The 57,671-nt window shown below is 64.1% G+C and carries 47 protein-coding genes (1 of these 47 running past the window's edge); 12 read left to right on the forward strand and 35 right to left on the reverse strand.

Annotation, left to right across the window (positions count from 1 at the left end):
* The first annotated feature begins 238 nt into the window (after positions 1-238).
* Positions 239-1,057 carry an orotidine-5'-phosphate decarboxylase gene (gene pyrF, locus KF759_RS10695; protein ID WP_291225282.1) on the forward strand — a complete coding sequence of 273 codons (819 nt, stop codon included), beginning with the start codon at positions 239-241 and terminating at the stop codon, positions 1,055-1,057.
* Between the two features lie 62 nt (positions 1,058-1,119).
* On the opposite strand, the gene KF759_RS10700 is transcribed toward pyrF, so the two are convergent.
* Complete coding sequence (locus tag KF759_RS10700; RefSeq protein ID WP_291225284.1) at positions 1,120-3,375, reverse strand: delta-60 repeat domain-containing protein; 2,256 nt, start codon at positions 3,373-3,375, stop codon at positions 1,120-1,122.
* A 51-nt stretch (positions 3,376-3,426) separates the two neighbouring features.
* Here KF759_RS10700 and KF759_RS10705 point away from each other — a divergent pair, with 51 nt between their 5' ends.
* From KF759_RS10705 to KF759_RS10720, 4 genes are all read left to right on the forward strand, one after another.
* Positions 3,427-3,714: a hypothetical protein gene (locus tag KF759_RS10705; protein WP_291225285.1), complete on the forward strand. Its 288-nt coding sequence runs from the start codon at positions 3,427-3,429 to the stop codon at positions 3,712-3,714.
* A gap of 235 nt (positions 3,715-3,949) precedes the next feature.
* Positions 3,950-5,005 (forward strand): winged helix-turn-helix domain-containing protein, encoded by a 1,056-nt coding sequence (locus tag KF759_RS10710; protein ID WP_291225287.1) that lies wholly within the window; start codon positions 3,950-3,952, stop codon positions 5,003-5,005.
* Between the two features lie 113 nt (positions 5,006-5,118).
* Complete coding sequence (locus tag KF759_RS10715; RefSeq protein ID WP_291225289.1) at positions 5,119-5,961, forward strand: hypothetical protein; 843 nt, start codon at positions 5,119-5,121, stop codon at positions 5,959-5,961.
* A gap of 287 nt (positions 5,962-6,248) precedes the next feature.
* Positions 6,249-8,192, forward strand: coding sequence for an oligopeptide transporter, OPT family (locus tag KF759_RS10720; RefSeq protein ID WP_291225291.1), 1,944 nt, complete (start codon positions 6,249-6,251; stop codon positions 8,190-8,192).
* Positions 8,193-8,201: 9 nt separating this feature from the next.
* Here KF759_RS10720 and KF759_RS10725 read toward each other — a convergent pair whose 3' ends face one another.
* The 25 genes from KF759_RS10725 to xerD form a co-directional block, all read right to left on the reverse strand.
* Positions 8,202-9,107 carry a glycosyltransferase family 2 protein gene (locus KF759_RS10725; RefSeq protein WP_291225293.1) on the reverse strand — a complete coding sequence of 302 codons (906 nt, stop codon included), beginning with the start codon at positions 9,105-9,107 and terminating at the stop codon, positions 8,202-8,204.
* Positions 9,108-9,119: 12 nt separating this feature from the next.
* Positions 9,120-10,979: a hypothetical protein gene (locus KF759_RS10730; RefSeq protein WP_291225295.1), complete on the reverse strand. Its 1,860-nt coding sequence runs from the start codon at positions 10,977-10,979 to the stop codon at positions 9,120-9,122.
* A 20-nt stretch (positions 10,980-10,999) separates the two neighbouring features.
* Entirely contained in the window at positions 11,000-11,878 is an 879-nt protein-coding gene (locus tag KF759_RS10735) for a class I SAM-dependent methyltransferase (RefSeq protein WP_291225297.1), read from the reverse strand.
* Positions 11,875-13,074 carry an ABC transporter ATP-binding protein gene (locus tag KF759_RS10740; RefSeq protein WP_291225299.1) on the reverse strand — a complete coding sequence of 400 codons (1,200 nt, stop codon included), beginning with the start codon at positions 13,072-13,074 and terminating at the stop codon, positions 11,875-11,877. Before KF759_RS10740 ends, KF759_RS10735 begins: the two co-directional genes overlap by 4 nt.
* On the reverse strand, positions 13,071-13,844 hold the full coding sequence (locus KF759_RS10745) for an ABC transporter permease (RefSeq protein WP_291225301.1): 774 nt from the start codon (positions 13,842-13,844) through the stop codon (positions 13,071-13,073). The genes KF759_RS10740 and KF759_RS10745 overlap by 4 nt, the downstream gene beginning before the upstream one ends.
* Before the next feature lie 222 nt (positions 13,845-14,066).
* A complete protein-coding gene (locus KF759_RS10750; protein ID WP_291225303.1) occupies positions 14,067-15,041 on the reverse strand; it encodes a peptidylprolyl isomerase in 975 nt (324 codons plus the stop codon).
* 184 nt (positions 15,042-15,225) lie between these two features.
* The gene (locus tag KF759_RS10755) at positions 15,226-16,419 is read right to left on the reverse strand and encodes a hypothetical protein (protein ID WP_291225305.1); all 1,194 of its coding nucleotides are present in this window, start codon (positions 16,417-16,419) and stop codon (positions 15,226-15,228) included.
* A 99-nt stretch (positions 16,420-16,518) separates the two neighbouring features.
* A complete protein-coding gene (locus KF759_RS10760; RefSeq protein WP_291225307.1) occupies positions 16,519-18,108 on the reverse strand; it encodes a hypothetical protein in 1,590 nt (529 codons plus the stop codon).
* 66 nt (positions 18,109-18,174) lie between these two features.
* A complete protein-coding gene (locus KF759_RS10765) occupies positions 18,175-18,585 on the reverse strand; it encodes a hypothetical protein (protein WP_291225309.1) in 411 nt (136 codons plus the stop codon).
* On the reverse strand, positions 18,575-20,947 hold the full coding sequence (gene gspD / locus KF759_RS10770; protein WP_291225311.1) for a type II secretion system secretin GspD: 2,373 nt from the start codon (positions 20,945-20,947) through the stop codon (positions 18,575-18,577). Before gspD ends, KF759_RS10765 begins: the two co-directional genes overlap by 11 nt.
* Positions 20,948-20,959: 12 nt before the next feature.
* Positions 20,960-21,676, reverse strand: coding sequence for a hypothetical protein (locus KF759_RS10775; protein WP_291225313.1), 717 nt, complete (start codon positions 21,674-21,676; stop codon positions 20,960-20,962).
* Positions 21,673-22,281: a type II secretion system protein GspM gene (gspM, locus tag KF759_RS10780; RefSeq protein ID WP_291225315.1), complete on the reverse strand. Its 609-nt coding sequence runs from the start codon at positions 22,279-22,281 to the stop codon at positions 21,673-21,675. Before gspM ends, KF759_RS10775 begins: the two co-directional genes overlap by 4 nt.
* Position 22,282: 1 nt before the next feature.
* Positions 22,283-23,647, reverse strand: a complete 1,365-nt coding sequence (locus tag KF759_RS10785; protein ID WP_291225316.1) for a PilN domain-containing protein — start codon at positions 23,645-23,647, stop codon at positions 22,283-22,285.
* Positions 23,648-23,651: 4 nt separating this feature from the next.
* Entirely contained in the window at positions 23,652-24,572 is a 921-nt protein-coding gene (locus KF759_RS10790) for a general secretion pathway protein GspK (RefSeq protein WP_291225318.1), read from the reverse strand.
* Positions 24,569-25,306, reverse strand: a complete 738-nt coding sequence (locus tag KF759_RS10795) for a prepilin-type N-terminal cleavage/methylation domain-containing protein (RefSeq protein WP_291225319.1) — start codon at positions 25,304-25,306, stop codon at positions 24,569-24,571. The genes KF759_RS10790 and KF759_RS10795 overlap by 4 nt, the downstream gene beginning before the upstream one ends.
* Entirely contained in the window at positions 25,306-25,875 is a 570-nt protein-coding gene (locus KF759_RS10800) for a type II secretion system protein (RefSeq protein WP_291225320.1), read from the reverse strand. The genes KF759_RS10795 and KF759_RS10800 overlap by 1 nt, the downstream gene beginning before the upstream one ends.
* Positions 25,876-25,939: 64 nt before the next feature.
* Entirely contained in the window at positions 25,940-26,410 is a 471-nt protein-coding gene (locus KF759_RS10805; RefSeq protein WP_291225384.1) for a GspH/FimT family pseudopilin, read from the reverse strand.
* Between the two features lie 80 nt (positions 26,411-26,490).
* A complete protein-coding gene (gspG, locus tag KF759_RS10810) occupies positions 26,491-26,922 on the reverse strand; it encodes a type II secretion system major pseudopilin GspG (protein WP_291225322.1) in 432 nt (143 codons plus the stop codon).
* Between the two features lie 101 nt (positions 26,923-27,023).
* Complete coding sequence (locus tag KF759_RS10815) at positions 27,024-28,241, reverse strand: type II secretion system F family protein (RefSeq protein WP_291225324.1); 1,218 nt, start codon at positions 28,239-28,241, stop codon at positions 27,024-27,026.
* 4 nt (positions 28,242-28,245) lie between these two features.
* Positions 28,246-29,991, reverse strand: a complete 1,746-nt coding sequence (gene gspE, locus KF759_RS10820) for a type II secretion system ATPase GspE (protein WP_291225326.1) — start codon at positions 29,989-29,991, stop codon at positions 28,246-28,248.
* Positions 29,992-30,066: 75 nt separating this feature from the next.
* Complete coding sequence (locus KF759_RS10825) at positions 30,067-30,765, reverse strand: exosortase H-associated membrane protein (RefSeq protein ID WP_291225329.1); 699 nt, start codon at positions 30,763-30,765, stop codon at positions 30,067-30,069.
* A gap of 1 nt (position 30,766) precedes the next feature.
* On the reverse strand, positions 30,767-34,642 hold the full coding sequence (gene purL, locus KF759_RS10830; RefSeq protein WP_291225331.1) for a phosphoribosylformylglycinamidine synthase: 3,876 nt from the start codon (positions 34,640-34,642) through the stop codon (positions 30,767-30,769).
* A gap of 100 nt (positions 34,643-34,742) precedes the next feature.
* On the reverse strand, positions 34,743-35,501 hold the full coding sequence (locus tag KF759_RS10835) for a DsbC family protein (RefSeq protein WP_291225333.1): 759 nt from the start codon (positions 35,499-35,501) through the stop codon (positions 34,743-34,745).
* Between the two features lie 11 nt (positions 35,502-35,512).
* Positions 35,513-36,253, reverse strand: a complete 741-nt coding sequence (locus tag KF759_RS10840; protein ID WP_291225335.1) for a DsbC family protein — start codon at positions 36,251-36,253, stop codon at positions 35,513-35,515.
* Positions 36,254-36,410: 157 nt separating this feature from the next.
* On the reverse strand, positions 36,411-37,370 hold the full coding sequence (gene xerD, locus KF759_RS10845) for a site-specific tyrosine recombinase XerD (RefSeq protein ID WP_291225337.1): 960 nt from the start codon (positions 37,368-37,370) through the stop codon (positions 36,411-36,413).
* A 290-nt stretch (positions 37,371-37,660) separates the two neighbouring features.
* On the opposite strand from xerD, the gene KF759_RS10850 reads away from it, so the two are divergent.
* Positions 37,661-38,104 carry an RDD family protein gene (locus tag KF759_RS10850; protein ID WP_291225339.1) on the forward strand — a complete coding sequence of 148 codons (444 nt, stop codon included), beginning with the start codon at positions 37,661-37,663 and terminating at the stop codon, positions 38,102-38,104.
* A 51-nt stretch (positions 38,105-38,155) separates the two neighbouring features.
* On the opposite strand, the gene KF759_RS10855 is transcribed toward KF759_RS10850, so the two are convergent.
* The 6 genes from KF759_RS10855 to KF759_RS10880 all read right to left on the reverse strand — a co-directional run bounded on the left by KF759_RS10855 (position 38,156) and on the right by KF759_RS10880 (position 49,723).
* Positions 38,156-38,620, reverse strand: coding sequence for a chemotaxis protein CheW (locus KF759_RS10855; RefSeq protein ID WP_291225341.1), 465 nt, complete (start codon positions 38,618-38,620; stop codon positions 38,156-38,158).
* Between the two features lie 50 nt (positions 38,621-38,670).
* Complete coding sequence (locus KF759_RS10860; protein ID WP_291225343.1) at positions 38,671-40,512, reverse strand: chemotaxis protein CheB; 1,842 nt, start codon at positions 40,510-40,512, stop codon at positions 38,671-38,673.
* Positions 40,499-46,495, reverse strand: a complete 5,997-nt coding sequence (locus tag KF759_RS10865; protein ID WP_291225345.1) for an Hpt domain-containing protein — start codon at positions 46,493-46,495, stop codon at positions 40,499-40,501. The genes KF759_RS10860 and KF759_RS10865 overlap by 14 nt, the downstream gene beginning before the upstream one ends.
* Before the next feature lie 100 nt (positions 46,496-46,595).
* Complete coding sequence (locus KF759_RS10870) at positions 46,596-48,620, reverse strand: methyl-accepting chemotaxis protein (RefSeq protein ID WP_291225347.1); 2,025 nt, start codon at positions 48,618-48,620, stop codon at positions 46,596-46,598.
* 64 nt (positions 48,621-48,684) lie between these two features.
* Positions 48,685-49,233, reverse strand: a complete 549-nt coding sequence (locus tag KF759_RS10875) for a chemotaxis protein CheW (protein WP_291225349.1) — start codon at positions 49,231-49,233, stop codon at positions 48,685-48,687.
* A 133-nt stretch (positions 49,234-49,366) separates the two neighbouring features.
* Positions 49,367-49,723, reverse strand: coding sequence for a response regulator (locus KF759_RS10880; RefSeq protein WP_291225386.1), 357 nt, complete (start codon positions 49,721-49,723; stop codon positions 49,367-49,369).
* 428 nt (positions 49,724-50,151) lie between these two features.
* Here KF759_RS10880 and gshB point away from each other — a divergent pair, with 428 nt between their 5' ends.
* The 6 genes from gshB to KF759_RS10910 all read left to right on the forward strand — a co-directional run bounded on the left by gshB (position 50,152) and on the right by KF759_RS10910 (position 55,774).
* Positions 50,152-51,105: a glutathione synthase gene (gshB, locus tag KF759_RS10885; RefSeq protein WP_291225351.1), complete on the forward strand. Its 954-nt coding sequence runs from the start codon at positions 50,152-50,154 to the stop codon at positions 51,103-51,105.
* A complete protein-coding gene (locus KF759_RS10890; RefSeq protein WP_291225353.1) occupies positions 51,102-51,962 on the forward strand; it encodes an energy transducer TonB in 861 nt (286 codons plus the stop codon). Before gshB ends, KF759_RS10890 begins: the two co-directional genes overlap by 4 nt.
* Positions 51,963-52,026: 64 nt before the next feature.
* Positions 52,027-52,587: a YqgE/AlgH family protein gene (locus KF759_RS10895; protein WP_291225355.1), complete on the forward strand. Its 561-nt coding sequence runs from the start codon at positions 52,027-52,029 to the stop codon at positions 52,585-52,587.
* Positions 52,571-52,996, forward strand: a complete 426-nt coding sequence (gene ruvX, locus KF759_RS10900) for a Holliday junction resolvase RuvX (protein WP_291225357.1) — start codon at positions 52,571-52,573, stop codon at positions 52,994-52,996. Before KF759_RS10895 ends, ruvX begins: the two co-directional genes overlap by 17 nt.
* 16 nt (positions 52,997-53,012) lie before the next feature.
* Complete coding sequence (locus tag KF759_RS10905; protein ID WP_291225359.1) at positions 53,013-53,960, forward strand: aspartate carbamoyltransferase catalytic subunit; 948 nt, start codon at positions 53,013-53,015, stop codon at positions 53,958-53,960.
* Between the two features lie 92 nt (positions 53,961-54,052).
* On the forward strand, positions 54,053-55,774 hold the full coding sequence (locus tag KF759_RS10910) for a hypothetical protein (RefSeq protein ID WP_291225361.1): 1,722 nt from the start codon (positions 54,053-54,055) through the stop codon (positions 55,772-55,774).
* A gap of 62 nt (positions 55,775-55,836) precedes the next feature.
* On the opposite strand, the gene KF759_RS10915 is transcribed toward KF759_RS10910, so the two are convergent.
* The 3 genes in view from KF759_RS10915 to KF759_RS10925 are tightly spaced (at most 19 nt apart) and all read right to left on the reverse strand, a layout consistent with a single transcriptional unit that may run on beyond the window.
* Positions 55,837-56,487, reverse strand: coding sequence for a hypothetical protein (locus KF759_RS10915; protein ID WP_291225363.1), 651 nt, complete (start codon positions 56,485-56,487; stop codon positions 55,837-55,839).
* Positions 56,481-57,365, reverse strand: coding sequence for a class I SAM-dependent methyltransferase (locus KF759_RS10920; protein ID WP_291225365.1), 885 nt, complete (start codon positions 57,363-57,365; stop codon positions 56,481-56,483). Before KF759_RS10920 ends, KF759_RS10915 begins: the two co-directional genes overlap by 7 nt.
* 19 nt (positions 57,366-57,384) lie before the next feature.
* Positions 57,385-57,671, reverse strand: partial view of a PilT/PilU family type 4a pilus ATPase gene (locus KF759_RS10925; RefSeq protein ID WP_291225367.1) — the final stretch only. 841 nt of this gene lie beyond the right edge of the window; only the last 287 of its 1,128 coding nucleotides appear in the window; its start codon lies off the right edge, out of view; its stop codon occupies positions 57,385-57,387.

Genomic DNA, 57,671 nt, shown 5'->3' on the forward strand with positions numbered 1-57,671 from the left:
CGGGAAAGGTCTTTGCTTGACCCTGCTCCCCTCCGTGTACTCCGTGTGCTTCGTGTTTCAGTCTTTTCCGTTTTCGCTACAACCTTCGACGGAGAACGCCAATGACGTTCATGCAGTCGCGGCAATCCGCGTGGCTTCGGGAAAGGTCTTTGCTTGCCCCTGCTCCCCTCCGTGTGCTCCGTGTGCTCCGTGTTTCAGTCTTTTCCGTTTTCGCTACAACCTTCGACGGAGAACGCCAATGACGTTCATGCAGTCGCTGCAAGCCGCGTGGCAACGCAATGCGTCGCTGGTCTGCGTCGGGCTCGATCCCGAGCCGGCAAGGTTTCCCGTGCACCTGCGCGGCCGAACCGATGCGGTGTTCGAGTTCTGCCGCGACATCGTCGATGCGACTGCGGATCTGGTCTGCGCATTCAAGCCGCAGATCGCGCACTTCGCGGCGTTGCGCGCTGAGGATGCGCTCGAACGCCTGATCGCGCATATCCATGCAAAGCATTCCGCTGTGCCGGTGATTCTCGATGCCAAGCGCGGCGACATCGGTTCGACCGCGCAGCACTACGCGAGCGAAGCCTTCGATCGCTATCGCGCCGATGCAGTCACGCTCAATCCTTACCTCGGCCGTGATTCGGTCGCGCCCTTTCTCGAACGCGCCGACAAGGGCGCGATCCTGCTGTGCCGAACTTCCAATCCGGGTGGAGCGGATTTTCAGGCGCTCGATTGCGCTGGCGCACCGCTCTACCTGCACGTGGCCGAAACCATCGCCCGCGACTGGAATGGCAATCGCAACTGCGCGCTTGTGACGGGCGCGACCTGGCCGCAGGAACTGGGTCGCGTGCGCGCCGTGGTTGGCGCCATGCCCCTGCTCGTGCCCGGCATCGGCGCCCAGGGCGGTGATCTCGAGGCCGTGCTCGAACATGGTCTCGACACCAGCGGAAGCGGCCTTCTCATCAGTTCATCGCGCGCGATCCTCTACGCCGGAGATGGCGAGGATTTCGCCATCGCCGCGCGCGCCGCAGCCCTGCAACTGCGCGACGCGATCAACCGCCAACGCCAAGGCTGAAGGTGTCCCGGCCTTGCGGATGACCGGGCCCGAAGCGTTCGAACAAGGCGCAACGAGCTTTCTCAATCCGATTCGAATCCGCTGCCAAAGATCACGTCGTTGCGCCAGATCTGCCGGGTGCTTTGGACCTGCGCAGGGGATCTGCCGTCTCCATGCGTGCGGCCGACGGCACGCAAATACGAGAAACCGAGCGGCACCTGGACGCCGGTGCGCTGCCACCCCCCGGCGACACGTGACATCAAGCCCAGCGCGCTGTAGCTGATGCCATCGATCGAGGCATACAGTGTGGGCGACCCATCCACTTCCGGACCATTGCCGGAGCGCAACCAAGTAGCCGTATCGCCTTGAAGATCGAGCGACTGTCGCGCGGACTCAGGCCGCGACAAGCGAGCCAGATAGGTCCGCACCGCCCCGCCGAGTTGCGTGAAGGCGCCAGACAACAGGATCTTGCCATCGGCCTCCACCGTCACTTTTCCCTCGCTCCCCACGGGGGCAACGAAATCGGTGTCGAGACTGCCATCTGCATTCAGGCGTGCCAATCCCGAACGGCTGTAGCCGCCGATGCTGCCGAACAGTCCGCTGAGCAAGTACTTGCCGTCGGCCTGCAGGGCCATGTGCTGGACGTTGTCGTTCGGCGTCGGAGGCACGAAGCTGACATCGGGACTGCCGTCGCTCATGAGCCGCGCGATGAACGCACGCTCGAAGCCGCCCACATGGAGGAATGAACCACCGATTGCGATCTTGCCGTCCGGCTGCAAAACGATCGCATGGACAGACCCTTCGCCGAGAGCACCCCCTGCGAAGCTCATGTCGAGGCTGCCATCGGAATCGAGTCTGGCCAAGGCCTGACTCACGTGCCCCGCCACATTCGAGAAAGAGCCGCCAATCAGGATGCGGCCATCCTGCTGCACGGCCAGGGCATTGATGTAGCTGTCCACCTCGACATCGGCAAAGCTCGGATCAAGACTGCCGTTTGCGTTCAATCGTGCGAGATACGTTCGCGGCTGCCCGTTGATGACGGTGAAGTCCCCACTGATCAGGATCTTGCCATCGGCCTGCAGGGCCATGATGCCAACCGAGCCATCGATGTCCGGACCGACAAAGCTGGTATCGAGGCTACCGTTGTCGTACAAGCGGGCCACGCGTTTTCGAGCCTGCCCGTTGACCGTATTGAACCACCCGCCGATCAGGATCTTGCCATCGGCCTGGAACGCAAAACCGTTGACTGACAGGTCGGCCGTGGCCAGGAACGATTCCTCGAGGCGACCGGATGCATCCAGCCGCGCAATGTGTTGGCGCGGCTGCCACTGAAACTGGGTGAAGTTGCCGCCCAGCAGAATCTTGCCGTCCGCTTGCACGGCACTGGTATGAATGAAACTGTCGGAATGCATGTCGACCAGCGTGGCATCCACGCTGCCATCGACGTGGATCCGCTCCAGCGGCTGGCAAACTCCGGGCAACAACGAGATGCAGTGCCCGCCAAAGACGACATTGCCATCGGCTTGCAGGGCCAGGCTGAGGACTGTGCCATGCGTCATGCGGTTGGCAAATGCCGGATCAAGGCTGCCATCGGAGTGCAGGCGCGCGATTCCTTCGCGCGTTTGCCCGCCGACGTTTGTGAACTCGCCGCCGATCATCACCGTTCCATCGGGCTGCAGGAGCAAGTCATTGATCGCGCCATCGATGCCCGGGCCGTAGAAGTCCGGATCGACGCTGCCATCCGCATTCAAACGCGCAATGTTGGTGCGTGCAAGACCATCGATGTTGGCGAAATCGCCAGCAACCAGCAGCTTGCCATCGGCCAGGGGCACGAGCGCGCGGACCGGGCCATCGACGTTCGGGTCGCGGAAACTGGTGTCGAGGCTGCCATCGGCCTTGATCCGAGCGAGATGCTTGCGGCTGGCACCGCCGACTGAAGTGAACGCGCCGCCGATCAGAAGTTTTCCATCGGGCAGTCGGGCCACGACGTCCGGCATCCCGTCCAGGTTAGCGTCCACGAAGCCCGGATCGACCGCGCCATCGGGATGCAGACGGGCAAGATACGGCCGCGCAATGCCGCCGATCGACGAGAAGGATCCGGCAACGAGCAGCTTGCCATCGGGCAGGATCGACAGACTCGACATTGACCCATCCATGCCGCTGCCACTGAAGGCCACGCCCGGATCGCCGAAACTCGCATCGACACTACCATCGGGCATCAATCGGGCAAGCCGCATGCGCCCCTGCCCATTCACCGAAGTGAACAGTCCACCGAACAGGATCTTGCCATCGTCCTGCACCGCAATGGCCGTACCGATGCCATCGGTGATCGTGCCCATCAGGCCGGGATCCAATGTGCCGTCCGGCAGCAATCGGCACAGACTGGCGCAATGCTGGTTGTTGACGGTGATGAAGTCTCCTGCGAAAAGAATCTTGCCGTCTGCCTGCACGGCAACCGTCGTTACGAAACCTGGAGTCGGTCCCACATTGGACGTGATGACCATCGGCGCAAAGCCGTCGTTGATGTTTTGCGCAAGCGCCGGAAGCATGAGCGAAGCGGCCCCGAGAGCGAGCAGCAACCGGACACCGCAATGCAGTCCTCGCCGGAAAGTTCCGTCGACAACCCGATCCAGCGGTTCTGCCCCGCGACGTCCAATGGCAATCCCGTGCACGCCTGACAGGCGAGCGGCCAAACCCGTGAAAACCCGAACCCTCATGGCATTCCTCCCATGGCTCCGCGCAAGCGATTCGTCACCACGTGGCGACAACCCGAAGTGTTTCGAGCGGGCCACGGCATGTCTTCGGGAAACTCCGAAGAGCGTCTGATTGCGCCATTGGAAAGTGCTTGGGAAAACCTCTGGATTTCGCAACCCATTGATTTGCTATGCTCGTTGGGGGTGGCAAGCTTTCGGGATGGACGTGGACTCAGCGGCCAGCGTGATCCGTTTTGCCAATGTCGAAATCGACTTCGACGGACATCGCCTGCGGGTCGACGGCAAGACCTGGCCGCTTGAGCCCAAGGCGTTCGCCGTATTGGCCCTGCTCGCCCGCCGGCCCGGCCATCTATTCACCCGCGAGGAAATCCTCGACGCGGTGTGGGGTCACTTCCATGTCTCGCCGGGCGTACTCAATCGCATCGCCAGCTTGCTGCGGCAGGCCCTGGGCGAGAACGCCCAGCAGCCTCGCTGGTTGCATACCGTGCATGGTGTCGGCTATCGCCTGGACTTGCCGGAAGACCTGACGATCGATGCGCCTGCCGCGCAGAAAGCTGCGCCGCAGGCGGTTTCGAGTGAGCGCGCGCCCATCAGGGAGCCGCTCTCGGGGAACCCGGCCGCGCATGGGATCACTGCGCCGCAGGCAGTCATCCGCCGAACGCGCGCGGGGCGCCGTGGCCTGCTGTTGATCTTGCTCACGACCCTGGCCATTGGCGCGTCATGGCAGGTGTGGCGCATGACGGTGCATGCAGCGGATCCGGCTTTGCCAGACAAGACGCACCGGCCGACCTTGACCACCGTTGCGGTGCTGCCCTTGGCCAATACATCCGGGGATCCAAGCCAGCAGTTCTTCGCAGACGGAATTTCCGACAACCTGATCGACACCCTGTCCAAGTTCGACGGCTTGAAGGTGATCGGCCGGATATCCTCGTTCCGGTTCCGCGACAGTCACGAAGACATCGAGGCAATCGGCGCTCAGCTGGGTGTCGCTTTCATCATCAGCGGCAATGTGCAGCATGCCGGCAATTCGGTGCGAATTGGCGTGGATCTGATCTCGACCACGGATGGTCACACCGTCTGGGCTGAGCACTACGACCGCCCATACCAGAATCTGTTCGCCCTGCAGGACGAAATCACGCATGCGGTCGCCGTGGCCTTGCGAGCGAAGCTGCGTTCTCCCGACGATGCATCAAACCAGGGCGACCGCCCCCCAACGGCAACATCGATGCCTACAACGCCTATCTGCATGCGCTGAAGTATTGGCACGAGGAAGACTTCCCCGCCGCCGCCGAGCAACTGGAGCGCGCTGTCCAGCTCGCCCCGAACTACGCGATCGCATGGGCGCAGCTGTCGGGGTCGTTGAGCACCATGTCCAGATTCCTGGACAACGATCCATTGATCGCCCGGCAACACAAGCAACGCGCGCACGAAGCAGCGGACAAGGCGCTCGAATTGGCGCCAGGCCTTGGCCAAGCCCACGCTGCTCGCGCCTATCTGGAGTTTTACGAGTTCATGCATGAAAGCGCCTTGGTCGATTGCCGTCATGCAGTTCAACTGGCCCCCGAAGACGACATGGTTCTCAATGGTTGCGCCTTTACCCTCACCGGTATTGGCCGGACCACCGAGGCCCTCGGCTTGCGCGAACGCCTGCTGACGATCGAACCACTGTACAGCGTCAATATCGTCAGGTATGCGCAACTCCTGATGGTGGCCGGGCGACTGGACGAAGCGAAAAAATTTCTCCGCACCGCGGAGACCCTTTCGCCATCGACAGTCAGCAAGCTTCTCTTGCGGATCATCGCCATCATTCGCGGGGAAACAAACGCCGCTTTGGAAATCAGCATGCAGCTGCCGTTCCCGCAGAAGGAGATGGGGGCGGCGATGGCACTGCAAGGCTCCGCTGACCGGAACGCGGCGGATGCGGCGCTGGCGAATGTCCTCGCCAATGAAACCTTGACGAGCACCTCGGCGTACGAAATCGCACAGACCTATGCCTTGCGCGGCGATCTTGAGCAAACCCTGCGATGGCTGGAACGCAGCCACCCCGGGGATCTCCTGTTCGTACTGAACGACCCGCTGATCCTGCGCTTCCGCGACGACCAGGCTCTGATCGCCTTCTGCAAGAAGATCGGGCTGCCTGCCCCGAATGAAAGCGATGCCTTGAGCATCGACCAGATTCGCGCACTGGCTGCAAACGCCAGGCGCAATTGAAGGTATCCCCGAAGTGGCCATCAAGGCGTGCCGTCACCAGGACGCCGGTCCGCATTGAAATCGCGGTGGTCTGCTTGAACCGACCCGCGTTCGCGCGCCATGATGCCTCGTTCCGCTTGTTGAGATCGTGCAAGCACTTTGCGTGGTCCGCCCAAGCGGCCTTGTGTCACCGGCAGAGGCTTACCTGCGTCACCCGCTGCCGCATACGGCGGGGTGACGCCCCGCGCTTCCTGTGATCTGATAGCCCGTCCCGGCCTCCGGGCACAGCCCATCCGACGAGGTGTTCGATGAGTTCCCAGTCCAGCGCGGTGCAACCAGTGGCCCAGTTGACCCTGCGCGCGATCATTCTTTCGGTGATCCTCGCGGTGATCCTCGCCGCAGCCAATGCCTATCTCGGCTTGTTCGCGGGCCTCACGATCGCCACGGCGATTCCCGCAGCCGTGGTGTCGATGGGCGTGCTGCGGCTGCTCGGTGGCGGCACCATCCTCGAGAACAACATCGTGCAGACCGGCGCGTCGGCTGGCTCATCGATCGCGGCCGGGGTGATCTTCACGATCCCCGCGCTGATCATCCTCGGTTACTGGCAGGACTTCCGCTATTCCTGGGTGCTCGCGATCGCTGGCCTCGGTGGCCTGCTCGGCGTGCTGTTCTCGGTGCCGTTGCGGCGCTCGATGATCGTCGAGGAACCCCTGCCCTTCCCCGAAGGCAAGGCGGCAGCCGAAGTACTCAAGGCCGGCGACAACCCGGGGCCTGGCCTGAAGATCCTCGGCCTGTCCGGCCTCATTGGCGCCGTCGTGAAGCTCGCTGCGGCAAGCGGCCTGCGCATGATCCCCGACACCGCCGCGAGCGCAGGCTTCCTCGGCAAGTACCTGGGTTACCTCGGCACCAACCTGTCGCCGGCCTTGCTCGGCGTGGGTTACATCGTCGGTCTCAATGTCGGCATCGTGGTCGTGTCCGGCTCGATCCTGTCCTGGCACATCGCGATTCCTGCCTATTTCGCCTGGTTCATGGATACCGACCCCACGCTGGCCGCAAGCATCGCCAACGCAAGCGCAGCCGATGCGGCCGGCGCGATCTGGTCGGCGAAGATCCGCTATCTGGGCGTGGGCGCGATGCTGATCGGCGGTGTGTGGACGCTGTTCTCGCTGCGCAAGTCCCTGCTCAACGGCGTGAAGAGTGGCTTTGCCGCCGCGCGCAAGGGCGCCGATGCGGCGATCGCCGAAACCGAACGCGACATTCCGATGAAGTGGATGCTGGTTGCGCTGGTTGCGTTCGTTATTCCGCTTGCCCTGCTCTACCACGCGATCGTGCAGACCTGGGGCGTGAGTATCACGATGACACTCATCATGATCGTCGCCGGCTTCCTGTTCGTGTCGGTGTCAGCCTATCTCGCCGGCCTGGTCGGTTCTTCCAACAACCCGGTGTCCGGCATCACGATCGCGACGATCCTGTTCGCCTCGGTCGTGCTCGTGCTCATGCTCGGGCGCGAATCGTCGATCGGCGCGGTGGCCGCGATCATGATCGGTGCGGTGGTGTGCTGTGCGGCTGCTGTGGGCGGCGACAACCTGCAGGACCTCAAGGCCGGTTATCTCGTCGGCGCGACACCGTGGAAGCAACAGCTCATGCTCGCGATCGGCGCGTTCTCCTGCGCGCTCATCATGGCGCCCGTGCTCAACCTGCTGGCCGCCGCCTACGGCATCGGCGCGCCCACGGCCGAACACCCCAATCCCTTGTCGGCGCCGCAGGCAACCCTCATGGCCTCGGTCGCCAAGGGCATGTTCGGCGGCCAGTTGCCGTGGACGATGATCGGCATCGGCGCCGCGATCGGCGCGGCAATCATCGCGCTCGACGAATGGCTGAAGTCGCGCAAGTCGCATTTCCGCGTGCCGGTGCTCGCGGCGGCAATCGGCATTTATCTGCCGCTGGAACTCATGGTGCCGATCTTCCTCGGCGGCCTGCTCGCGCATTTCGTCGAGAAGAAGCACGGCGTCAAGGTGGAGGATGAAGCCGAGCGCGACCGCGTGCATCGTCCGGGCACGCTGTTCTCGGCGGGCCTGATCACCGGCGAGGCGCTCATGGGCATCGCGATCGCGATCCCGATCGTGGTGAGCGCGCGCGCCGATGTGCTCGCGCTGCCCGAAGCCTTCCATTTCAACCAGTGGATAGGCCTGGCCGTGCTCACTGTCGTGGGTTGGCTGCTCTACCGCACGGGCGCGCGCAAGCAAGCCTGATCGAATTGCTCAGCGCCGTGCGCGGAAAACACCGCGCATGGCGAGCGCGGGCAACTTGAACAGGAAATGGGCCCAGATGCCGAGCCAGACGATCACGCGCAACACAGCGCTGTCGGCTGCAGGATCGAACTTGCGGAAATAGCGCCACATGCCGCGATGCTTGGCGCGTGCGACGAACACTGGCCGCGCACGGCTGGATCCGCCCTGTGCATGAGTGACGGTCAGATGCGCCGCATACGCGACATACCAGCCCGCATCGCGCACGCGGCGACACAGGTCGAGGTCCTCGACATGCAGGAAGTAGCCCTCGTCGAAACCACCGATGCGCTCGAACACTGCCCGCGGCAACAGCATGCAGGCGCCCGAGACCGCTTCGAGATACTCGAGTGGCGCATCACCATCACTGACGGGCATTTCCACGCCACCAAGATCGGCGGAATGGGATTCCATGTCGGCCAGTCCGGTGAAGGTCATCACCGCGCGACGCAAGGTCGGCTCGCGCCGACGATTGCCGCGTGCTGGCACGCCCTGCGCATCAAGCACGCACAGGCCGAGCAGACCGATCCGTGCATCGTCGGCAAGGATCGCACGCAGCGATTCAAGTGTGCCGAGCCGCCACAGACAATCGGGATTGAGGAACAGCAGCTCATCGCCGCTGGCCATCGCCGCACCACGATTGCAGGCCGGGCCGAAGCCGAGGTTGGCGGCATTGTGCAACACATGCAGGCGTGGATCCCCGGCATGGGCGGCAGCCACGCGCTCGACTTCGCCATCGCGCGAGGCGTTGTCGACGAGAATCACTTCGAGCGGGACCGCTTCGGCAAGTACCGAAGCCACGCAATCACGCAGCAACGGGCCACTGTCGGCGGCCACGATGATGACGCTGGTCAGTCCGACGGGGACGACATCGCTCATTGCGGCCGGCAATCAGACCGCACCAAGCAGGCGCCCACCCTGCCCGCTTGCGTAAGTCCACAAGGCCGGCCATGCCTCGCAAGACTGCGCGAGCTGATCGGTTTCCTCGCGCAGCAGACGGGCGCAGGCAGCATCGTCGACGCCTTCGGGCCAGTCACCCAGCCGCGGTGAGGCATTGGCGATCAGGGCCTTGCCGTTGGCCTCGATCATCGTGCGCACGTCTGCCTGCCAGTAGATCGGCGCATCGCTGGCACTGTCGTACTGGGTCTGCAAGCGTTCGATGAGATCCGCGCGCACGAAGGCGAGATACTCCTTGAGCTGACGCACCGCGCCACCTGGAGCCGCGGCAGCCACATCGTGCAGATGCGCGGCCAGCAGGCCAAGGCGCTGCGCCGGATCGTCGGAGCGGAACTCGGGCAACTGGCGGCGGATGTAGTCGACGATCCAGTAGTTGAACTTGGGCGTATGCGCAGCCAAGGTCAGCGCTGAACGCTTGCGCTGGGCTTCCTGCGCATGGCCGACCGCGAATGGCAACTCGAGCGCGAGGGCACCGGGGTGACACAGCGCGGTGATGCACGAGAACAGCGCATCCTCGCCACGGCCAGACGGATTGGTACACGGCAACATCACACTGTTGTCGAGCGCGAACGGCGAGAAGGTTGCCGCGTCGCGGACGTTGGCTTGGCGATAGCCGTACCAGATGCTGCCCGCTTCGATGTTGCGCAGGTAGCTGTCGCGGTCGCGCGTGAACTCTGCGCGCGCCGCGGGCGGCAGCTGGTAGAGCCAGTTGGCCGAATCGGTGCGTGAAGCGCCGCAAGCCCCATGCTGAGTTGCGAGCACGGGGGCCTGGCTGCGCAGATGGTCGAGCCGATTGAGCGCCAGGCCGCGCAGGGAACTTGGCTCGATCGCGTAGCGTGAATCCTGCACCAGGTCGCCCAGCGATCGACCCAGTGCTGCCAGGTGAATCTCGAACGGGTCCTCGTCGACTTCTTCCCCGGCGGCCAGGGCATTGTCCAGGTTGCGGTAGAACAGGGTTTCGCCGATCCGCGCAGGATCGGGATCCAGCCCCGGTCGCGCATCGGCAAGGCGGCGCAGCGGCAAGCGGTGGTCGTCATCGAGCAGGATCGCGCGAGCCCCTGCACTGAGCAACAGTGCAAGGTTCCAGGCGCGCCCGCCGCCGAAACGCGTGCGCTCACTGCCGCCAAGCACGATTCGACTCAGAAAGGCCGCGGCGCTCGGCACCGCGCGCGCCAACTTGTCGGTCAGTTGCCGACTCTCAACCGCGCCAACGTAGGTGAGTTTGCAGCCGGTCGCGCGGGCGAATTCACGCAACAGGTCGCGATGCCGGTTGGCTGCTTCAGGTGAAGCCGAATCATCGAGCAACACGTAGTTGCGGTTGCCGCGGTGACGCCGCTCGTAATCGGCAAGTGAAGCGAGCAGATGGGCGAGCTGGTCGGGACGATCGCAGGCGCGGATGAACACGCCACGCAGCGGCGCGATTTCGCGCTGGGCAGCGTGGCCAAGGTTTTGCACGAAGTCCGGTGCCGAAACCAGCAGGCCGCGCCCGACCAGACCTTCGAACACGCGCCGCACGGCTACACGCTGGCCTGCGAGTCCGGATACGGTCGCCATCACGCGCTCGGCGTGCTCGTCGAGCGTGCGAAATTCCCTGCTCTGGTCGAGCGCCTGCAGGACCTGATAGGTCATCACGTGGGTCTGGCCCGTTCGTTTGACCTGAAAGATGCACTCGCTGTTGGAAAGCGATGCGACCACGCCATCTTCCGATGCATACAGCGGCGCATTCGGATCGATTCGCGGCGTGGCGCCCGTGTCCGACGTGTAGTTGATCTGGTAACCCAATGGCGTGCTCATGCGTAAACCCGCGGGCCGCCTCAGCGACTGTGCCTGGCGTCCTGTTCCTGGAGTGTGGCGATCGTGGCCCGCAAGCGCGCGATTTCGGCCTCGAGCCCGGCGATATGGGCGCCGGCAGCCATGTTCTTGCGGATCTCGTGATTGTAATGCGCGTAGACCGATTCTTCGCGGTCTCCGAACCACGACATCGCAGGCAGATCGGCAGGCAGAGCCACCTTGCCGCAGACCGCGAGGTAGTAAATCGGCTCATAGGCCAGGCCTTCCTGCAGAACATCGCCCTCGCGCGCCGCGGTACAAGCCTCTGCCGCCGAGCCGGATGGCGCCAGCGACCAGATCGCCGACTGGAACAGGAGCTTCTGGCCGAACAGTTGGATCTGCGGGAAGTGCGGCTTCAGCAAGGCAAGCAACTCGTCTCGGTAGAGCTCGCGTACATGGAACTCATTGCAAAACCCGGTCAGATCGCTGTAGGTGCGCTTGTCCGGCGAAGACAGGATGAGAACGCCATCGACCGTGAGTACGCGGGAAAACTCCGCCAGCAGGGCCTCCTGCGCCGCAAGGTGTTCGAGCGTCTCGAACGAAACCACCACGTCAAAGGATTGATCCGGGAATGGCAAGCGGGTGATGTCGGCGCATTGGTAGCGCAAGTTGCCGAGTGCCGCGTAGCGGCTGGATGCATGCGCGATCGTGGCCGCATCGATGTCGACGCCAGCCACCTCGCTGGCCACCGCTGCGAGCAGGGCCGAGCCATACCCTTCGCCGCAGGCTGCATCAAGGACGCGCTTGCCCGCAACCAGAGGCCGTGCAAAGGCGTAGCGATGCCAGTGCTCGTACCAGATCTCGCGCACGCATTCGGGCGTGAAGCGCTCACCGGTGAAGGACAGCGTCGGAGATTCGCTCATGCCTTTTCCTCGACTTGCGGCAGCCAGCGGTGCGCGAGTCGAACCAAACCGAACTCGCTGGTGTTTCCACGCACCACCAACGCACGCTCGACCGTCCCGAAAACCCGCAGGCCTTCGGGATCGAGCGGATGTACACGCACGGTGTAGCTTCCTGGCAGCAACTGCGGCTCATCGAAGCGCAAGGCGCAATGGCTTTCGCCGGCGTCGTTGAGCATTGGTTGGTAGCCATCCATCTCGCTGCTCACGCCATAGACAGGTGTTCCGTCGGCACGCACGATGCCGATCGCGATGATCGGCCTGCGGCCTTCGCGCGAGCGCAGGCGCAGTTTTACGCTGAAACCCGCGCCTTGCTCGAGGATCAGCGGCAACTCGCCCTGCGCATCATCGAGCTGGACCTCTTCGACCATGAACTCGAGGTCGCCGCCTGCACGCTCGGTGCCTGAGTCTTGCGCTGCAAGCTTCGACTCCTGATAGGCGAGGTACGCCTGGGTTACGTCGAACACGCCGCCGATCATCGCCACGCGCCCGTCTCGCAGCCAGCAAGCATGTTGGCAGAGTTTCTGGATGTGATACATGCTGTGCGAGACCAGGATCAGGGTGCCGCCGCCGTCGAGATAGTCCTGCATCCAGCGTATGCATTTTTTCTGGAACGCTTCGTCACCCACTGCCAGCACTTCATCGGTGATCAGCAGATCGGGTTTGAGCACCGCGATGATCGCGAATCCAAGGCGCACCACCATGCCAGAGGAATAGTGCTTGACCGGCTGGTCGATGTACTGACCGATGTCGGCGAACTCGATGATCTTCGGCATGCTGGTTTTCAGGCGTGCGCCAGTCATGCCGTGCAGCGCCGCGGTCATCATGATGTTTTCGCGACCGGTCTGGTCCGGATCGAAACCTGCCCCGAGTTCGAGCAAGGCGCCTATTTCGCCGGTCACCGCGACCTTGCCGGAACTCGGCGTGAGCACGCCGGAAATCAGTTTGAGCAAGGTCGACTTGCCTGCGCCATTGGCGCCGATCAGGCCCAGCGATTCACCACGGCGCACTTCGAGGCTGACATCGCTCAACACGGCAGTGCTGTCGATCCGGCGCCGTGACACCAGCAGGCGCCAGAGGGCACGCATCCGATCCCGGTGGTGAAAGGATTTCGGATAGACCTTGCCCAAACCCTCGGTGCGGACGAGTACATCGCTCACAGAAAGTCCTCGAAATGCTTGTCCAGGCGCGTGAACAGCCAGTACCCGCAAAGAAGCGTGCCTGCCGCGACCAGCAATGCGCAGGCCAGACTGGGTGCGGCGATCACACCATGATCGAGCACGATCGCATGAAAGGCCTCGGCGTAGAAGGTGAAGGGATTGAGCGACAACCACGGCTGATACGCCACCGGCATGATCGTGCGGTCATAGAAGACCGGCGCGCAGTAGAGCAGCAGCGGCAACAACTGGGCGAGCAGTTGTACAAGGTCACGCACGAACACTTGCAAGGCAGCCAGCAGCAGCGAAATGCCCAGCGCAAGCGCAAACAAGGGAACGTAGAGCAGGAGTGCAAGCGGCAAGCCAGCGAGCAGACGCACGTGGTCATCGAAGAAATTCAGTGCAACAACGATCACGACAAAGCCGAGCAGATGGATCACGAAGCTGGCACAGACCCGCGCCATCACGAGAATCGCCCGTGGAAAGGCTACCTTGCCGATCAGGGCCGCATTGTCCTGGATTGCCTTGGTGGCATTGAGAATCGCATCGGAAAACGCAGTCCACGGCCAGAGCGCAACCGCGAGGAAGGCGACATAGCCCGGCGCGTCGGCGCCCGGGATCCTGGCGTTGAACACCTTGACGAAGACAAACGCAAAAATGGCCAACTGCAATGCCGGCTGGAACACGGCCCACAGGATTCCGGCAAAGCTTCCGGCAAATCTTGCCCGCAACTCGCGCGCGGCGAACTCATAGGTGAGCGCGATGGTGCTCATCAGGCTGCTTCGCTATGGGCAAGACACACGCCGCCGTCGCCAGTCATGCGCCTGTTGCGCGCCGCGCACCGGAATTGAAGCTGCGTCCCGGGGTTGGTGCCGCCGATCCCGGGGCATTGGCTCGCACGACGCGCCGCAGTGATCGCGGGCAGCTTTGCCCGGGCGGTGACTGGCGCGATTGACGTATTGGCGTGGTGACGCGTCCGAGCCATCAACTCCCTTTCAGTGCTGCTTCGCAGCCTGCGCGCCGATCGCAGGGGCGTCCGGGGCGGGTTTTGCCGATACAGGCAGCGCCGGCAGGGTGCCGTAGCGCGTGCGCAATGAGTTGATCTTGTCAGGATCGGCATCGAGCGGATTATTGCGCAAGGTGTCGACATAGTCCGCAACCGTCTTTTTCACGTACGCGCTCTTGAGCGCATCGAGGATCTGTTCGCGTGCCTCATCGAAACTCAACTGGCGTTCTGGCGTGCGTACCAGAAGCTTGAGGACATAGTATCCGCTCGCAGTTTCCACCGGCGGCGAAATGCTGCCCGGCATGAGCAGGGCATCGACTGCGCTGGCGAGATCGCTCTGGATTGCGCGCTTGCCCGCATGCTTGATGATGCCCAGGGTCTGCGCCTTGTTGGGTTCGTCCGAATACTTGGCGACCAAGGCATCGAAATCGGCATTTCCAGACTTCGCCTGTTGCTCGACTTCATCGGCGACCGCCTTGGCCTGGGCGTTCGTTCGCGAGCCGATGGAAATGAAGACTTGCTGGACATCGAAACTTGCAGGCGCAAGGTACTTTTCCTTGTGCGCGATGTACTCTTCATGGGCAAGCGCTGAAAGATCCGGGATCTTCAGGCTGCTCTGAAAGTGCTCGAGCTGTGCCTTGGCGAGCAGCTGGGTCTTCGCCAGGTCGGTTGCGGCTTCGATTTCCGGCGTCTGCGGAATACCCGCCTTGAGCGCGTCGGCTGCCAATTGCTTCTGCAGCAAGAGATTGAGGACCAGCGCCTGAATGCGTTTCGGGCTGCTGATGAACCCGACGCGATCGATTTCCGGGACTTTTTCAACCGCTTGGTCGATGTCATGGAAAGTCAGCGTCTGGCCGCCCTGGGTCGCGACGGCAGTCAAGTCATCAGCGCCTTCGGCTTGCGCCGCGTGGGCGAAGAAGACCGTGGCGGCAAGGACGAAGGCGTGAATCGTTCGTTTGCTCATGAAAGCCATGCTCGGTGAGTGTGGATTGCGTGTTGTCGTTGCCATCGGCTCCAACGCACGGTGTGCCGCCGTCTGGCTTGAAATGGCGAAAACGCAACCGCCATCCGGACTCGGATGGCGGCGTCGTGGTCGTGCGCTTGATCAGTGGGCAATGCCCGCAAGGCAAGAGCCGGTGTTGGTGATATCAGCCGTCGATGCGCAGCTGGCACGTCGCGTTGGTACAACCGACGGGTCGGACATTCAGATAGTAGGTTTGACCACGATTCAGTCGGCAATAGCCGCTGGTCGTCGTGTCGATTCTCCAGCGAATGCCAACGCCGTCGTTCGGGACATTCAAACCCTTGCAGGAAGGTCCGATTGCGGCACTGTCAAAATCGCCACACTCCGTCGAGATCGAAAAATCCGCGTTGGTATAGTTCGAAATGTTTCCGAAGGCCTTGGTGAACTTGCCGATTCGACCGACCGTAACTCCCGTGGGGACCGTGAAGCGGGCACTGATGTATTGGCCCTGGCTGATCGAGAAGGTGGGTCCGCCACCCGTTGGACCAGGGAAGTCCAGATACGGCGGTGCGGTGGGTGTCAGCGTTCCGGACGAATCGGCATAACGTCCCAGCCAGATCGGGAAGGTCGTCAGATTGTCCGCTCCGCCATCGGTGGTGCAGGTTCCGATGATGTTTCGGTAGCACAAGTTCGCCTTGGTCAGGCGATTGGCTGGACAATTGTCGCCGCCACCTTGATTGACCGGGTTGATCGTGATTGGAATTGCGGCGCTGGTGATTGCGCCATCGGCATTGCTGCACGTCAAGCTCAGCGAAAAGGTCACGGCACTCGCGCCGCCACCCTGATCCGCTGCAACCGGCGTGATCTGGCGGCTGTTGGCGCCAATGACAGCGGGGGCGGATTGCACCCAATCCGACATCAGGGCGCCTGCCGGTGCACCAGTGAATGCGCCACTGCAATTGATCGGCGCAACGCCACCGGCCAAGGTCCAGGAGACCGTGAACGGCTGATCGACATTGGCAACCAGTGGATTTGGGCTGGGTGTGAGAACGAACGGCGTGGTCGGCGGGTTGGCGCCACCGGTCCCACCACCCGTACCACAACCATCACCGGTCAGGGTTGCGAGGCTCGCAATCAAACTGGTGCCATTGGGCTCGAGATGCAGCCCATCGGGATCCTCGGTGGTGATGGTGCAGTTCTTGCCATCCACCGTAGTGAGATTGACCGTTGCGGTTACAGGTCCGGCGGCGTTCGACTGACCGGCGAACAAGGCACCCAAAAGGGTGGATACGGCAACAACAGAAGCAATACGCAATTGCATGCAACAGGTTCCATCGATAGCGGGCGGCCGCGATCTTATACCTTCCGGCGGGCCCAAGTGTAATTTTGGCGTTGTCGAGGCGCTTCGTCCCGCGATTGACCAAAAAAAAGGGGAGGGCAAAGCCCTCCCCTTTCAGACTTGCATTGCCTCAAGCGATTACGAGCAGGGGCCCGCAGCGCAAGAACGGCTCGCACGGTGACGGAACAGGCCGCTGTAGTTGGCCATGACACCGCCGCTGACGTTCGAGTTGATCACGTTGTAGACCTCGAAGCCCGTGGCCGGGAGGCCGCGGAGCTGCGTGCCATTGGCCGCTGCGCGCATCACGTGCGTGCCCGAGTTGCCACTGGCAAGGTCAAGACGGATCCAGCCTGCCGAAGCAAACGGAGGAACGTTGAAGGTGAGCTTCGAGCCCAACACGCCCGAGCTGACGCCAGCATTCGGATCGGCCGGATCAAGATAGCTGATCACGTTCACTTCGTACGGCAGCGACGACGGCTCGACGTCAACCGGCGGACTCGGCGACCAGTCGCAGTCGCTGCCCGGGGTCGGGTTCGAAGGATCGCAATCCTGCGGGATGATCGTCTGCTCTTCCTGGTCATACTGCTGCAGGATGACTTCGACGTTCGAGACCTTGTTGAAGACCTGGACAAACGGCGCAATCGCCGGGCCAGCGCCCACATAGAAGGGATCGACGTAGAAGCGCTTGGTCGGGAACGTGACAACCCAGTCCGTCGCGGCGCCGATGCCCGGAGCCGTGAGGTACTCGTTGTACAGCGTGTCCGACTGGTACAGCGCGCTGACCGCATCCGCACCGGTCGTGTACGCGCTGTAGTCAAGCGTCAGCAGCGCACCGGCGTTGAAGATGTAGGACGTGAAGTTGTCGTAGCTCTGCAGCGACGGCAGGGTGTCGCCCGAACGGGTGACGTACGGCGAGATGAAGAAGCCGTCGATCGCGTCGGCGTCGTAGCCGAAGAACGTACCCTGGCCGACATTGACGATCGCGCCCGAACCAAACAGCGTGCCGGTCGGAGCAACGACGTCGGTATTGGCGATGACCGAGTTGCCGATCAGCGAGGTATCGCACTCCGGATGACCGGTGGAGTCATGCAGCACCGTATCGAACAGGTCGGTGTTCGGCGGGATGTCGCCCATCTGGATCATTTCCAGATAGCCTTCACGCGTACGCGTGATGCTGGTCGGCGCGCCGTCCTTCGGACCAATCGTGCCGTCAAACGTGTAGGTACGGAACGCCTGCGGCACGCCCGCCTTGAACAGCGGGTAGGTGCAGCTGTTGTCGAAAGTCTTGATGCCGGCGCCGCCGTCTTCGTCGGTCAGCTGCACCACCGCACCCGTCCACACGTCATTCGGCGACAGGTACAGGTTGAAGTCGAGGACTTCGCGGCTGTTGTAGCCTTCGAGGAAGCGGACCTTGACAATCTTGGCGTTGACATCGTCCGTATTGACGACCGAGACCAGGGTGTCCTGGCCCTTGTTGACCGTGAAATACGGATAGATGAGAACCTGTCCGAGACCGTCGGGATTGAGTTCGACGGCACTCGCCAGGCTCGCGAAGCCAGCGACGCCAGCAATGCCGGCGACGACAGCCATCGTCAAGCTGTTCTTTTTCATCGCAACACTCCTAAATTTTTGACCACAGGGCTTTTTGCTTTTACCGCCCCCTTGCACCGGCCGGAAGTCAATCGACACCGCACAAGCCAAGCCAAGGTCAGGCAACAGCAGCGCCATGTTAAGACAAAGGAAACCCGTTCCGCAATCCCCTGCCCCTGCCACAAGCGCTTTCAATCAATTCAATCAGTTAGGCAGGAAGTACCACTGCCCGTCCACGCGGATCCATGTTTCCGATTGGACACTCTCGTTTTCGGCCTTGCGCCCGCCCATGCCGGGCGCCGCAATCGTATAGAGCACATTGACGCCGACGATGCAGCGATCCCCGTCACAGGTCTTGTCCTTGAAGCTCGCCGCCGTCCACTGAATCGGTCGATTGTTCATTGCCGCGGCATATTTCTCGCGCGACTGCGTCGCCCGGTAGCCGGGCGTGAAATAGTCATAGGCCTTTTCAGCCTCGTGTGCGATGAGATAGTTCCAGCGCTCGACCGAGCGCTTGTCGACCATGTCGGGGCTGCTCTTGTCCGTGCAGCCCGCCACGGCGAGCAGCAGGACTCCGAAGGCAAGGTACGCGAGTTTGCGCGGTTCAATGTTCACGCTTGGGCTCCTGCGAAGCGGGGAGTGGATCGTGTTCGGGATGCATTGCGTCCGATGTATCTGTTGCGGGGGCCGGCTCAGTCGTCGCCTGCATACGCGGTCGCAGCGGCTTGAGCGATTCGAATTGCTTGATGTAGTCCTCGGTAACCTGACGCGCCTCGTCGCTGTTGTTGATCACGCGCGGCGTGATCAGCACGATCAGTTCGGTGCGGTTGGTGCTCTTGTTGGTGGAGCCGAACAGGCGACGCAGGATCGGCACCTTGCTGATGCCCGGCACGCTCGAATCACTATCCTGACGCACTTCCTTGATCAGGCCGCCGAGCAGCAGGGTCTGACCGCTCTGCACCGCAACCGAAGTCTGGAACTGACGCTGCGCAATCGGCGGGTTGCCGCTCGAATTGGTTGCGGCGCCCGGCGTGCTGACCTGTTGATCGATATCCAGATACACGAGGCCGCCCGGATTGACGCGCGGCAGAACGCTGAGCGTCACACCGGTGCTCAGATACTGTACCGATCCGGTCATGCCGCTGCCGTACATGTTCTGCGTACCGTTGTTGTTGTTCACGTTGCCATACGTGCCAAGACCGTTGTAGTAGGTCTGTACGACCGGAATCTGATCCCCCACCTGCAGCGAGGCTTCCTGGTTGTTGTTGACCACCAGCGATGGCGCCGACAAGGTCTTGGCCACGCCCGAGGATTCAAGCGCGCTGATGGCGACCTGGAACTTGCTGTTGAGAAACGAGTAGAAAAAACTCGCGGCGCCCGCTCCCGGGCCAGCGGCACCGACCGTGCTGCCGGTGCGATGGTAGGGGTTGGGATAGCGCCACTCGCTGTGCGGATTGTCGTAGACGCCCGGCGCGGTCTTGAGGTTGCCCAGCCACCACTGAACACCGTACTTGAGCCCGTCGGTGAGACTCACTTCGAGGATGCGCGCCTCGATCTGCACCTGCAGCGGCGGCGTATCCAGACGGCGGATCGCGGCCTGCATCTGCTCCCACTCGAACGGCTGGGCCATGATCATCAGCTGGTTGTTTTCCTCGATTGCCGAGATGCGGATATCGGTTTCCTTCTTGCCCGACCCGGCTGCGGCCGCACCGCCCGCAGGCGCCGGGCTGCTCACCGGCGCCGCCTTCTCCATGTTCGACTGCGGGCGCAGTGAACTGCCGTAGTTCATGCCGCTGTTGAAGCCGCCCATGCCACCCATGCCGCCCATGCTGTTGAGCGAGGTCGAGCGCAGGCCCGGGCCAACCCGACCCGAGGTCGTGCTGCGATGGGTGCCGCTCGAGGTGCCAAGGAAAATCTGGCTGAGGTAATCAGCCAGGTCGGGGGCCTTGAGGTTCTTGACGTTGTAGACGTACAGCTGCACCGCGTTCTCGGCACTGCCGCGGTCAAGCCGGTACAACCACTCCTCGGCTTGCTTGAGATATTCGGGCTGCGGCGTGATTGCGATGATCGAGTTGGTTTCCTCGATCGGCATGAAACGGAACATGCCCGCCAACGGCGACTCGCCCTTCGAGCCGAACAGGCTGTCGAGATCGGGCATGAGCTTGGCGACGTCGACGTGCTGCATGTTGTAGACGCCGATCGACATGCCCTTGAGCCAATCGACATCGAAGGTGTCGATGGTGCGCTGGTAGATGTCGAGCTCGGACGGATTGCCGGCCAGCACGAGCAGACTGCGATTGGGGTCGATCTGCACGATCGCCTCGGGCTTGACGTAGGGCTTGAGCAGCTTGGCCATCTCCACCGGCGAGATGTAGTGCAGCGGATAGATGCGCAAACCATAACCAGGCATTTCGCTGGCGCCGGCATGCGGCGTCAGCTTGCCCGGAATCGCATCGCGCGACGGCAGCACGGTGTAGCGGTTGCCTTCATGGACGAGGGCATTGCCGGTCCACGACAAGAGCATCTCCAGCACCGGCATTGCATCTTCCCGCCGGATCGGCCGCGAGGTCGAATAGGTCACGTTGCCGCCGACGTTCGGCGCAATCGTGTAGTTCTCCTGCAGCATGTCGCCGAGGATCGCCTTGACTACCGCCTGGATCGGCTGATTCTCGAAATTGAAGGTCACCTGTCCTTCACCGCTGTTGGCCTTGGGCAACGGCTGGTTCTTGTAGAACTTGGCCGTGCCAAGATCGATTTCCGGCTTGGGCGGCGCGCGGTCGGCCTTGGCCTCGGGTGAAATCGCAATGCCCTCGACGGGTTGGTCGACGGTCGTTCTCGGCGGCCCCTTGAGAATCGAGTCAGCCGTGAGGATATCGCCGCTATCGGCGTTGGCGCGCACGGACTGCTTGGCGGGCGCGCAACCGACCAGCAGCGCAAGCGCCAGACTGAGCAGCAAGGTGGAGAGTTTGGATCGCACGTTGTGACTCCCTTACTTCTTGTCTGTTTGCGGCGCGTGGACATTGGCCCGATTGCGCTCGGCCTCTTCGCGCATCTGACGACGACGCTCTTCGATGCGCTTGGCCAGATCGCCGGCGCTGGCATCGCTTTTTTCATTCCTGGCTGCCGGCGTGCGTGCCGCCGGCGCCGGCATCTTGCCGCCACCACGTGGATTGGCCGGTGACTTGGCCGCAGCCGCCGCGGTTTCCAGTTCGACCTCGCTTGTTTCGGCCGCGGCGTTGCGAAACACCGCAACTCGCGGCTTGAGTTCAACCAGGGTCCACGCCGCCTGATCGCCCTCCAGCGGCATTCCGACCTTGATACTGACCGGCTGGTTCCGCGCCTTGTCCAACAGCATCGCCACTCGCACGTGATTGACCTCGTCGATGATCACGCCAGTGAGCTGGACATTGAGCGGATTTGCGGGCGGCGCGGCATCATCGGCACTGGCGGCATCCAGCGGCGAAGGCTGCCGGTCGGCATTGAACAAGGGATGCGCATCGATCGCGGCGTATGCGCCTGCCGCCGGCATCTGCAAGGGCCGCTGGTCAATCGTCGGCAAGGCACGTGCCTCGTCTTCTTCGGCCGCAGCGCCACCCCAGCGCACGCCACGCCCAAGACCGGCGTACTGCACCACAAGCAGCAACAGCAACACGCCACAGGCGGTGGCGAGTACCTTGGTCGTCCAGCGGGCGGCGTGGTCGTTCACTTGGTCTTGCCCGGTTCGCGCAGATAGCCCGACAGATTGAAGCGCACATCCAGCGGCGTCACCGGCGCCTTGGCTCCCGGTGGCGCATAGGTCTGCTGCTTGTAGATCATGACCTGATCGACGAACAGATACGGTTTGCCGCTTTCCAGATCCTGCAGGATGGCAGCGAGTGGTTCCAGATCGCAGCGCAGCCGCGCCTGTACCGTGACGCGCTTGTAGATTTCCTCTTCGCCCCCGGCGTAGCTCTGGGTGCCATTGTTCTGGCAGCGGGCCTCGTTCTTCACATGGTCGTTCATCGCCTGCTTGAGGCGCTGGATCAATGCGGCTTCGGCGGCATTGCGATCGGCTTCGGGCATGAAGGCCTGATTGCCCTGTTCGTAGGCCTTGACCTCGGCGAGCCGCTTGTCAATGTCCGGCTTCTGCTCGATCGTGCGGCTGTAACGCGCATGTTGATCACGCAGATCCTGCATGTCGCTGGAAAACTGCAGCTGCGGCGCGACGAACCACCAGTGCACGCCGATCAGGTACACGAGCAACAGCACGATCAGCAGCAGCACGACCGCAAGCAGACGGCCATCCTTGGGTTGGAAGCGAGGCGTGGCCATCTCAGGGCTCCTTCCTGGGCGGCCTTTCGCGCTGCCGTGGCGCAGCTGCCTTGTCCGTCTTGGCCGCAGCGGTACGCGGCGCCGGCGCAAGTTTGGCCGGCGCGGACGCCTGATTGGACCTGACAGCTTCGCCCGCGGGCTGGCCTTTGGTCGCCGCATCCTGTTGCGCAGCCTGCTTGGCGGCAACGTCCGGGGAACCTTGGCCCGCGGTGTCCGGCGCGGCGGTCGCCGCCGCGCCCGGTTGCGGGTTGCATTCCTTGAGCTCGGCGTTGATCTGGAAGCGCTCCTTGCCGGTGCGCGGATCGGGTTGCACCTGGCCTTGAAAGCCGGGATTGCCCAGACACGGCGATGCGCCCAGCAGGGCGATCAGCTTGGCGGCTTCGGTGGCCTGCCCCTGGATCTGCACCTGCTTGCTCTCGATTTGCAGGCGCTCGAGATAGGCATCGAGCGGCAGGCGCTCGGTGATGTCGTCGATGAGTCCAACCACGGTTGGGCCCTTGCGCTTGCGATCAGCGAGAAAGTTCGCCCCAACGATCGATTCGGTGAGCGTTTTCCTCAATGCGGCGACCTGCTTGGCCTGCTTGGCCGCATCGTCGACCTCGATCCGCATCGCATCGATTGCCGCGGCCCGGTTGGCCAACGACTCATCCATGTTGAGCACGAGCAGAAGCAGGGCCGCAGCGGCGAGGCCAAGATTGAGCGGCAGGCGCAGATTGCGGCGCTGCGTGCGCTTCTCGGACGGCAATAGATTGACATGACGGCGCGTCGCTCCGGCAGCGGCGCGCCACGCGTCGACGCCGTCGAACGGCGCAATTCCGGCCGGCAAAGCCGCCAGCTCGGCGTCGAGCCTGGCGCGTGGCATCAGCACCAGTTCCACCTGGGCGGTGCGGCTGGCATGGTCTTCGCTGATCACGCGGCTGTCGAAATACACCTGGTCGGCCTTGAACGGCGTCTGCCGATCCATCTCGAAAGTCAGCACCTGCGACAGATTGTCGGTAGCAGCCGACGGCAGGGTGAGCACGCGCGCAAGGACACGCTGGCTGTCGATGCAGAAAACGCTGCGCAGATTCGCGTCATCGATTGCGGCGCGCAATTGGCGAAACTGCGCGGCCTGCACCTCGGCGGGCTGGTCAAGCTCGATGCGACCGTGTTCGCTGATCTCATTGCCTCGATCACGCCAGACGACCAAGGCCCCGCCCTCGTGTCCGACCAGCAGGGTCTCGGCGCGATCGGCCAGGAACACGCGCCAGCGCGCAGGCAGGCACGCCAACAGTTCGCGCCCCCACCACGCGAAGAAGCGCGGCAGGGGCGTCTTGGCAAGGCGCGTGCGCGCACGCGCGATCAGTCGGTCGACAGTCGGATTCACGGCTTCAGGAATTTTCCCCGTCGCGCCAGCGCAGGATCACGAACGGCCTTCCGGCCGGATTGACCCCACCCATGCGAATGGTGGCATCCAAGTTCGTGCTGGTGCCATTGGGCAGCCTCGCACGGGACTGCACACTATACGTGACACCCCCGCCGCCCGTCACGCCACCGATCGAGACCCCGCAAATCGGCTCGGCGGGCCCGGCCGTCTGTCCGGGCTGCATCGCCTGGCGTTGTTCGATGATCTGGCGCGCGCACTCGGGCGTCATGTCGGGCATGGCCTCGAGCGCTTCGAGCGGAGCGTATTGGGCGTTGGGCATGCTTTGTCCGGTGAAAATCGTCAAGGCCGGTTCGACCCGGGTGAACAGCTCATAGTTCATGCCCAGCACCTGCTGCAACTCGGAGACGGTGCTGAACTGTGCGTTGGCCGGGCCATAGGACAATCCGGCGGCCTTGTAGTCGGGATCCTCGGCGCCATTGAGCGAAGTCTCGTCATCGCCATCGATCCAGTCCTTGACCGCGGCAGCCAGCGCCTCGGCCCTGTCGGGTGGCACGCCGCGCGCGGTGAACAGGTTGGTCAGCACTTTGGGATCGGCGCCATTGAGATTGATCTTGCCCGAATCGTCGGTGATGCGGACTTCGACCTCGGCGTCACCGAATCCGAACACGTAAGGTCGACCATCGCCCACCCAGCGCAACATCGGATCGGCCTTGCGCATCTCGTAGACGGCAAGGTTCAGGCCCGCCTCGGCCGCATAGCGAGCCTGGGTGGTGTCGAACATGTGTCGTGCCTGGATGTTTTCGGTCCGCGCGATCAACGCGAAGCTGCCGAGCAGGATCGTCAGCATCGCCACCACCCACAGCACGAGCAGAAAGGCGAGACCGCGTTGGCGCGATGGCAGGCCGCTTCCGTGACGCGGGTTCATTGCCCACGCTCCGTCTGCGGCTGACCGCGTCGAGGCTGATTCTGGCGTTCGTCCATGCGCATGCCGGGCATGCTGAACGGCGTCGGTCGGCGAACCGCGCCGGCATCGAGCATCAGCGGGATGTCCATCACCGGAAACTCGATGCGCGCCTGATCCGACATCCGCAAAACGATGCGCACCATCACCGGCGTGACTCCGGGATCGTCCCACTGGTCGGACCAATCGGTGAGCTCGCCGTTTTCGTCGATGGTGCGAAATTCGAAATGCCCATCGGCGATCTGGTCAAGCAGCACCGAAGGCTCGTCCTCGACTGGATGGTCAGCCTCGTAGCCATTGAGCATTTGTGCGGTGAACAGCAGTTCGCGGCCACCGCGGCGATTGCCGGCCAGACTCAGCGTCTGCACATACGGCCCGCCCTTGGACAGATAGCCAGGCATCGGCGCGACGAAACGCATGAAGTCCCGCCGGCCGTCGAACACGAAATTGGAACCGGTATTGTCATCGCGCGCAAACGCCAGTGGCATGATGCGGCTGACCTGATGGCGGATGAATTCCTGCGCCACGCGCAGGCGACTGGTGCGGTCGATTGCGAGCTCGCCCGAGTGCATTGCGCGTACCGCGGTGCGGATCGCGCCGACGCTGCCAGCCAGCAAGACTGCCAACAGCAGCAAGGCCAGCATCACCTCAAGCAAGGTGAAGCCGCGCGTGATCACTGGGCGCACCGGAGTACGCATCAGCGTGGCCTGCCCATGGGGCTGGGCATGTTCATGTGCATGCCCGGCATGCCATTGTTGGCCTGCTCGGGATTGACGGCGCGCAGCGTGATGAAATGGGCGGTCCGCGGCTTGCCGCCGAAACGCCCGCCCCATGACACCGTCAGGTCGACCTGGTAGAGGTCGAACGGCGCGTCCTGCGGCCCGCCCATGCCCTGTTGCATCGCCTGCATGGCCTGAGCCTGCGCGTTGCGGGCTTGATTTTGCGCTTGCGCCATCTGCTGGGCATTGCCGGCCACCAGCTGCGGCGGCGGCTCGATCGCCGCAGCGTCGACTTTGCGAATGTCCAGATCCCATGCATAGGCGTCGTCGAAGCGGCCACTGCTATGCCCTTCCTCGACCGGTATGCCGATGCCGACCACATCGAGTTTGGTCTGCGCCCACAATGCCGCCATCGTGTAATCCAGGGACAAGCGGGTATTGCGCATCGATGCGGTCAGCACCGACATCAGCACGCCGATCGCGATCGCGAACACGAGGAAGGCCGCAACCATCTCGATCAGGCTGAATCCGCCCGTCCGCGCACGCATTGGAAGAAATCGACGCTTCACTTGGATATCGACCTTGGCGCTGCCTGCGAGTTCGCCGCCGCGGCTACTCGCCACGCTCGTTGAGTTCGATGTCGCCGGTCAGCCAGGCCACATTGATGCGCCATTCGCGCTGCCCCTGCAGCACAGCGATATGGCCGCCCGTGGAACTGCCGTCGGGGAAAAAGCGGATCCCGCCGCTGTTGGCGGCGGTGACTTCGGATTCTGCCGTGGTCAAGCGCAACATCATGCCCTTGGGCAGTTCGCGGGTGGGTTTGCCGGGCGCGGTGTAGGCGTTCTTCTCCAGATCCAGAACCAGCGCCTGCGATTTGCCTTTGACGATCGCCTGGCCGCGCGTGTAGCGCAGCGCCGCAACCAGATCGCGGCTGGCGGCACGGATTTTCGCCGACTGCAGGCTGCGGGAGAACGAAATCGACACAATCGTCATCGCAATCGCCAGCAGCAGGATCACCGCGATCAGTTCGATCAAGGTGAAGCCGCGCGCGTGCGAACGCGCTGAAGAGCGGGGATCGGAAATCCGAAACCCGGAATCACAAGACGCGTTTTCGCTGGCGCGCCTTTCCGATTCCCGAGTTCCGATGGCCGATCCCCGGCTTTTCATTGCCAGTTGCCGTAGTCCGCGTTCACGCCATCACCACCCGACTGGCCATCCTTGCCGAGGAAGGTGATATCGAAATCACCGTGCTCGCCGGGCGCCTTGTACTGAAAGGCATGGCCAAACGGATCCTTGAGATCAGAAGCCTTGGCATAGGGTCCTTGCCAGTTCGCGGCATTGCCGGGCTTGCTGACGAGATCGTCCAATCGTGATGGCGGACTACCGTTGTCGAGTGCATAGGCGTCGATCTCGCCGGCGAGGCGGCCCACGGCGGCCTTGCCCGCACCCCACTTGCCCTTGTCGACGTTCTTGCCGACCTGCTGCACGACGATGCCGGCGACGATGCCTATCAACACGATGACCGCAAGCATTTCGATCAGGCTGAAGCCCGCGGCACGCTGCCGGCGATGGAAACTGTGTGGCGATTGATTCATGGTCTTGCGTTCCTCCTGCATGGTTGGCGTCGTCATTGCCGCGCGACGCCACATCGGTAAGCCGAGTCCGGAACACGGGCCCAAGCGCCCGCTGCCCGGCGTTATTTGACCGCTCCGGCGATGTTCATGATCGGCAGCACGATTGCCAGCATGATCATCGCCACCACCACCGTCATCACGATCGTCGTCGCCGGCACCAGGGCCGCGAGCAGGCGATCGAGGGTGTTCTTGACCTCGACGTCAAAGGTGTCGGCCACCTTGAGCAGCATGGCATCGAGTTCGCCGGATTCCTCGCCCACCGAGATCATCTGGATCGCGAGCTTGGGAAAGCGCTTTGACTGCGCCAGCGCATGGGCCAGACCGCCACCGGTCTTGACCTCCTCGGTCGCCGTGGCGACCACCTCGGCGAGCGCAGTATTTGTCATCACGTTGCGCGCCACGGTCAGTCCGGACAACAGCGGAACGCCGTTCTTGAGCAGGGTACCGAGCGTGCGCGCAATGCGTGCGGTCTCGATCTTGCGCACGATATCGCCAACCACGCGCATGCGCAGCAGACGCTCATCGATACCCAATCGCGCCACTGGTTCGGCCATCTGTCGGCGCAGCCAGCCGATGCCGAGCACGATGGCGATGAGGATCAGCCACCAGAAGCTCTGCAGCGCCGAGCCCACCGCCAGCACGACCTTGGTGATCAGCGGCATTTCCACGTTCATGTCGGCGAACATCGGCGCGAATTGCGGCACCACGTAGACCAACAACACCATCAGCGACACCAGCACCATGCCGACCAGGAAGGCGGGATAGATCATCGCGTTGATCACGCTGCTGCGCAGCGCCGCACTGCGTTCGAGATAGTCGGCGAGCCGCGCCAGCGTGTCATGCAGCGAACCACCGGCCTCGCCCGCGCGCACCATGTTGACGTACAAGCGCGAGAAAGTGCCCTGCTCGGCCTCGAGCGAGTCCGACAATGGTGTGCCGCCACGCACCTCGTCACGGATGCGTTCGAGCATGCGCCGCGCCTTGTCGCTCTCGGGCAGATCGAGCAGGATCTGCAGCGCGCGATCGAGCGGCTGGCCAGCGCCGAGCAAAGTCGCCAACTGCTGGGTGAACTGCACGATCTGCGCCTGACGCAGCGTCTTCTTCTTGAACAACGCCGCGAACAGGCTGGCTGAATCGCCGCCGTCCGCCTCGCGAACCTCGAGCGGTATGTTGCCGGCATCCTGCAGCTTGCCGATCACGTCGTCGCGGCTGCCCAGATCGAACTGGCCTTCGAGCACCTCGCCCGCGGGCGTGACCGCCTTGTAGTAGAACAAGGTCATGGCTTCAGCCTTCCGAGGACGTCACGCGCAGCACTTCCTCGATCGTGGTCTGGCCCTGCAATGACTTGGCCAGGCCATCCTCGAACATCGTGCGCATGCCTTCCTTGCGCGCCTGCGCCTCGATCTCGCCCATGCCCGCGTGCTGCATGATCAGGCGCCGGATCGAGTCGGACATGACGAGAAATTCCATGATCGTCGTACGGCCGAAATAGCCGGTCGGGTTGGTCGCGCTGGTGCCGGGCTTGTAGAGCCTTACCGGGCGTTCGTCGGTGAATTTTTCCAGCTCGTATTCCTTGATGACTTCGGGCATCGCCGCATAGGGCGTTGCCGTGCTGCCGTCCAGGCGCCGCACCAGACGCTGGGCGAGGATGCCGTTGACGGTCGAGGTGAGCAGGTAATCCTCCACGCCCATGTCGAGCATGCGGGTGATGCCGCCGGCCGCATTGTTGGTGTGCAGCGTGGACAACACGAGGTGGCCGGTGAGCGCCGACTGGATCGCGATCTTGGCGGTCTCCAGATCGCGCATTTCGCCGATCATGATGATGTCCGGATCCTGGCGCACGATCGAGCGCAGGGCGTGGCTGAAGTCCAGCCCGATCTGCGGCTTGGCCTGGATCTGGTTGATGCCCTCGATCTGGTATTCGATCGGGTCCTCGACCGTGATGATCTTGACGTCGGCGGTATTGAGCTTGGACAGCGCGGTGTAGAGCGTGGTGGTCTTGCCCGAACCGGTCGGACCGGTCACCAGCATGATGCCGTGCGGCAGTTCAAGCACGTTGAGGAACTTGTGCAGGAACTGGTCGGTGAAGCCGAGCGTGTGAAAATCGAACACCACCGCTTCACGGTCGAGGATACGCATCACCACCGACTCGCCGTGCGCGGTCGGCACGGTCGATACGCGCAGGTCGAGCTCCTTGCCCTGCACGCGGATCATGATGCGCCCGTCCTGCGGCAGACGACGTTCGGCAATGTTGAGCTTGGCCATGATCTTGATGCGCGAGATCACCGCCGCGGTCGAGGCCGCCGGCGGCGATTCGACCTCGTGCAGCACGCCATCGATGCGATAGCGCACCTTGAGGCGGTTCTCGAACGGCTCGACATGGATATCCGATGCGCGCTGCTCGACCGCGCGCTGGATCACCAGATTGACCAGTCGGATCACCGGCGCTTCGGAAGCCAGATCGCGCAGATGCTCGATGTCGTCTTCGCTGCGGGTGTTCTCGTCGGTGAGGTTTTCGACGATCGCGCCCATCGCCGAGCGACCCGAACCGTAGTAGCGCTCGATGAGATCATCGATTTCGCTGCGCAGTCCGATGCTGAGCTTGACCTGTCGCCCGGTAGCCAACTGCAGCGCCTGCACCGGGAACGCGTCGGCGGGATCGGCGACCGCCAGGGTCACATCGGCATCGCTCTCGGCGATCGGACAGACGTGATGATGCTTGAGGAAGCGGATCGACACCTGCACATTGGCGGGTGGCGCCTCGGGAAACTCCTTGACCGAGAGCAGCGGCAGCGACAGCAATTCGGCCACCGCCTCGGCCATTTCGCGCTCGGACACCAGGCCCAGCCGCGTGAGCAGGGACACCAGGCTGCCCGAGGCAGGATCCTCCTCGTGCAGACGGCGGCCACGCGCCAGATCGTTTTCCTTGAGCCGCCCGCGGGCGACCAGAAACCGGCAAATGCGCTCGTCCAGCGTCAGCTCTTCGGGCTTTGCATCAAGCAGGATGTCGTCGGTTGCGGCGGCGGCCATGAAATGTCCGGAAAACTCGATTGGTGTGGATTGCCCATTGTTCCACAAGGTCAACGGGCGACGCACAAGGGCCGGTCAGGGCTCGTCGGCGGGCGGATCGGCCTCACTGTGACCTTCGGCATGCGTCTGCGGTTCCCGCGCGCGCCCCACCAACTGCTCGATGAAACCACGGTTGAAGGACAGCCACAGCAGCGCGGGGATCACCGCAGGCAGGATCAGTACCGCGAACTGGTAGGCCACGCCGATCGCTTCGCGCGACAAACCCGCGGCGGCGATGGCAGCCACACCTTCCTCGCCCGACTGGTAGGCGAGCACCTTGAGCGCTTCAGCACAGATGCCGAAGGCCTGGGCCAGCCAGATCAACACAAAGGCGACCAGGAACTGCAGCGCTCGGCGTCCGGCAGTCAGCGGCGTTGCCATCGTCAGCCCGGCGAACAAGGGCAGCGACCAGGCATAGACCATCGGATTGAGCGTGGGCTCGAGCACGGCGATCCCGCCGGCATGGCCCCCGCTGGCCGCGATCGTCACCTGCACGCGCGTGGCCACAGTGACGAAATACGAACTGCGCGCCACCACCCGGCCGGTCGCATCGATCAATTCGCCGCCGAGCGTGAGATTTTCGAACAATCCGCTCCACAGGCCTAGCAAGGCGAATTTGGCCATGTGCATCGCCGGCATGACCCACACGGGCGCCCAGGCCAGCCAGATCACGAACGCGAGTGGCAACCACAGCAGGGCGCGCAGTGCAAAACCGCGGACCGGCGAGTTTGTCATCTCAATCCACCCAGACGCGCGCATTGCGGAACATGCGCATCCACGGCGAATCCTCACCCCATTCGCGCGGTCGCCACGACAGCTGCACGCTGCGGAACACGCGCTCGGGATGCGGCATCAGGATGGTGGCGCGCCCATCGTCGCTGGTGAAGCCGGTGGCGCCGCCCGGCGAACCGTTGGCGTTGTACGGAAAGCGCTCGGTCGCGCAGCCGGCGTTGTCGACGAAGCGCAGGGCGAGCACTGCGCGACTGGCATCGTGCGGCTCGCTGAACAGGGCACGTCCCTCGCCGTGCGCCACCACCACCGGAATGCAGGAGCCGGCCATGCCGCGCAGCAGGATCGCCGGTGAATCAACCACCTCCACGGCAACCAGCCGCGCCTCGTACTGCTCGCTCGCATTGCGTGCGAATCGCGGCCAGTGCTGCGCGCCGGGAATGATCGACTTGAGTTGCGACAACATTTGGCAACCGTTGCACACACCCAGCGTGAAGGTTCGTGAATCGGCAAAGAATTGCGCGAACATGTCGCGCAGCATGGCGTTGTAGAGCACCGAAGCCGCCCAGCCGCGACCGGCACCGAGCACATCGCCGTAACTGAAGCCGCCGCAGGCGGCCAGACCGCGGAAATCCGCCAGACTCCGTCGCCCACTTGCGAGATCACTCATGTGCACGTCGACGGCCTCGAAGCCGGCGCGCGTGAACGCGGCCGCCATCTCGATCTGGCCATTGACGCCCTGCTCGCGCAGGATCGCGACGCGCGGCCGTACGCCGCGCGCGATCCACGGCGCTGCAACATCATCGGTCGGATCGAACATCAGTCGCGGTGACAGTCCGCGGTCACTCACGTCGCAGCGCGCCGCAAGTTCCGCATCGGCGGTCGCGGGATTGTCGCGCAGGCGCTGCAGCGCGTGGCTGGTCTGCGACCACAGCCCCATGAGCTCGGCCCAGGGTCGCGTGCTGAGCTGGGTTTGACCCAGACGCACACGCACACGCATGTCCACGGTCGGCGCGGCGACGCGATGCGCAAGCGCAACAACTCCGTGACGCTCCAGCAAGGCGAGCAGTGCTTCGCAGTCGTCACGGCGCACCTGCACGAGCACACCCAGCTCTTCATTGAACAGGGCTGCCAACGCATTCTCGCCCCAGCCATCAAGCACGATGTCCAGACCGCAATGCCCGGCCAGCGCCATTTCCAGCAGCGCCACGTACAGGCCGCCATCGCTGCGGTCATGCCAGGCCTGCAGCAAGCCCGCTTCACGCGCTGCACCGAGCGCGGCCAGCACGGCCATCAATCGCTGCGGATCGTCGAGGTCGGGAGCCTCGCCTCCGCGCCGCGCAAAGGCCTGCAACAGCGAACTGCCGCCCAAACGGTTGCGTGCGCCACCGATGTCGAGCAGCCAGATCTCGCTTGCTTCCAGATCGCCCTGCAATTGCGGCGTGAGCGTTCGCCGCACATCGGCACAGCGCGCGAAGGCGCTGACGATCAGCGAAACCGGTGACACGGTCTGCACGTTCGCTGCCGGCAGCGTCGAATCCGACCAGCGCGTCTGCATCGACAGTGAATCCTTGCCGACCGGAATGGAAATACCCAGTGCCGGACACAGCTCCATGCCCACCGCATGCACGGCATCGAACAAGGCCGCATCTTCGCCGCCGAATCCGGCGGCCGCCATCCAGTTTGCCGACAGGCGCACTTCGTCGAGGCGCACGTCGGCAGCAAACAGATTCGTGAGCGCCTCGCCCACCGCCATGCGCGCGCTCGCCGCCGCATCGATCAGCGCCAGCGGCGTGCGCTCACCCATCGCCATCGCTTCGCCCGCATGGCCTTCGAAATCGACCAGGGTCACGGCACAGTCGGCGACCGGCACCTGCCACGGCCCGACCATCGGATCGCGCGCGCACAGACCACCGACACTGCGATCACCGATGGTGACGAGGAAGGACTTGCTGCCGACCGCTGGCAGGCACAGGACACGCTCGATCGCCTCCTCCAGCGCAATGCCATCGAGATCGGGGACGATGTCGATGCGTTGTGTCGCTCGCCGCGTGTTGCGCTGCATGCGTGGCGGCTTGCCGAACAGCACATCGAGCGGAAGATCGATCACATGGCGGTCGGCAGCGTCTTGCGCGCAGCGCTCGTCCACCAGCAGCAGGCGGCGCTCGGCGGTGGCTTGGCCGACCACCGCGAACGGACAGCGCTCGCGTGCGCAGATGGCGCGAAAAGCCTCGAGATCGGCCGGCCGCACGCCGAGCACGTAGCGCTCCTGCGACTCGTTGCACCAGATTTGCATCGGCGAAAGCTGGGCATCATCGCTGGGGATTTCGCGCAGCCGGATCACACCACCGACACCCGAGTCGTTGAGCAATTCGGGAATCGCGTTGGACAGGCCACCGGCACCGACATCGTGGATCGAGACGAGCGGATTGCCCTGGCCGCGCGCCCAGCAGCTGTCGATGACTTCCTGACAACGCCGCTGCATCTCGGCGTTGTCACGCTGCACCGAGGCGAAGTCGAGTTGTTCGGAGCTGGCACCGGCCGCTACCGACGAGGCCGCGCCGCCGCCCAGGCCAATCAGCATCGCCGGGCCGCCGAGCACGATCACGCAATCGCCATCGACGAGATTTCGCTTCTCGACGTGATCGGCGCACAAATTGGCGACGCCGCCGGCAATCATGATCGGCTTGTCGTAGCCGCGGTACAGACCTGGCGCACCACCATCCTGCTCGAACGCGCGGAAATAGCCGCCCAGGCAGGGACGTCCGAACTCATTGTTGAAGGCGGCCGCGCCAAGCGGTGCGTCGCGCATGATTTCGAAGGCACTGGCAAAACGCGGCGGCAGTGGACGCTCGCGCTCCCACGGCCGCGGCAGACCGGGGATGCGCAGGTCCGACACGGTGTAGCCGACCAGTCCGGCCTTGGGTTTGCCGCCGCGTCCGGTGGCACCCTCGTCGCGGATTTCTCCACCGGCGCCGGTCGATGCGCCCGGATACGGCGAAATGGCGGTCGGGTGGTTATGCGTTTCGACCTTGATCGCGTAGGGAACGTCCTGCGCATGCGTGCGAAAGACCGCGTCATCCGCATCGGCGTGGAAGCGCTGCGCAGCGCTGCCGCTGATGACGGCGGCATTGTCGTGATAGGCCGACAAGGTGTGTGCCGGTGACTGCGCGTGGGTATTGCGGATCATCGCGAACAGCGACTTCGCTTGCTCGACGCCGTCGACCATGAACTGCGCATTGAAGATCTTGTGTCGGCAGTGCTCGGAATTGGCCTGCGCGAACATCATCAGTTCGGCGTCGCTGGGATCACGCCCGAGTTCGGCATAGCGGGCGGCAAGGTACTCGATTTCATCTTCGGCCAGCGCCAGGCCGAGCTGCGCGTTCGCCGCCAGCAGATTGGCGCGCGGATCCGTGCCCAGCACGATGCGCCGCAGGGGCGCAGGCGCGCCGGCGTCGAACAGTTTTGACGCGTCCTCGATCCGCTCGATCACGGCCTGCGTCATCGGATCATGCAGGGCCCGCTCGACAACACGCCGCGCGTCGGCTGCAGCCGGCAGGCCGTCGAGCTCGAAGCCGATGCCGCGCTCGACGCGGCGCACCTCGATGCCGCAGCCCATGAGGATTTCAGTGGCCTTGCTCGACCACGGCGAACGGGTTCCCGGGCGCGGCACCACCCACAGCGTTGCAGGCGCGGCCTTGCTCTTGTCAGCCTGCAGGATTTCGCTCAGACGTGAGCGATCGAGCGTGACATCACCGCAGTCGACGAAGTAAACCCAGCGGGCCGAACGCACGCGCGCACCGGGTGCCAGTGGCGCCAATTCGGCATTGAGTCGTTCGACGCGGAACGCGGACAGCGCAGGCAGGCCGTCGAGGACGATCATGGTGCGGGCGCCTCGGCAAGGGAGCCCGTCATTGTAGTGGAAGCCTGCGCCCGTGCGGCGAACTGCATCGCCACGCGGGCGCGAACGATCGCGGCGACGCTCAACCGCCGTTGGTCAGCGTGGGCGCGTCGAGCGACTTGAGCCGTGCCAGCATCTGGTCGGGGTCGAGATAGCCGCCGATCTTGCTGCCATCGGCCGCGTAGATCGCCGGCGTACCGTTGACGCCCACTTGCGCGCCGAGCTCAAAGTCCTGCGTCACCGGGTTGTCGCACTTGACCAGGGGCGGCGTCTGGCCAGCCTTGGCCGCGGTGAAGCTCGCCTTGCGATCCTTCGCGCACCACACCGAGACCGCCTTGTCGAACGACTCGGTGCCCGGGCCCGAACGCGGGAAGAACAGGTAATCTATTTCGATGCCGCGCTTGTTGTACTCGGCGATCTGCGAGTGCAGCTTGCGGCAGTAGCCGCAATCGATGTCGGTGAACACCGTGACCTTGTACTGCGGCTTTCCGGCCGGCGCGAAGATGATGCGTCGGCTCGTGGGCACCGTGTCGAGCTTTTTCTTCACGTCGATTGCCAGACGCGCCTCGGTGAGGTCGCGCTGCTTGAGCGTATCGAGCAGCTTGCCCTGCAGGATGTACTTGCCGTCATCGCTGATGTAGACGATCTGGCTGCCGACGATCACTTGCTGGAAGCCAGCCATCGGCGCGGCTTCGATCGCATCGATGCTTGCCTGCGGCACGAGGTCGGTGAGCGCCTTGCGCGCAGCGGCCTGCGCCGGGGTGTCGGCCGCATGGGCGATGCCACTGGCGCACAGCGTCGCGAACGCGGCGGTGAACAGGAAGGAATTGCGCATTGACATGACGGGGCTCCTCAATTCTTGGCGGTGGCGGCCGCGCTCTGTCGGTCAAGCTCGGCGGCCAGCATGTCGGGGGACATCGCGATCTGGCCGGGAATCTGCTTGCCATCCGGACCAAGGATCGTCGGGGTCGCATTGATGCCCAGCGACTGCGCAAGGCTGGCAAGTTCGTTGACTGGATTGGGGCAGGTTGCGGTGCCCGGGTCCTTGCCCGACATCGCCTCGGTGAAGGCCTCGACGCGATCCTTGGAGCACCATACCGCCTGTGCCTTCTTGTCGGCGCCCGGGTGAATGCTCAAGGGATAGAACAGGTAGTCGACCGCGATACCCTTGGCGTTGTACTGCGCGATCTGCTGATGGAAGCGGCGGCAGAACGGACAGTCGATGTCAGTGAACACGGTGACGGTGTGCCTGGTCGCAACGGGCGCCTTGGGCGCAAACACGATGCGCTTGTCCGGGCCTATCTTGGCAAGCGCGAGCCTGCGCACCTTGGCGCGCGATTCCTGGGTCAGGTCGACCTTGTTGGCGACATCGAAGGCGCTGCCGTCAAGCACGTAGCGGCCGTCTTTGCTCACGTAGATGAACTGGCTGCCGACAATGGCTTCGTAGAAACCCGGCACAGTCGATTCCTGGGCTTCATCGACCTTGGCATTGGGTGCAATGGCCTGAACCGCCTGTTGAACCACTTCACGGGGCGTTGCGGCAACGACCGTGCCGGCGAATGCCAGGGCAAGCAACGTACAAAGAAAGCGCATGACAACCTCGAGCTGGACTTGGTGGCAATGGCGGCGTGATCGACCATGAGGGATCGCGTGCCGCAGGTCAGCACTGACCTCTGCGCGGCCGCCAAGTTCCAACCGTGCAACCCGGGATTATCCCACGCAAGTCATTGAAACGGAAGCGTGAAGCGAATCAGCCACGCGGGTGGTGCCGGGCATGCAGGCGCTTGAGCCCTTCCTTGGCCACCAAGGTGTAGATCTGGGTCGTCGACAGCGAGCTGTGACCAAGCATGAGCTGCAAGGCTCGCAGATCGGCACCGTGATTGAGCAAGTGGGTCGCAAACGAGTGCCGCAGCACATGCGGCGACACCCGCCCCGCGGCAATGCCGACCGCGGCGGCGTGCTTGCGCACCAAGGTCCAGAACATCTGCCGCGTGATCGGCGCGCGTCGCGCGCTCACGAACAAGGCCGGGCTATGGCCACCCTTGAGCAGGGCCGGGCGCGCCTGCTCGATGTAAAGCGCGAGCCAGTGCGCCGCTTCCTCGCCCAGCGGCACCAGGCGCTCCTTGCCGCCCTTGCCGGTGATGCGCAAGACGCCCTGGCGCAGGTTGACCTGACTGGCGGCAATCCCGACCAGTTCGCTCACGCGCAAGCCGCAGGCGTACATCAGTTCCAGCATGGCGCGATCGCGCTGGCCCAGCGGCGTGTCGGGCGGCGCATGCAGCAGCGCCTCGATCTCGGCCTCGCCCAAGGCCTTGGGCAGGCCGCGCGGCAACTTCGGTGCGTCCACGAGCAAGGTCGGATCCGCTTCGATGCGGCCCTCGCGCAGGAGCTGGCGATAGAAATGGCGCAGCGCGGAGATCAGACGCGCGGTCGAACGTGGCTTGTAGCCGGACTGCGCGCGAGCGGCCAGATAGTCCTGCAATGCCCCTCGGTCGGCACCTGCAAGTGACATGCCCCGCTCGCCCAACCAGCACGAGAAACCGCTCAGATCAGCGCGATAGCTGGCCAGCGTGTGATCGGCCAAGCCGAGCTCGGCCCAGATCCGCTCGATGAACTGCGCGATCAGGGCCACATCGTCGCCAGTGATTTCACGATCACGCGACCGCTTCGCCGTATTCACTCGGTTCTTGGACACGCTGGATACGGACATCGGCGGAACCACGGTGCTGATGTCACGAGCCTAACAGGATCGCGGCACTGGCTACTCATGGCAGCCGATCGACACGCCAGCCCCCGCTGCATGAAGGGCCGGCCGCATCGATTCACGCGAGTCAGCGTGCATCAATGATTCCGAGAGCGCCGGCACACGAGTGCAGTCTGGGTAGCCACACTGCCAAGAAGGACCGCGGCCACCTGCGACCTTGCAAACTTCATGCTCCACGTGGACGCGAATGCGTGACCGGCTTGGCAGCTGCAGCGATCTGTCTCACCATCGCCGTGATGAGCCCTGATCCCGTTCGCAATCCCCTGCTCGCGCGCCGTTTTGCCGCGATGCTCTACGACCTGCTGCCGCTGTTGGGACTGTGGATGCTGGTGGCCGCGCTGTTCCTGCTCGCATCCGGTGGGCACGTGGATGCCGCGCATCCACCGGTTGCCTATCTGCTTGCGCTGCGCTGTGCCTTGATCGGCGTGAGCGCGGCCTATTTCACCGCTTCATGGGTCCGCGGTGGGCAGACGATCGGAATGCGTGCCTGGCGCATTCGCGTCGAAGCCGTCGATGGCAGTCGCCTGCCTTGGCACCGTGCGCTCCTGCGGTTTGCGATCGCCTTGCTGTCGCTGGGCCTGTTTGGCCTGGGCTACCTGTGGTGCCTCATCGACCGCGAAGGGCGTGCTTGGCACGATCTGGCTGCGCACAGCCGGATGATCCAGCTGCCACGTGGATGAATGACATGCGGATGGGCGCAGCGGGAAACCGTCTGCGCGCCGCGCGCCGACTCAGGCAGCCAAGGCCTGCGCGAGCATGCCTTCGATCGCGTCGAGATCGGGAATGATCGCGCGATCATCACGCACGAGCACTTCGACGCGCACACCCGGCGCATGCGGCTCGTCATCCGAAGTCTGAATCAAGAGTTCCTGGGTGATCGTGGTCAGGCGCGGGAAGCCTTGCACGAGCAGCGCGATGAACGGCATGCCGGCATTGCCACCCAGGGCCTTGAGCACCGCGACTCGCGCGTTGTTGCGGTTTTCCTCGGTGAGGCGGCCCGTGAGAATCGGCAGCGACACCAGCGGCAGTCGCCAGCCGCGCCAGGTCAAGCGACCAAGCAACCAAGCCGGGGCGCCGGGTATCGGTTCGGGCGTGGTGTAACTGATGACCTCGGCGACGGTGGCGTTGGGCAGCAGCACACGGCCTTCGGTGACCGGCACCATGACGCCTCGGATTTCACGCGGGAGTTCGGCCATCTTCGTCTTCCTTCCTCAAGCGCCGCCTCGATGCCGCGACGCGGGTCTGTTCAGGCTGGTTCGTCGTTGAGTTTCTGCGCCAGTTCCTCGGGCGAACCCTGGAACTGCACCACACCGGTATCGATCACGCCTTCGACCATGGTGCTGACCACGCAACTGTCGGGGCTTTGCGCGTAGACACGCCCTCCCGCCGCGGCGATGGCCTTGCAGCCTTCCGCCGCGTCGTCGGACATGCCCGAGAAAATGATTGCCCCGGCACCCGCACCAAACCGCGAGGCGACATCCTCGAGCACGCGATCGATTGATGGCCGATAGGCTTGCGGCTCGCTCTGCGGCTGCAGCACGACCACACCGTTGAGGTCGACCAGCAGGCGCTGTTCGTTGGGCACGATCAGGACTTCACCGTGGCTCGCGCGGTCGCCATGCGCCGGTGTGCGTACGATCAGCGGCACTGCCCGCGCGAGTTGGCGCGTCATCGTCTCGACGAATTCATCGCCCAGATGCTGTGCCACGAGGAACAGCGCCGGATAACCCCGCGGCAAACCGGCCAGGAACTTGCGCACCGCATCGGGACCACCGATGGATGCGCCCAGAACCCAGACGCGCCGGATCTTGCCCGCGGGCGCGGAATCGGGATCGAGCCAGTTCTCGTGCGATGCTTTCTCGATCGCGACCGGTGCGACGACTTCCTCGAGTGGCACGAGTTCGAGCGAGAACAGGCTGTTGTCCGCAGTCGTGCTGGCCGGCGGTGCTTCGCCGCCCTCGGGCGCGAGGTATTCGGCCGCGGTCATCTTGTCGACGTGAACTTCAGCATCGGCCTTGATCGGCGGCGCGTCGGCGAGCACTTCATCGAGCAGTTCGTCGATCGACCATTGGCTCGCATCGCCGGTGGACGAGACCGCTTCGCCAGGGGCCAGCAATTCCACCGGCGGCGGCGGTGCATCGAAATCGAGATCGATGTCCATCGCGATGGTGTCATCGGCTGCGATAGGCTCAGCTTCGGGCGCCGGCTCGAGTCGTGGCTCGAGTACTTCACGCGAAGTCGGGATGGAATCCTCGAGCGTCAGTTCCTCGACGCCGAAATCTCCCGCCGCCTCCGCGCTTTCCAGCTCGATCGGTTCGATGCGCTCTGCCATGTCGGCGTCGACCAGGCTCAAACCTGCCGACGGAACCTCGCTCACCGGATCCAGCGGAGGCGGTGCGGCGTCGAGATCGTCGAAATCGAATGCGAATGCATCATCGTTCTGCAGAACGGCAGATTCCTGCGCCGGCTCAGGCGCTGGCGGCGCCGGTTCATCCAGCAGTGATTCGACATCGATGGATTCGGTTGAGGCGTCCGGTTGATCGATTGCGGTTGACTCGAGGCTCGGCGCAGGCTCGTCGAATGCGGCTAGCTCGATTTCCCGTGGCGGCGCGGGGACCGGCTCGGCGTCCTGCAACGACGCGGCAGGCGCCGGTACCGGCGCCTCCACCACGACTTCGGCCGGCGGAGTCGCTGCAACGGGCACCGGAATCGCCTCGGCGCCTTCGGGACGGGGCGGATGAATCTCGCCGTTGCCAAAGACTTTCGATGCGAGGTGCCGCATCCAGCGCGCCTGATCCCAACCCGACAATGCGCAACTCACGCCACCGTCATTGATCAGGACGCGGTAGCGTTCATCGTCGAGCAGGTCATAGACCTCGTCGAATTCCGCATTGTCGCCGTCGTCGAGATTGACGATGACGACACGCGCACCCGAGCGCTCCAACGCCTCGCGGCTGAAGGTGCTGGCAACACTCTCGTAAGCCACTTGCGCGCCCAGCGCATCGAGCGCAGCACGCAGATGCTCATTGCGCGTGGGCTTGTCGCTGAGCAGAGCGACATGGATCGGGTTCGACTCAGGCACGTTCACGCTTCAGGACTTCCTGTACGTTGCGCAGCAGATCGTCTTCCTGGTACGGCTTGCCGAGGTAGCGTTCGACACCGAGCTCGAGCGCGCGCTGACGGTGCTTCTCACCGGTACGCGAGGTGATCATGATGATCGGGATCTTGCGCAGACGCGCGTCGTTGCGCATGTAGGTCGCAAGCTCGTAACCGTCCATGCGCGGCATTTCGATGTCGAGCAGCAGCAAATCCGGAGTCACGTCCTGGAGCTTCTCCACCGCGTCCAGACCGTCCTTCGCGGTGGCGACTTCGTAGTCGGCGCGCTCAAGCACACGCGTGGTGACCTTGCGCATCGTGATCGAATCGTCGACCACCATGACCAAGGGATTAGCTCGAACCTCCTCGGCCTGCGGTGCGGCCGGCACCATGAATTCGGGCAGTTCATCGACTGCGCCTTCTTCGATGCGGGCACGCAGTGCGGCCAGGCGACGCACCAGTGGTGCGAGATCGAGAATCATCACCACCGAACCATCGCCCATGATGGTGGCGCCGAAGATGCCCGGAATCGAACTCAGCTGTGGACCAACCGATTTGACGACGATTTCACGCGATCCGACCACGCCATCGATGCGGATTGCGGCGCGCTGATCACCGGTGCGCGTCATCAGCAGCGGCACCTGCGTTTCCTCGCTGGCCACGTGAATGCGCGGCAGTCCGAGCAGATGCGACAGCTCGTAGATCGCGAATTCCTCGCCAGCGTACATGTGCCGCGCATCACCGGCAGCCAGACGCCGCTCCAGATCATCCTGCGCAATTCGGGCGACGCCCTGCACCGACGACATCGGAATCGCGTACTGATGCTCACCGAGCTTGATCAGGATGGCCTGCGTCACCGCCAGCGTGAAGGGCAGACGGATCGTGAACTGCGAACCCTTGCCACGCGTGGAGTCGATCGCCAGCGAACCACCAAGTTGCTTGATCTCGTTGTTGACGACATCCATGCCGACACCGCGGCCGGCAAGCTGGGTGACGTGCTCGGCGGTCGAAAAGCCGGTTTCGAGAATGAATCCGTACAGATCACGATCGGAAAGCTGCACATCGGGGCCAAGCAGACCGCGCTCGACGGCCTTGCGGCGGATCGCTTCGCGATCCATGCCACGGCCATCATCGCTGATTCGCAGCACGACTTCGGTGGCTTCGCGGGTAACCGCGATGTTGACGGTGCCTTCGGCAGGTTTGCCGTTTGATTCGCGATCGACGGGCGTCTCGATGCCGTGCGCGAGCGCGTTGCGCAGCATGTGCTCGAACGGCGCCTTCATGCGCTCGAGCAGGTTGCGATCCATTTCGCCGTGTGCACCTTCGACCGTGAGCTGGGCGCGCTTGCCCAGTTCCTGGGCCGCCTGACGGAGGGTTCGCCGCAGGTTCGGCACCATCGATTCGAACGGCACCATGCGCGTGCGCATGAGGCCTTCCTGCAATTCCGAACTGACGCGCGATTGTTGCAGAAGCAGGGTTTCCGACTGACGCGTCTGCTCATCGAGCAGGTTTTGAATCGACACCAAGTCCGAAACCGACTCGCTGAGTGCGCGCGACAACTGCTGCAACTGCGAGAAGCGATCGAGCTCGAGCGGATCGAAGGTGGTATCGGCGTCGTGCTGCTCGCGTTGGTAGCGCGCGATGATCTGCGCTTCGGTTTCGATCTCGAGCTTGCGCAGCTGCTCGCGCAGACGCGTGACGGTCTGATCGAGCTCGACGATGTTGGCGCGGAAACTCACCACCTGCTGCTCGAGCCGTGAACGGTAGATCGAGACTTCGCCCGCATTGTTGACCAACGCATCGAGCAGGTCGGAGCGCACGCGGATCATTTCCTGCGGCGCATGCGGAACCTCGTCGCGATCCATTGCGGTGAGGTGACGCGGACTCGGGCGCGCCGGAGCGTCGGTTGCGGGGGTGGGGGTCGCGGGGGCCGGCGCGGCGGGGCGCGCTTCCACGACCGGTGCTGCCGGTGCTTCCACTGCAGCCGCCGGGGCTGCCGGACGCGCCATGCCCGGAACCAGGGCATAGAGACGCTCGATCGCATTTGCCGGCATCGCGATCGCATTGCGTTGCGCGACGCGCTTGACCATCACGTGCAGGCGGTCGAAGCACCGCTCGAGTGTCTCGACGGAAGTGCGGTCGATCGCTACCCGGCCATCGCCGAGCGCATCGACCAGCGATTCCATCGCGTGGCTGAGGTCGCCGACCGGCGCCAGGCCAGCCATGCGCGCGCCACCCTTGAGCGTGTGCAGGTCGCGCTGGAGTGCAGCGATCAGCTCCGGATCCTGAGGCCGGCTGCGGAACTGCGCGACCACGCCATCAGAGTGGTCGAGGATGTCCGTGCCTTCGGCAACGAACACATCAAGCAGATCATCGTCGATGTCACCGAGCACCAGCGGACCATCGGGCTGGGGATCGTCGGCAAGCGGCGCGGCCGCCGCGCCGGTCAGGCCGGCTTCCACCAGGGGCGCGGCGACTTCGGACGCTGGCTCGGCGGCCACCACGGGCGGCGTGACGGCGGCAGGCTCGGGGACCGCCGCGGACTCATCGACAACAACCGCCACCGGTACCTCGGTGGCGACGGGCTCGGTTGCGAGCTCGACGACCTCGGCGCCTTCTTCGGATTTCTCCGGCACCGCGGATTCGAGCTTGATTTCTTCTGCGGCGCGTTCGAGCTCGGCGTGGTCGAACGCAAATTCGCCGAGGTCCAGCGCCACAGGTTCGGCTTCGACGGGTGTCGAGTCGCTCGCGGCCCCGAAGTCGGCAACCGCTTGATTGGCGATTTCATCGAGCTCGGCGAACGAAAGCTCGGAGCTGGCTGCCGGCTCGGCGTCCGGTGTCGACTCCACCGCTGACTCATCCGGCGTGTCGGCAATCGCGAGCTCGCTGCCATCGGTGTACCAGGGCATGTCGACCGACGGCTCGGGAACGGCATCGCGCAACTGCACGGCACGCAAGGCCAGTTCTGCCGAGTCCGGCAAGGGGCCGGAATTCGTTGCCAAGCGCCCCATTACCTCGCGCGCAAGCGCGGAGGTATCACGCAGCACCGCCAGGCCAATGGGCGAGACCGGCTCCTGCGCAGCACGCAGATGCTTGACGTAGGTCTCCAGCGGCGCAAGGACATCACACAGCTGGGAGATCTGCACCGTCACCACGGCACCGTGGAAGGTGTGAACTGCGCGCAGCAACGGCTCGGTCACCGCCGCCGCATGCGGATCGGCGCTGGCGAGGAAATCATCGATCACGCGCACGTGACTGGCGACTTCTGTCTGCAGGATGTCGAGCAACACCGGGTCGATCGTTGGCAACGGACTCGGCGTGATGATCGGCGAGACGGGTCCGCCAAATGCGCGTTCGACTTCAAGCGGCGCCTGCTGCTCGAACACGGGTGCTGCCGGCTTGGGCGCGGGAACACGGCGGCGCACGACCCGTCGCACCACCTGGCCACCCGCGGCCGGCGCATCCGGAATCCGGGCATCCTCACCCGCAGCAAGCCGATCAGCGGTGTCCATGATCGCGTTCACGCGAAAACCATCGACTTGATTGCCACGCAAGGCGCCAAGCAGATCCTGTACGGAGGCAAGCGCGCGATCGATGATGTCGACCACCGCGGGACCGGGTGCGATGCTGCGGTCGAGCACGCGGTTGAGCATGTTCTCGACCTTCCAGCTGAATTCACCGAGCGCCGTCGCGCCGACCAGTCGCCCCGAACCCTTGAGCGTGTGGAATGAACGGCGGATCGGCGTCAGCTGGTCGAGGTTGGAAGTATCGGCCTTCCAATGCGGCACCTGCTGGGTGAGGTTGCTGATTTCCTCACTGACTTCTTCGAGGAAGATCTCGCGGATGTCATCGTCGATTTCATCGCCGGCCTTGGCGGTGAAACCCACCGGCAGATATTCGACTGCAGCGGGCGCCTGTTCCTCGACTTCTTCTTCGACTTCAATCCACTGCTCGGCAGCATCCTCACCGCTTTCGGCAGGCGCGCTCGACTCGGTCGGTGCCAGTCGCATGCCGGTGACATCGTGCGCTTCGGGCTCGACCGGGCGTGATTGGCCAACCACGAGATCGCCGAGGTCCCGCCCGGGCAGCACTTCGACGACAGGCATTGGTTGCGCCGGCGGCTCCGGACTGTGCACGATCGGCGCTTTTGCGGGCACTTCCACCGCCGCCCCGGCTGTAGCAGATGCCGCGTCGGCCTGCACAAGGGAATCCTGCGGAATCGACGCCAGATTGCTGGTTTCGGCGGCTCGCGCCTCGGCCACCGACAGTGGCCAGTAGCCCAGTCCCTGCAGACTGTCGCGGGCGACATCGAGGATGGCATCGCGGTTGCGCCGGTGTTCGCGCGTCGCTTCGAGATAGTACTCGATCGCCGTCAGGGCATCGGCGAGCTTGTCCATTTGCTCGGTGGTCGGAACCCGGCGATGGATCAGCAGTTCGGTGCGTACGAAATGCACGACTGCGGTGACCAGGGCGCCGGCATCGGCAAGATCGAGCATGCGCAATGCGCCGGCGATCTGCTCGAGCAGTTCGGGAATGCGCACGACGCGTGCGTGATCCCAAGGCGACTCGACGAAGGCAATGATGTCCTGCTTGGCCTGCTGCAGGTTGACGCTGGCCTCGCGGATCAAGGCTTCGAGCACGCGCCGGCTCTCGGCCTTGGGCAAGGTCAGCTCACCAGCCACTTCCTCCTCGCTCGGTGCTTCCCCGAGCCGCTCGATATGGTCATCGAGCGAGGCTTCGACATAGAGCAAGGCGCCGGCCACATCGAGCAAGGCGCCCTCGTCGACGGCACGCTGCCCGCGCCCCATCTGTTCGAGCACTTCGCGCTGCTCGCCCACAACGCGCCGCGGCACGCCCAGGCCCAACATGCCCAGCGTGTCACCGACGCGGTTGAGCATCTCGGCTTGCGTGCTCAACTCGTTGGGATCGGCGCTCTGGCCACGCAGGAAAATGTCCAACGCTTCCTTGACGCGCAACAGATCGTCCTTGATCGCGCCGGCAACGGTGTCGAGCAGGGCGCGATTGCGACCGGCCATCGAACCTTGCGCATGTTGCAATTCAGCCGAAGTCGGCAGCAAGGCTGCCAGATGGTAGGCGTTGCGGATGTCGGCGACGCGCTTGCTGGTAACCTTGGTCGCATCGGCCTGAGCGACGTAATAGAGCAGGTTCTTGACCAGCTCGCGCGGCGGCTTGGCAGCAAACGCGGACTCACCCAGCTCCGCGAGGCGATGGATCTCGCGATCCACGCGGCCAAGCAACAATTTCACCGCCGCACTCGAACCCAAGCCACCTTCAGCGATGCATTCGGCCATGCCAGCGGCCGCCCACCACGCGCGCCGTGGTTCGACATCGTGGCAAAGCGTGCGCAGGCGATCGAGCACTTCGCACAGCCGACGCAGATGCTCGGAGGCCGATTCATCGCGAAACCATTTGAGCAGAGCGGCCTGGAAGGCCAGGCGCAGCCGCAGGGTCTGCGCGCGCAAATCCGCAGCCGGCAACGGCGCCGCAGCGCCCGCGGCACTGCCCGGAAGCGGAGCCCCCATGTCCGGCGAGAACAAGGCCGATTCGCTGAGCAGGTTCTCGCCGAGCACGGCGCGCAGATCATTGAGCAAAGGCAACAGGACGATCGGAATGTCCTTGTGGCCGCTCTGCAGGCGTTCGAGGTAGTCCGGCAACTGCACCATGCCGCGCATGAGCACGGAGTAGGCCTCGTCGCGCTGACGCACCGTATCGGCCAGAAGCGCTTCGGCGATGCGCTCCATGTTTTCCACGACCATTGCCGCGCCGTACAGCTCGACCATGCGCAAGGTGCCCTGCACCTGGTGCAGGCTATGCGCGCATTCGCGCAGAGACTCGGTCTGTCCGGGGTCTTCGACATGGCGTTCGAGCGCCTCGCTGGCCTGTGCCAGAGTGGCATCGAGTGCCGGTTTGACCCAGCTCAGCGCGGTGAAGGCGCCATCGTCATAAAGTTTCATGCGATCAACCTCGACGGCAGCGCCATCGGCGATGTCTGCACGCCGTCCCGGCGTGCAGTGGTGGTGCAGAGGGGCGGTTGGCGCCTTCTCATCTCGTGGTTCAACCCGGCAGTTTGAAGTCGGCGACCGAACGACGCAGGTTCGCTGCGAGCTGGGCCAGATTGCCGATCGATTCTGCCGTTTGGCTGGCACCGACCGAAGTCTGCGAGGTGATCTCCTGAATGACGTTCATCGTCGAGGAAATATTGGTCGCCGCCGCTGACTGCTGGCGCGCCGAAGTGGAGATGCCCTGAATCAGCGTCGCCAAACTGTTCGACACGTTTTCGATTTCGCCCAGCGCCTGACCGGCGTCCTCGGCGCGACGGGCGCCCGACACCACCTCGGAGGTGGTCTGCTCCATCGAACTGACCGCCTCGTTGGTATCGGACTGAATCGTCTGCACCAGGGTTTCGATTCGCTTGGTCGCACCCGATGCGCGTTCGGCCAGCCGCTGAACTTCGTCGGCAACCACCGCGAAGCCACGACCGGCCTCACCGGCAGAGGCCGCCTGAATCGCGGCATTGAGTGCGAGGATGTTGGTCTGCTCGGAGAGGTCGTTGATGAGTTCGACGATCGCACCGATTTCCTGCGACGACTCACCCAGGCGCTTGATGCGCTTGGAGGTTTCCTGGATCTGGTCGCGGATCGAGTCCATGCCTTCGATGGTCTGGCGCACGACCTGCGCGCCATTGGCGGCGATCTGCACCGAGCGTTGCGCCACGTCGGCGCTTTCGGCGGAATTCTTCGACACCGTGTCGATAGACCGAGCCATCTCGTTGATCGCGACCGAAGCAGAGCTGATCTGTCGCGCCTGATGTTGCGCGGCGTCAGCCAGACCCATCGCGGTCGACTGGGTTTCCTGTGCGGCGGTCGATACCTGCACCGCGGTTTCGTTGATCGTCGTCACCAGGCTGCGCAAGGCTTCGACGGCAAAGTTGACCGAGTCGGCAATCGCGCCGGTGATGTCCTCGGTGACGGTGGCCTTTACGGTGAGATCACCTTCGGCGAGCGAACCCATTTCATCGAGCAGGCGCAGAATCGCGTCCTGATTGCGCTGGTTGAGTTCATTGGTCGCCTGCAGGCGACGGCGTTGTTCGCGGAACAGATTCATGCCCAGGAACAGCAGCAGGAGCATCGCGCCGGCGGCAGCAGCCGCACCGATGATCGGATTGGCGAGCGGCCGCTTGCTCGACAGGCCATCGACGAGACCGGCGACTCGCGCCGCCCTGAGCAGCACGTCCTGTGAATCCAGCGATGCCTTGTCCGCGGAATCCTTGGCCGACTGCAAGCTGTCGGCTGCATTGAGGATCGTGGTGAGCGGATCGTTGACCGCCGTCCATTGCTGACCGACGTCTTCGACGATCTGCTTGGCCGCGGCGTTCTCGAGCGGCTTGATGTTGAGTTCCGGCGCGCCACTGATGAGGCCGGTGACCACCGCCTGATAGAGGCGCGAGTCGCGCTGCAGGCCGTCGGCCGAGGATTGCGTGTCGGTGCCGCCAGCAAGGATCTTGGTGACGCGACCGCCCATGCGGTCGGCCAGCTGCATCTGGCGCGAGGCGACATACACCTGCAGCCCACTTGCGTTCTTGTCGGTCAGGATGTTGACGACTTCGCTCATGCGCGAATTGAGCCCCGAGAGCTTTTCGCCGAAATCCTTGGCACTGGTGTTGGCGCTGAGGATCACGTTCTTGTTGTCGAGGATGTTCTTGGCGTCGGCCCGCAGCATGCCCCAGGCCTTGGTCAGATCGGCCAAGGTCGGCGCCACGCTGGCTTCACCGGTATAGCTGGGCATCCGGGTCTCTTTCGGATCACCCTTGTTGAGCGCGTTGACGTACTTGTCCATGTTGGCGCTGGTGACTTCCAGCTCCTGGAACGCGTTCTCGTTGCCGCCCGCCGCCTCGGCCGCGAATTTGGCCAGCTGCTGCGAGGACACCTGGATCTGCGTGGTGAACGCGATCGCCTGTCGATCCTGTGCGTTCTTGAAGAAGAGAAACGCGAATTCGGCAATCGCGATCAGGAACAGCAATCCGAGCAGGACGAACAGGACGGTGTTGGCGCGGCCGCGCTCACTGCCTGTTCCACTCATCGTTGTACTCACACTTCACCCCCTGTTGCGTCTTGCCGCGATGCTGACGTGCCTGCCGGCACGCTCATGCCGCCGCCTGCTGGAATTGGGCGCTGCGCACCAGCGCCGCCATGCTGAACAAGCCCCACTGGATGTCGCCGAGCTGCACCCGCTCACCGACATACGGCGCGTAATGGTCATCGGTTTCGCCGCTGGCCTCGGCCAGCTGGTTCTCACCAAAACTGCGCTGGCCGAGCACTTCGTCGACCAGCAGACCAATGCTGCCACCAACCTGGCGCACGATCAGGATGCGTGTGCTGTCGCTGGTCTGACTGCGTGCGCCGAGAATGAAATCGCGCAGGTCCACCACCGGCACGAGGTTGCCGCGCACATTGGCGATGCCAAGCAGCCATGTCTTGGCGCCGGGCACGCCGGTCAGCGGCGGCAGGGTGAGGATTTCGTTGACTTCGGCAATGGGACTGACGAAATGGCGATCGCCGATGCGGTAGCCGATGCCGCGCCACAGGCCGGCGGCCTCGACTTGCTCGGGCGCACCAGCCACGTGGGCGAGACTGCGCTGCTCATAGGCAGCAAGGATTTCGTAGGGCGTTGCAAACACATCCGGGCGGCTCATGATGACCTCGCGCCCGTGATTCCGCAGGCGCAGCCGCACGCGCGTGACCACTGCGCGTTCGTCGACGCTCCACCTGCTTCGGATTTCCACATGTTCGCCACCTGTCTCCCCCTTTGTTCGACTGGCAACTTGATCAGGCACGCTCGACGTAGCGCCTAATCGCGCCGAGCAGTTCCTCTCTGGTGAATGGTTTGGTCAGATACTGCTCGGAACCGACGATGCGTCCGCGTGCCTTGTCGAACAGGCCGTCCTTCGACGACAGCATGATCACCGGCGTGTTCTTGAACAATTGGTTGTTCTTGATCAGCGCGCAGGTCTGATAGCCATCCAGCCGCGGCATCATGATGTCGACGAAGATGATCTGCGGCTGCTGGTCGGAGATCTTGGCCAGCGCCTCGAAGCCGTCGACGGCCGTAACCACGTCGCAGCCCTCCTTGCGCAGCAAGGTTTCGGCCGTGCGGCGGATGGTCTTTGAGTCATCGATGACCATGACCTTGATGCCGGTCAGTCCCCCGTCTTTTGTGTCGTCCACCTGCCCCCCTTGCCGCCCGACGCCAGTCTGAATCGATTCGGGCGCGATAGATGCGCGTCCCGTTCGACATGCAATTGACATGCCCACAGCGTCACGCCCTCAACCTGCGACGCGCCGCTGCCCATTCTTGCTTGTGTCGTTATCCACCATGCTCGGCGAAGCTGTCAAGTTATTGCGCTAAGTGTCCGATATAGCGCAAATTGACCGCACTTGACGGCCCTGCGGCGCCGGCCGCCAGATCAGCCGCCGGACCCTGAAAAGTGACTTTCATGGCGATTCGCACAGGGCCGATCGGTGCAGTGATCGACGCATTGTGACGCGGCACCGGTCATCACTGCACAGGCCGTGCCGGCTATGCTCCTCCTGTTCCAGCTCCGGATGACCCCATGCCTGCCACCCTTGCCGTACTGATGGATCCGATCGCGGCGATCCATCCCGCCAAGGACACCACCCTGGCGCTGCTGCTGGAAGCCCAGCGGCGCGGCTATGCCTTGCTGTATGCAACGCAGGACGCGCTGGCGATCCGCGACGGGCAGGCCTGGGGCCGCCTCGCCCCGCTCACGGTGCGCGACGATGCGCGCGATTGGTTTTCGCTGCAACCGGCAACATGGCGTCCGCTGGTGGGGATCGAGGTGGTCCTCGCGCGCAAGGATCCGCCGGTCGACGCCCAATTCCTGTACGACACCATGGTGCTTGAGCTGGCCCAGGCCTCCGGCGTGCAGGTGGTCAATGACCCACGCGGCCTGCGTGATGCCAATGAGAAGCTGTTCGCACTGCGCTTTCCGCAGTGCTGCGCGCCGACGCTGGTCGCGCGCGAGGCTGCCGAACTCAAGCGTTTCGTGGCCGCGCAGGGCGAAGTCGTGCTCAAGCCACTCGACGGCATGGGTGGGCGCAGCATCTTTCGCTCGCGCCACGGCGACCCCAACCTCAACGTTATTCTGGAAACCCTGACCGCCAACGGCACAGCCTTTGCGATCGCGCAGAAGTTCATTCCCGAGATCAGCGCGGGCGACAAGCGCATCCTCATGATCGACGGCGAACCCATACCCTATGCGCTCGCTCGCGTGCCGCAAGGCGATGATTTCCGCGGCAACCTTGCCGCCGGCGGCAAGGGTCTGGGCGTGCCGCTTTCCGAGCGCGACCGCTGGATTGCCGCGCAGGTCGGCCCGGAACTGGTGCGCCGCGGCCTGCGCTTCGTCGGTCTGGACGTGATCGGCGACTGGCTCACCGAAGTCAACGTCACCTCACCCACCTGCGCCAGGGAGCTCGACACGCAGTTCGGGCTCAACATCGCCGGGCTGCTGTTCGACCGGCTGGCGGCGGGAGCGTCGGCGCGATGAGGGACGCGACCACCGGCAGCGGCGATCGCCTCGGCGTCACCTTGCTGTTTTCGATCGTCGCCCATGCGGTGATTGCGCTCGGCGTGGTGTTCGAGTTCGAGAAGGTCACGCCGCCGCTGCCGGCGCTCGATGTGATTCTTGTGCAGTCGGCCAACCGCGAGAAACCCGAGCAGGCCGATTTCATCGCGCAGGCCAGCAACAGCGGCGGTGGCGAGTCCGACAAGGCCCACCGCCCGGCCCAGCCGCTGTCGGGCCCCTTGCCCAAGTCGACCCCGGGCATTGCGCCCGTGCCACTCGACGATGGCGCACCGCAACCTTCGACGGCGGCACCGACGCGATTGCTCACGCAACGCACGTCCAGCTACGGCGTACCCAATCAGGAAGAAGCGCCACAGGCCCAATCGCAGCCCGACCGACCCTTCGCCGAAACCGAGCAGCGCCGGCTGGAAATGGCCCGTCTTGCGCAAGAAGTGCGGCGCGAATCCGAGCAATACGCCAAACGCCCCAAGCGCAAATACATTTCGGCCAACACCAAGGAATACGAATTCGCCGCCTACATGCGCGCCTGGGTCGCCCGCATCGAACGGATCGGCAACCTCAACTATCCCGACGAGGCGCGTCGCCGCCAGTTGCATGGCCAGCTCGTGCTCACCGTCGGCATTCAGCGCGACGGCAGCATCAAGAGCATCGACATCATCCAGTCCAGCGGCCACAAGGTGCTCGATGACGCCGCCATCCGCATCACGCGATTGGCCGAGCCGTTCCCGCCGCTGCCCGAGAGCAGGGAAAAGGTCGACGAACTGTACATATCGCGCACCTGGCAATTCCTGCCCGGCGACATCCTGCGCAATCGCTGAACACGGTCGTGCCTGCGCATCAGCGGCGCCCGACCACGGGCGCGGGCTGCCGTACAATCCCCCCATGGCCGCCTCGCCCCTGACCAACCAGTTCCTGATCGCCATGCCCGGCCTGCGCGACCCGACCTTTGCGCGCGGCGTCGCCTTCCTGTGCCAGCACGGCGAGGATGGCGCGATGGGTCTCATGATCAATCGCCTTTCCGAGTATCGACTCGGCGACGTGCTCGCGCAGATGAACCTGCAATCGGACCTCAGCGAGGTCATCGACGCTCCGGTGCTCATTGGCGGCCCGGTACAACCCGAACGCGGCTTCGTGCTGCACACGCCCGGCGGCAACTGGGAATCATCATTCCCGATTTCCGAGCAGATCAGCGTCACCACCTCGCGCGACATTCTGATCGCAATTGCCGCAGGCAGCGGGCCACGGCATGCCCTGGTCGCGCTCGGCTATTCGGGCTGGAGTCCGGGCCAGCTGGAACAGGAAATCGTCGACAACCACTGGCTGACCGCACCCGCCGATGAAGGCTTGCTGTTCGAGACCCCGCTCGACGAGCGTTGGCAGGCCGCGGCCCATCTGGTCGGCGTCAACCTGTCGCGTCTGGCCAGCCATGCCGGCCACGCCTGACGGCCCGATCCTCGCATTCGACGTGGGTTCGCGTCGCATCGGCATTGCCATCGGCCATCCGCTCGGCGGCGGCGCCCGCGCATTGCGCACACTCACCAGCGATGACTGGGACGGGATCGATGCCCTCGTCGCCGACTGGCAACCGCAGGCACTCGTGGTCGGCTTGCCGCTTGCGCTCGATGGCGCCGAGCAACCGATGAGCCGCCGCGCGCGCGAATTCGCCCGCGCGCTCGAAAAGCGCTATGCCCGCCCGGTGCATCTGGCCGACGAACGCGGCACTTCGCAGGAAGCCGCACGTCGCTTCGCGCACCACAGGGCCGCAGGCGCAGCGCGGCGCAGCGATGCTGCTGAACTCGACGCGCTGGCCGCCGCGGTGATTCTCGACCAATGGCTCGCCAGCAGCCAATGACCCAGCCGGAACAGCCATGACCACCGATCAACAACTGGCCGCCACGGGCCGTTTGCGACACCTGATCACGCTCGATGGCCTGCCGCGGGCACGCATCGAGAGCCTGCTCGACGAGGCCGCGCATTTGCGCCGGCTCTGGCAGCAGCAACATGTGCTTCCGCAAAGCCTGGCTGGACGTACCGTTGTCAACTTGTTCTTCGAGGCCTCCACGCGCACGCGCACCAGCTTCGACCTCGCTGCGCGACGTCTCGGCGCCCTGGTGGTGAACTTCGACATCGCCAGTTCCTCGACCAGCAAAGGGGAATCCACCGAAGACACGCTGGCCACGCTCGAAGCGATGGACGCCGATGCCTTCGTCGTGCGTCACAAGGAAAACGGCACGCCGGCACAACTGGCCGCGCAGGCGCGACGTGCGGCGATCCTCAATGCCGGCGACGGCAACCGCGCGCACCCAACCCAGGGCCTGCTCGATCTGCTCACGATCCGCGACCGCAAGGGCCGCGTCGACGGTCTCAACGTGGTGATCTGCGGCGACATCCGCCATTCACGCGTGGCACGCTCGGACGTTCACGGCCTGCGCGCGCTCGGCGCGGCCTCGATTCGCCTGTGTGGTCCGGCGCCCCTGCTGCCCGATGCCGGCGAATTCGAGCACTGCTCGCTCGATGAGGACTTCGACGCCGCGCTCGGTGGCGCCGACGTCGTGATCATGCTGCGCATCCAGCGCGAGCGCATCGAAGACCTGCCTGATCTCGACAGTACCGGTTACCACGCCCGCTACGGACTGACCGCCAGCCGTCTGGCGCGCGCGCACCGCGACGCCTTGGTGATGCATCCGGGGCCGATCAATCGCGGGGTGGAAATCGATTCGGTGGTCGCCGATGGCGTGCAATCGGCGATCCTCGACCAAGTCGCCAATGGCGTATTCGTGCGCATGGCCGTGCTCAAGCAATTGCTCGAACCTTGATTTGCACAGCGCGGCGGGCACCCTGGCCGTACTTTATCGGCCCCTGCGCCCAAGCCGCTAGAATGCAGGCTCCCTTGAACGAGGAAAATCCAATGTTGCGCAAAAGGATGCTTGGTTGCCTGCTGCTCGCCGGTTCTCTGGCGATCGCTGCCTGCGGCAAGAAGGAGACGCCGGCCGAAATGTCCGCGGCCGCAGATGCCGGCCCATTGAGCTATGTCCCGGCTGACACGCCTTACGTGTTCGCCAATCCCGAACCGATGCCCGAGGCGATGATCAATCGCTGGCGTGAGCAGGCGCAGCAGATGTGGCCGTTGCTGATGCCAATGCTCGACGACGTCATCGCCAAGGCCGGCAACGAAGAACCCAAGGTCAAGGCGCTGCTCAAGGCCTTCGTCGACGAAATCCGCGAGCGCAAGACGCCCGAGCAATGGGCGGAAATCGGCCTCGGCCCCAAGCTGCGTTCGGCGATCTACGGCGTCGGCCTGTTGCCGGTGCTGCGTCTGGAATTGACCAATGTCGACGGCTTCAAGGCCGCGCTTGGCCGTATCGAAAAGGCATCGGGGATGAGTTTGGGCACGGCACGCGTGGGCGAGCAGGACGTGCGCACCTTCGACATCGAAGACCATCTCGGCCTGATCGCCTTCGAAGGCAGCCATCTGGTGGTCACGCTCGTGCCCAAGTCAGCCGACGAGGCGCTCAAGCGCCGCATGCTGGGCCTGGATCGCCCGGCCGAGTCGATCGCATCGAGTGGCGCATTCGCCGCCTTCGACAAGGCGCAGGGTTACTTGCCATACGGCAGCGGCTGGCTCGACAGCCGACGCGCGGTCGCCTTGCTCGCCGATCCGCAGGCAGGTGCTGCAGCACCCCAAGCCGCGGACGCAGCCTGTCGCAGCGAGTACGACGCCCTTGCCGCGAAGATGCCGCGCCTGTCTTTCGGCTACACCCGGCTCGAAGGCGACGTCATGGACATGCGCATGCGCCTTGAGCTCGAACCGGCGCTGGCCAAGGCGCTGGTCGATCTGGGCAGCGCCGTACCGGGCAAGGCCAGCGCGGATGCACTCATCGACTTCGGTTTCGGCGCGCCCGTGCTCAAGGCGCGCGACTTCCTCGTTGCACAGGCCGATCTGGTTGCCAAGGCGCCGTTCCAGTGCAAGGAACTGGCTTCACTCAATGCCGAATTCGCCAAACTCAAAACCGGGATCGACAAGACCCTGCCGCCGCCGCTCGCCGATCTCACCGGTGCACGCTTGACCATCAACCAGCTGGTGATCCCGAGCAACGCCCCGCCGATGCCAACCGACGTTTCCGGCAGCTTGCTGGTGGGCAGCAACAATCCGATGTTCCTCGTCGGCCTCGCGCAGTTGAGCGCGCCGCCGCTGCAGAAGCTCCAGCTCGCTCCCGATGGCAAGCCGGTTGCGCTGCCGTCCGAGCTGCTTGGCGCGGTCGCTGCCAAGTACGAGGCGCAGGCAGCGATGGGACCGAAAACGCTGGGCGTTGCCATCGGCAAGCCTGCCATCGCCACGCTCTCGGCAGCGGTGATGCAGGCGCCTGCCGCCGATGGCACGATCCTGAGTTTCGATGCCAGCGGCCGCCTGTACGCCCTGATGGGTGAGCTGTTCAACAACCCCACCATCAGCGCCGCGCTCCCGCCTGATCAGAAGACCACGCTCGAAGCCCAACGCCAGCTCTATACACTGTATGCGCAGTGGTTCAAGCACATCCACATGCGCATGGCATTCACCACCAGCGGCGTCGAATTCTTCGAATCGATCGAGATGAATCCGATCGCGCCCGCGGCGCAGGTCGCGCAGTAGGTTTCCGCAAATCGCCGGCAGGCTCCGGGCAGTCCCGGACTTGCCGGCCCCCGCGATCCGCGTCAAGGCATGGCGCGCGCGGATTCGTAGAGTTCGCGGTCGCGCCGGTTGAGCTGCTCGAGGTGCGCGCGAAGCGCGGGCGTCAGTTCGTAACTGCCCGTTTCCAGATCATCATTGCGATTGACGTGCAGATGCGCGTCCACGTCGATCCCGGTGAGGCGCCAAAAGCGCGTGAGCGAGGCGGGCAAGTCTTCGACCAAACCGACGAAGTAGAAGTCACGCAGCGGAACCTGGCCAAGAAAACGCGCCATCACGTTTCGCATTCGCGGCAGCGCGGCGAAATCGGCCAAGGACAATTTCCGCTCGATCAGCGCACGGCAATCGGGATTGCGCAAGTCGGGCTGGCGTTGCCAGTAGTGGTAGTGGCTTGCCACGCGTTGGACCGGATCGCGCAGCCAGGTCACGAAACGTGCGCGGCCGCCCAGAAAGGCGTACTTGTCGGCCACGAAGTGACCGTGGACACAGGCATACGGCGCCAACGCAGCGGACTTGCCCGCCGCTGTCCGCAAATCAGCCCGAATCCTGCGCCACCGGTGCCCCGGTGCCAGCGGTCGATCGGCGTAATCGAGCAGCAGCTGCGCGCCGAAGTGCTGATGCAGGACCTCGCGGAAACTGCTGCCGGCGGCCTTGGGCACATGCACGGAAATCAGCATGGATTGTTCCGGTCGGACGCCCGACGTGTTTCCGTCACGTTCGCCGCGCGCGTCACATACCAACGCCGTCCGTGCCAGCCCGGTCCCGCGGAGAAATCATCCCAGGCATCAAGCACCCGCAAGCCCGAATGACGCAGCAACACGCGCGCCAATTCGGCCTCGGGCATGGGATGCATCTCGAACACCGTGCCTCGTCTCCATACCAGGCGTCGCAACATGTTCAAGGCCAGGGTGGGCAAACTGCCGAAAAAGCGCCCGCGCCAACTCGCATCAACTCCGTTGACGAACTGGAATACCGCCACGCCCCCCGGCGCCAGCACACGGAAGAACTCGCCCACGTAGCCGAGCGCCAGAGGCGCAGGAATGTGCTGCAAGGTGATGTGCGAGAAAACGAAGTCGACGCTAGAGTCGGCAATGCCGCTCAAATGCGTCGCCGGGTTGACGCGGAATTCGACGTTGCCGAGATCGGCATTGAGGCGTTTGGCCGCGGCGATCATGCTGGCCGAAACGTCGATGCCGATCACGCGCTGGAAATGTGGCGCCAGCGCGCGCGTGAGGCGCCCCACGCCACAACCGAAATCCAGCGCCAGCGCCCGCAACTGCGGCAGGCCACGTGCCGCCGCCGCGGCAAGCTGGGTTTCGATCTCCAGCTTGCCGGTGGCGAAGAACTCGTCGGCCTGCCAGCGCCCGCCACGCTTGTCCGGATCGGACAACACCGCCCAAAATGGATCGTCTTCGCCGAGCCGCTCCCAGACGCGCCGCAGCTGCCCGAATCCGGAGTCGGCACGCGCGGCCCGGGAACCGTTCGAATCCGGAATCGCATCGTCACGCGGCTGCTGGCGGTGTCGTTGCTCGCCGTTTCGATTCCCGCTGGCCAAGTCCCGCTTCCCGCCTTTTTCAGGTCTCGACCAATTCGACGCCATCCAGACCCTGACTGAGCGAATGGGCGTCACCGCCCTGCGCCAGCTTGATCTTCAGGCGCACCTCGTTGGCCGAATCGGCGTGGCGCAAGGCGTCCTCGTAGCTGATTTCACCAGCCTGATACAGCTCGAACAGGCTCTGGTCGAAGGTCTTCATGCCAAGGTTGGTGGATTCCTTCATCACGTCCTTGATCTTGTGGATCTCGCCCTGGCGGATGTAGTCCTGCACCAGCGGCGTGCCCAGCAGGACTTCCATCGCCACGC

The organism is Dokdonella sp. (assembly GCF_019634815.1).
In the GTDB taxonomy this organism is placed as follows: domain Bacteria; phylum Pseudomonadota; class Gammaproteobacteria; order Xanthomonadales; family Rhodanobacteraceae; genus Dokdonella_A.

What these genes read in the sequence shown, in the direction of transcription:
- pyrF (WP_291225282.1), top strand. Translation starts at nt 239, where the DNA reads ATGACGTTCATGCAGTCGCTGCAAGCCGCGTGGCAACGCAATGCGTCG.
- KF759_RS10700 (WP_291225284.1), bottom strand. Translation starts at nt 3,375, where the DNA reads ATGGGCACGATCACCGATGGCATCGGTACGGCCATTGCGGTGCAGGAC.
- KF759_RS10705 (WP_291225285.1), top strand. Translation starts at nt 3,427, where the DNA reads ATGCTGGTTGTTGACGGTGATGAAGTCTCCTGCGAAAAGAATCTTGCC.
- KF759_RS10710 (WP_291225287.1), top strand. Translation starts at nt 3,950, where the DNA reads ATGGACGTGGACTCAGCGGCCAGCGTGATCCGTTTTGCCAATGTCGAA.
- KF759_RS10715 (WP_291225289.1), top strand. Translation starts at nt 5,119, where the DNA reads ATGTCCAGATTCCTGGACAACGATCCATTGATCGCCCGGCAACACAAG.
- KF759_RS10720 (WP_291225291.1), top strand. Translation starts at nt 6,249, where the DNA reads ATGAGTTCCCAGTCCAGCGCGGTGCAACCAGTGGCCCAGTTGACCCTG.
- KF759_RS10725 (WP_291225293.1), bottom strand. Translation starts at nt 9,107, where the DNA reads ATGAGCGATGTCGTCCCCGTCGGACTGACCAGCGTCATCATCGTGGCC.
- KF759_RS10730 (WP_291225295.1), bottom strand. Translation starts at nt 10,979, where the DNA reads ATGAGCACGCCATTGGGTTACCAGATCAACTACACGTCGGACACGGGC.
- KF759_RS10735 (WP_291225297.1), bottom strand. Translation starts at nt 11,878, where the DNA reads ATGAGCGAATCTCCGACGCTGTCCTTCACCGGTGAGCGCTTCACGCCC.
- KF759_RS10745 (WP_291225301.1), bottom strand. Translation starts at nt 13,844, where the DNA reads ATGAGCACCATCGCGCTCACCTATGAGTTCGCCGCGCGCGAGTTGCGG.
- KF759_RS10750 (WP_291225303.1), bottom strand. Translation starts at nt 15,041, where the DNA reads ATGAGCAAACGAACGATTCACGCCTTCGTCCTTGCCGCCACGGTCTTC.
- KF759_RS10760 (WP_291225307.1), bottom strand. Translation starts at nt 18,108, where the DNA reads ATGGCGCTGCTGTTGCCTGACCTTGGCTTGGCTTGTGCGGTGTCGATT.
- gspM (WP_291225315.1), bottom strand. Translation starts at nt 22,281, where the DNA reads ATGGCCACGCCTCGCTTCCAACCCAAGGATGGCCGTCTGCTTGCGGTC.
- KF759_RS10790 (WP_291225318.1), bottom strand. Translation starts at nt 24,572, where the DNA reads ATGAACCCGCGTCACGGAAGCGGCCTGCCATCGCGCCAACGCGGTCTC.
- KF759_RS10795 (WP_291225319.1), bottom strand. Translation starts at nt 25,306, where the DNA reads ATGCGTACTCCGGTGCGCCCAGTGATCACGCGCGGCTTCACCTTGCTT.
- KF759_RS10800 (WP_291225320.1), bottom strand. Translation starts at nt 25,875, where the DNA reads ATGCGTGCGCGGACGGGCGGATTCAGCCTGATCGAGATGGTTGCGGCC.
- gspG (WP_291225322.1), bottom strand. Translation starts at nt 26,922, where the DNA reads ATGAATCAATCGCCACACAGTTTCCATCGCCGGCAGCGTGCCGCGGGC.
- KF759_RS10815 (WP_291225324.1), bottom strand. Translation starts at nt 28,241, where the DNA reads ATGACCTTGTTCTACTACAAGGCGGTCACGCCCGCGGGCGAGGTGCTC.
- gspE (WP_291225326.1), bottom strand. Translation starts at nt 29,991, where the DNA reads ATGGCCGCCGCCGCAACCGACGACATCCTGCTTGATGCAAAGCCCGAA.
- KF759_RS10825 (WP_291225329.1), bottom strand. Translation starts at nt 30,765, where the DNA reads ATGACAAACTCGCCGGTCCGCGGTTTTGCACTGCGCGCCCTGCTGTGG.
- purL (WP_291225331.1), bottom strand. Translation starts at nt 34,642, where the DNA reads ATGATCGTCCTCGACGGCCTGCCTGCGCTGTCCGCGTTCCGCGTCGAA.
- KF759_RS10835 (WP_291225333.1), bottom strand. Translation starts at nt 35,501, where the DNA reads ATGTCAATGCGCAATTCCTTCCTGTTCACCGCCGCGTTCGCGACGCTG.
- KF759_RS10840 (WP_291225335.1), bottom strand. Translation starts at nt 36,253, where the DNA reads ATGCGCTTTCTTTGTACGTTGCTTGCCCTGGCATTCGCCGGCACGGTC.
- xerD (WP_291225337.1), bottom strand. Translation starts at nt 37,370, where the DNA reads ATGTCCGTATCCAGCGTGTCCAAGAACCGAGTGAATACGGCGAAGCGG.
- KF759_RS10850 (WP_291225339.1), top strand. Translation starts at nt 37,661, where the DNA reads ATGAGCCCTGATCCCGTTCGCAATCCCCTGCTCGCGCGCCGTTTTGCC.
- KF759_RS10855 (WP_291225341.1), bottom strand. Translation starts at nt 38,620, where the DNA reads ATGGCCGAACTCCCGCGTGAAATCCGAGGCGTCATGGTGCCGGTCACC.
- KF759_RS10865 (WP_291225345.1), bottom strand. Translation starts at nt 46,495, where the DNA reads ATGAAACTTTATGACGATGGCGCCTTCACCGCGCTGAGCTGGGTCAAA.
- KF759_RS10870 (WP_291225347.1), bottom strand. Translation starts at nt 48,620, where the DNA reads ATGAGTGGAACAGGCAGTGAGCGCGGCCGCGCCAACACCGTCCTGTTC.
- KF759_RS10875 (WP_291225349.1), bottom strand. Translation starts at nt 49,233, where the DNA reads ATGAGCCGCCCGGATGTGTTTGCAACGCCCTACGAAATCCTTGCTGCC.
- KF759_RS10880 (WP_291225386.1), bottom strand. Translation starts at nt 49,723, where the DNA reads ATGGTCATCGATGACTCAAAGACCATCCGCCGCACGGCCGAAACCTTG.
- gshB (WP_291225351.1), top strand. Translation starts at nt 50,152, where the DNA reads ATGCCTGCCACCCTTGCCGTACTGATGGATCCGATCGCGGCGATCCAT.
- KF759_RS10890 (WP_291225353.1), top strand. Translation starts at nt 51,102, where the DNA reads ATGAGGGACGCGACCACCGGCAGCGGCGATCGCCTCGGCGTCACCTTG.
- KF759_RS10895 (WP_291225355.1), top strand. Translation starts at nt 52,027, where the DNA reads ATGGCCGCCTCGCCCCTGACCAACCAGTTCCTGATCGCCATGCCCGGC.
- ruvX (WP_291225357.1), top strand. Translation starts at nt 52,571, where the DNA reads ATGCCGGCCACGCCTGACGGCCCGATCCTCGCATTCGACGTGGGTTCG.
- KF759_RS10905 (WP_291225359.1), top strand. Translation starts at nt 53,013, where the DNA reads ATGACCACCGATCAACAACTGGCCGCCACGGGCCGTTTGCGACACCTG.
- KF759_RS10910 (WP_291225361.1), top strand. Translation starts at nt 54,053, where the DNA reads ATGTTGCGCAAAAGGATGCTTGGTTGCCTGCTGCTCGCCGGTTCTCTG.
- KF759_RS10915 (WP_291225363.1), bottom strand. Translation starts at nt 56,487, where the DNA reads ATGCTGATTTCCGTGCATGTGCCCAAGGCCGCCGGCAGCAGTTTCCGC.